The organism is Mycobacterium sp. SMC-18 (genome assembly GCF_045310895.1).
GTDB lineage: Bacteria > Actinomycetota > Actinomycetes > Mycobacteriales > Mycobacteriaceae > Mycobacterium.
Window position 1 is genome coordinate 1 of sequence record NZ_JBJIAL010000032.1, and the last position, 57671, is coordinate 57671.

At 68.6% G+C, this 57671-nt stretch carries 38 protein-coding genes, 1 tRNA gene, 1 other RNA gene and 3 pseudogenes (1 of these 43 running past the window's edge); 21 read left to right on the forward strand and 22 right to left on the reverse strand.

Annotated features, from left to right (window positions below):
* Nucleotides 1-83: 83 nt before the first annotated feature.
* Nucleotides 84-752, reverse strand: coding sequence for a TetR/AcrR family transcriptional regulator (locus tag ACJH6J_RS22360; RefSeq protein WP_226519950.1), 669 nt, complete (start codon nt 750-752; stop codon nt 84-86).
* A 138-nt stretch (nt 753-890) separates the two neighbouring features.
* Here ACJH6J_RS22360 and ACJH6J_RS22365 point away from each other — a divergent pair, with 138 nt between their 5' ends.
* From ACJH6J_RS22365 to ACJH6J_RS22385, 5 genes are all read left to right on the forward strand, one after another.
* Complete coding sequence (locus ACJH6J_RS22365; RefSeq protein WP_406804539.1) at nt 891-2726, forward strand: hypothetical protein; 1836 nt, start codon at nt 891-893, stop codon at nt 2724-2726.
* Nucleotides 2723-2896 carry a hypothetical protein gene (locus ACJH6J_RS22370; protein WP_212807367.1) on the forward strand — a complete coding sequence of 58 codons (174 nt, stop codon included), beginning with the start codon at nt 2723-2725 and terminating at the stop codon, nt 2894-2896. The genes ACJH6J_RS22365 and ACJH6J_RS22370 overlap by 4 nt, the downstream gene beginning before the upstream one ends.
* On the forward strand, nt 2893-3303 hold the full coding sequence (locus tag ACJH6J_RS22375; RefSeq protein WP_212807368.1) for a hypothetical protein: 411 nt from the start codon (nt 2893-2895) through the stop codon (nt 3301-3303). The genes ACJH6J_RS22370 and ACJH6J_RS22375 overlap by 4 nt, the downstream gene beginning before the upstream one ends.
* Nucleotides 3300-4580 (forward strand): hypothetical protein, encoded by a 1281-nt coding sequence (locus tag ACJH6J_RS22380; RefSeq protein ID WP_212807369.1) that lies wholly within the window; start codon nt 3300-3302, stop codon nt 4578-4580. The genes ACJH6J_RS22375 and ACJH6J_RS22380 overlap by 4 nt, the downstream gene beginning before the upstream one ends.
* A 69-nt stretch (nt 4581-4649) precedes the next feature.
* On the forward strand, nt 4650-6101 hold the full coding sequence (locus ACJH6J_RS22385; RefSeq protein ID WP_244872743.1) for a carotenoid oxygenase family protein: 1452 nt from the start codon (nt 4650-4652) through the stop codon (nt 6099-6101).
* 61 nt (nt 6102-6162) lie between these two features.
* On the opposite strand, the gene ACJH6J_RS22390 is transcribed toward ACJH6J_RS22385, so the two are convergent.
* Both ACJH6J_RS22390 and ACJH6J_RS22395 read right to left on the reverse strand, forming a co-directional pair.
* Nucleotides 6163-7569, reverse strand: a complete 1407-nt coding sequence (locus ACJH6J_RS22390) for a DUF222 domain-containing protein (protein WP_346415846.1) — start codon at nt 7567-7569, stop codon at nt 6163-6165.
* 107 nt (nt 7570-7676) lie between these two features.
* Nucleotides 7677-8675, reverse strand: a complete 999-nt coding sequence (locus ACJH6J_RS22395; RefSeq protein ID WP_346415847.1) for a DEDDh family exonuclease — start codon at nt 8673-8675, stop codon at nt 7677-7679.
* Between the two features lie 71 nt (nt 8676-8746).
* Here ACJH6J_RS22395 and ACJH6J_RS22400 point away from each other — a divergent pair, with 71 nt between their 5' ends.
* From ACJH6J_RS22400 to ACJH6J_RS22425, 6 genes and pseudogenes are all read left to right on the forward strand, one after another.
* Complete coding sequence (locus ACJH6J_RS22400; protein WP_406804540.1) at nt 8747-9868, forward strand: SDR family oxidoreductase; 1122 nt, start codon at nt 8747-8749, stop codon at nt 9866-9868.
* A gap of 56 nt (nt 9869-9924) precedes the next feature.
* A complete protein-coding gene (locus tag ACJH6J_RS22405) occupies nt 9925-11151 on the forward strand; it encodes a Mur ligase family protein (RefSeq protein ID WP_133428442.1) in 1227 nt (408 codons plus the stop codon).
* Nucleotides 11148-11861: a type 1 glutamine amidotransferase gene (locus ACJH6J_RS22410; RefSeq protein ID WP_064860307.1), complete on the forward strand. Its 714-nt coding sequence runs from the start codon at nt 11148-11150 to the stop codon at nt 11859-11861. The genes ACJH6J_RS22405 and ACJH6J_RS22410 overlap by 4 nt, the downstream gene beginning before the upstream one ends.
* 456 nt (nt 11862-12317) lie before the next feature.
* Nucleotides 12318-12845 carry a chorismate pyruvate-lyase family protein gene (locus ACJH6J_RS22415; protein ID WP_212807375.1) on the forward strand — a complete coding sequence of 176 codons (528 nt, stop codon included), beginning with the start codon at nt 12318-12320 and terminating at the stop codon, nt 12843-12845.
* Nucleotides 12842-20779, forward strand: a pseudogene (locus ACJH6J_RS22420) (SDR family NAD(P)-dependent oxidoreductase); the annotation flags it as partial. The gene ACJH6J_RS22415 and the pseudogene ACJH6J_RS22420, both read left to right, overlap by 4 nt.
* A 775-nt stretch (nt 20780-21554) precedes the next feature.
* Nucleotides 21555-22082: a hypothetical protein gene (locus ACJH6J_RS22425; protein ID WP_406804541.1), complete on the forward strand. Its 528-nt coding sequence runs from the start codon at nt 21555-21557 to the stop codon at nt 22080-22082.
* Here the strand turns inward: ACJH6J_RS22425 and ACJH6J_RS22430 are convergent.
* The 5 genes and pseudogenes from ACJH6J_RS22430 to ACJH6J_RS22450 all read right to left on the reverse strand — a co-directional run bounded on the left by ACJH6J_RS22430 (nt 22076) and on the right by ACJH6J_RS22450 (nt 28658).
* Entirely contained in the window at nt 22076-22987 is a 912-nt protein-coding gene (locus ACJH6J_RS22430) for a metal-dependent hydrolase (protein WP_212807377.1), read from the reverse strand. The genes ACJH6J_RS22425 and ACJH6J_RS22430 overlap by 7 nt on opposite strands.
* 34 nt (nt 22988-23021) lie before the next feature.
* Entirely contained in the window at nt 23022-23762 is a 741-nt protein-coding gene (locus tag ACJH6J_RS22435; protein WP_406804542.1) for a GAP family protein, read from the reverse strand.
* 30 nt (nt 23763-23792) lie between these two features.
* Nucleotides 23793-25678, reverse strand: a pseudogene (locus ACJH6J_RS22440) (propionyl-CoA synthetase).
* Complete coding sequence (locus ACJH6J_RS22445; RefSeq protein ID WP_212807380.1) at nt 25675-27000, reverse strand: aspartate aminotransferase family protein; 1326 nt, start codon at nt 26998-27000, stop codon at nt 25675-25677. Before ACJH6J_RS22445 ends, ACJH6J_RS22440 begins: the two are co-directional and overlap by 4 nt.
* Before the next feature lie 77 nt (nt 27001-27077).
* Nucleotides 27078-28658, reverse strand: a complete 1581-nt coding sequence (locus tag ACJH6J_RS22450) for an APC family permease (protein ID WP_212807381.1) — start codon at nt 28656-28658, stop codon at nt 27078-27080.
* A 343-nt stretch (nt 28659-29001) separates the two neighbouring features.
* Between ACJH6J_RS22450 and ACJH6J_RS22455 the strand changes: the two genes are divergently transcribed.
* From ACJH6J_RS22455 to ACJH6J_RS22465, 3 genes are read left to right on the forward strand one after another with little or no spacing between them, the layout of a single operon-like run.
* Nucleotides 29002-30018: a phosphotransferase enzyme family protein gene (locus ACJH6J_RS22455; protein ID WP_212807382.1), complete on the forward strand. Its 1017-nt coding sequence runs from the start codon at nt 29002-29004 to the stop codon at nt 30016-30018.
* A gap of 16 nt (nt 30019-30034) precedes the next feature.
* The gene (fabG, locus tag ACJH6J_RS22460; protein WP_212807383.1) at nt 30035-30811 is read left to right on the forward strand and encodes a 3-oxoacyl-ACP reductase FabG; all 777 of its coding nucleotides are present in this window, start codon (nt 30035-30037) and stop codon (nt 30809-30811) included.
* Nucleotides 30812-30835: 24 nt separating this feature from the next.
* Nucleotides 30836-31621 (forward strand): GntR family transcriptional regulator, encoded by a 786-nt coding sequence (locus tag ACJH6J_RS22465; RefSeq protein ID WP_212807384.1) that lies wholly within the window; start codon nt 30836-30838, stop codon nt 31619-31621.
* A gap of 1 nt (nt 31622) precedes the next feature.
* Here the strand turns inward: ACJH6J_RS22465 and ACJH6J_RS22470 are convergent, their stop codons facing one another.
* The 6 genes and pseudogenes from ACJH6J_RS22470 to ACJH6J_RS22495 form a co-directional block, all read right to left on the reverse strand.
* A complete protein-coding gene (locus ACJH6J_RS22470) occupies nt 31623-32333 on the reverse strand; it encodes an MBL fold metallo-hydrolase (protein ID WP_406774033.1) in 711 nt (236 codons plus the stop codon).
* Nucleotides 32334-32384: 51 nt separating this feature from the next.
* Nucleotides 32385-41143 (reverse strand): annotated as a pseudogene (locus ACJH6J_RS22475) (amino acid adenylation domain-containing protein); the annotation flags it as partial.
* A 43-nt stretch (nt 41144-41186) separates the two neighbouring features.
* The gene (locus tag ACJH6J_RS22480; RefSeq protein ID WP_061001811.1) at nt 41187-41411 is read right to left on the reverse strand and encodes an MbtH family protein; all 225 of its coding nucleotides are present in this window, start codon (nt 41409-41411) and stop codon (nt 41187-41189) included.
* 326 nt (nt 41412-41737) lie between these two features.
* Entirely contained in the window at nt 41738-42349 is a 612-nt protein-coding gene (gene recR, locus ACJH6J_RS22485) for a recombination mediator RecR (protein WP_029105128.1), read from the reverse strand.
* Between the two features lies 1 nt (nt 42350).
* Entirely contained in the window at nt 42351-42683 is a 333-nt protein-coding gene (locus tag ACJH6J_RS22490; protein WP_029105129.1) for a YbaB/EbfC family nucleoid-associated protein, read from the reverse strand.
* Nucleotides 42684-42790: 107 nt separating this feature from the next.
* Nucleotides 42791-43228: an SRPBCC family protein gene (locus tag ACJH6J_RS22495; protein WP_020101051.1), complete on the reverse strand. Its 438-nt coding sequence runs from the start codon at nt 43226-43228 to the stop codon at nt 42791-42793.
* A 71-nt stretch (nt 43229-43299) separates the two neighbouring features.
* Here ACJH6J_RS22495 and ACJH6J_RS22500 point away from each other — a divergent pair, with 71 nt between their 5' ends.
* Together ACJH6J_RS22500 and ACJH6J_RS22505 are read left to right on the forward strand one after the other, a co-directional pair.
* The gene (locus tag ACJH6J_RS22500) at nt 43300-44691 is read left to right on the forward strand and encodes an FAD-binding oxidoreductase (RefSeq protein ID WP_346415853.1); all 1392 of its coding nucleotides are present in this window, start codon (nt 43300-43302) and stop codon (nt 44689-44691) included.
* Complete coding sequence (locus ACJH6J_RS22505; RefSeq protein ID WP_406784009.1) at nt 44688-45992, forward strand: class I SAM-dependent methyltransferase; 1305 nt, start codon at nt 44688-44690, stop codon at nt 45990-45992. The genes ACJH6J_RS22500 and ACJH6J_RS22505 overlap by 4 nt, the downstream gene beginning before the upstream one ends.
* Here the strand turns inward: ACJH6J_RS22505 and ACJH6J_RS22510 are convergent, their stop codons facing one another.
* The 3 genes from ACJH6J_RS22510 to ffs all read right to left on the reverse strand — a co-directional run bounded on the left by ACJH6J_RS22510 (nt 45993) and on the right by ffs (nt 49694).
* Entirely contained in the window at nt 45993-47987 is a 1995-nt protein-coding gene (locus tag ACJH6J_RS22510) for a DNA polymerase III subunits gamma/tau (protein WP_406784008.1), read from the reverse strand. It lies immediately after the preceding gene.
* Nucleotides 47988-48285: 298 nt separating this feature from the next.
* Complete coding sequence (locus tag ACJH6J_RS22515) at nt 48286-49569, reverse strand: aminotransferase class I/II-fold pyridoxal phosphate-dependent enzyme (protein ID WP_212807393.1); 1284 nt, start codon at nt 49567-49569, stop codon at nt 48286-48288.
* A gap of 28 nt (nt 49570-49597) precedes the next feature.
* Nucleotides 49598-49694, reverse strand: an RNA gene (ffs, locus tag ACJH6J_RS22520) — signal recognition particle sRNA small type.
* A 68-nt stretch (nt 49695-49762) separates the two neighbouring features.
* Between ffs and ACJH6J_RS22525 the strand changes: the two genes are divergently transcribed.
* From ACJH6J_RS22525 to ACJH6J_RS22540, 4 genes are all read left to right on the forward strand, one after another.
* A tRNA-Ser gene (locus ACJH6J_RS22525) sits at nt 49763-49848 on the forward strand.
* Between the two features lie 81 nt (nt 49849-49929).
* Nucleotides 49930-50733: a hypothetical protein gene (locus tag ACJH6J_RS22530; RefSeq protein WP_406804543.1), complete on the forward strand. Its 804-nt coding sequence runs from the start codon at nt 49930-49932 to the stop codon at nt 50731-50733.
* A gap of 44 nt (nt 50734-50777) precedes the next feature.
* Nucleotides 50778-51791: a S1C family serine protease gene (locus tag ACJH6J_RS22535; protein WP_406804544.1), complete on the forward strand. Its 1014-nt coding sequence runs from the start codon at nt 50778-50780 to the stop codon at nt 51789-51791.
* A gap of 245 nt (nt 51792-52036) precedes the next feature.
* Nucleotides 52037-52300 (forward strand): hypothetical protein, encoded by a 264-nt coding sequence (locus tag ACJH6J_RS22540; protein WP_212807396.1) that lies wholly within the window; start codon nt 52037-52039, stop codon nt 52298-52300.
* A gap of 17 nt (nt 52301-52317) precedes the next feature.
* Here the strand turns inward: ACJH6J_RS22540 and ACJH6J_RS22545 are convergent, their stop codons facing one another.
* Nucleotides 52318-53538, reverse strand: a complete 1221-nt coding sequence (locus ACJH6J_RS22545) for an oxygenase MpaB family protein (protein ID WP_406784005.1) — start codon at nt 53536-53538, stop codon at nt 52318-52320.
* A gap of 104 nt (nt 53539-53642) precedes the next feature.
* Between ACJH6J_RS22545 and ACJH6J_RS22550 the strand changes: the two genes are divergently transcribed.
* Complete coding sequence (locus tag ACJH6J_RS22550; protein WP_406784004.1) at nt 53643-54074, forward strand: DUF3887 domain-containing protein; 432 nt, start codon at nt 53643-53645, stop codon at nt 54072-54074.
* A gap of 3 nt (nt 54075-54077) precedes the next feature.
* On the opposite strand, the gene ACJH6J_RS22555 is transcribed toward ACJH6J_RS22550, so the two are convergent.
* The 4 genes in view from ACJH6J_RS22555 to ACJH6J_RS22570 are tightly spaced (each overlapping or abutting the next) and all read right to left on the reverse strand, a layout consistent with a single transcriptional unit that may run on beyond the window.
* Nucleotides 54078-55121, reverse strand: coding sequence for a zinc-binding dehydrogenase (locus ACJH6J_RS22555; RefSeq protein ID WP_406804545.1), 1044 nt, complete (start codon nt 55119-55121; stop codon nt 54078-54080).
* Nucleotides 55121-56707, reverse strand: a complete 1587-nt coding sequence (locus ACJH6J_RS22560; RefSeq protein ID WP_406804546.1) for a dipeptide ABC transporter ATP-binding protein — start codon at nt 56705-56707, stop codon at nt 55121-55123. Before ACJH6J_RS22560 ends, ACJH6J_RS22555 begins: the two co-directional genes overlap by 1 nt.
* The gene (locus ACJH6J_RS22565; RefSeq protein WP_406804547.1) at nt 56704-57543 is read right to left on the reverse strand and encodes an ABC transporter permease; all 840 of its coding nucleotides are present in this window, start codon (nt 57541-57543) and stop codon (nt 56704-56706) included. The genes ACJH6J_RS22560 and ACJH6J_RS22565 overlap by 4 nt, the downstream gene beginning before the upstream one ends.
* Nucleotides 57540-57671: the 3' portion of an ABC transporter permease gene (locus ACJH6J_RS22570; RefSeq protein WP_406804548.1), read on the reverse strand. Its footprint extends 819 nt past the window's final position; the window shows 132 of its 951 coding nt (coding positions 820-951); its start codon lies off the right edge, out of view; its stop codon occupies nt 57540-57542. The genes ACJH6J_RS22565 and ACJH6J_RS22570 overlap by 4 nt, the downstream gene beginning before the upstream one ends.

The window sequence follows — 57671 nt, forward strand, 5'->3', positions numbered from 1 at the left end:
TCGACTACCGGCCTACCCCTGGTTCCCACCCGCCAATTCTACAATTAATCAACTAATTTACGGCGCAGGACACTAGTCGAAGATCACCAGCTCGGTGCGCCCGGCTCCTCCGGCACCCGGAGGACCCGGGCACACCAGCCGACAGCCTGCTCGGCAAAGTCTTGTGCGGTAACGGCTTTCGACTCGCCGAGCAGCCGTTCGTTGATCAGCGTGGCCACCCCGCCCACGCAGAACAAGGCCGCGTCGAAGCTCTCCTGATCGGCATCGCGGTCGGGCTGCAGCAGCGCCAAGATGGCGGCTGCCACCCGGTGCTGCGCGATCCGGATGTGCTCGGAGACCGATTCGATGTGCCGGGCGTCGGTCAGGAAGATCCGGACCGCCAGCGGATCGCTTTCGGCATGCTCGATGAACCCGGCCAGGCCCAGCGTCAGCCGGGTCTGCACGGTCGCCGACTCGGGCGCGCTGCCCCCGGCCAGCATCGCGGCGAAGGGCCCCTCCAACACATCGTCGATGACGGCGCCGATCAGCGCACCGAGACCGGCAAACTGCTCGTAGAAGTAGCGGTCGGTGAGTTTGGCGCGGGCCGAGACCGCACGGACGCTCAGTGCCGACAGTCCGCCCTCGCGCCACAGCGCCTCCGCGGCGTCCAGCAGCAGCCGCCGCCGATCGGCCCGTCGCTCCTCCGCTGACCTGCCGGAGTACCTGCGCTGCGGCGCGGCACCTGATCCGGCGGCCGATCCGTCGTCAGCCATCTGACGCAACCCCTCCCTCCGACTGCCACATGATGTCAAAATCCGAAGAAGGAAGACGGACTCCCGTTTGAAACGCGGTCTTCTGGCAATATTACCGACGAGTAAGGTTCAGGGTTCATCTACATAGTGGGGTGGAACATGGCAGCACAACTCGCCGAGCAGGTCACCGTGGTGGCCGCGGCCGGAACCGAAGGCGGGGGCGCTGCCCTCGACCAGGTGCTCGGGATGTCCGTGGCCACGGGCATCATCACGGCCGGCCTGTTGTGGATCGGCTATCTGCACCGGCAACGCCGCATCACCTGGCTGCAGAACCTGGCGGACAAGGCCGGCCGCAAGATGAACCGGCCCAGCTGGGTGGCGCTGCCCTCGCTGCTGTTCATCTCGACGATCATCTGCGCGATGTTCGGCTTCATCTGGGACGTCAGCCTGCACATCGGCAAGGGCCGCGACGCCGGCCCGCTGGCCAACCCGGCGCACTACTTCATCCTGGTCGGTCTGTTCCTGCTGTTCATCGCCGGCTCGCTGTCGATCATCCTGCCGTACGACAAACCCGGCCCGGCGGCCATCAAGATCACCAAGACCTGGTACGCGCCCGTCGGCGGCGTGCTGATGGCCGGTTGCGGGCTGTACGCGCTCATCGGCTTTCCGCTCGACGACATCTGGCACCGGATCTTCGGTCAGGATGTCACGCTCTGGGGCCCAACACATTTGATGCTCATCGGCGGCGCCGGTCTGTCGCTGGTCGCCACGCTGCTCCTGGAGCGCGAGGGCGATATCGCGATGGGCGCCGACGCCCCGCCCGCCCGCAGCAAGGTGCTGCCGTACCTGGCCTTCGGCGGTCTGGTGATCGGCCTGTCGGTATTCCCGGTCGAATACGACTTCGGCGTCGAACAGTTCCGGCTCGTGCTGCACCCCATGCTGATCGCCGCCGCGGCGGCCATGTCGCTGGTGGCCACGCGACTCACGCTGGGCCGCTACTCCACCTTCGGCGCCATCGCCTTCGCGTTGTTCATCCGCGGACTCGTCGCACTGGCCGTCGGGCCCATCCTGGGCTCGCCCTACAGCTGGTGTGCGCTGTACCTGGGCTCCGCGATCGTCGTCGAATTGATCGGCCTGACCCCGCTCGTCAACCGCCCAATCCTGTTCGGCGCGGTGGCCGGCCTGGGGGTGGGCACCGTCGGCATGTGGCTGGAATCGTTCTGGGTCGACGCCCTGTTCCGCACCCCGTGGCCCAGCAGCATGTGGGGCGAGGCGCTGACGATGTCGACGCCCGTTGCCATCGGCATGGGGATGTGCGGCGCCCTGCTGGCCATCGTCCTGGCGGGCCAGCGCCTGCCCGCGCGGCCGATCGGCATCGGCATCGTGGTCGCCACCGTCCTGGTCATCGGCGCAGCCGTGGCCAATGGCCTGAACGTGACCGTGCCGGAGCACGCCCGCGCGCAGATCACCCTCACCGAGGCACCGAGCCCGGCTGGTCAGCGGCTGGTCAACGCCGACATCCAGGTCACACCGACCAATCTGATCAGTGACGACCCGGAATGGGTCACGCTGATGGCCTGGCAGGGCAAGCTCGAACATGAGCGCGGCCTGGTGGTCGACCACCTGCAGCAGGTGGGCCCCGGCCACTACCGGTCGACCCGCCCGATCCCGGTGTGGGGCACGTGGAAGACGGTGCTGCGCGTGCAGGATGGCCGGACCATGGCGGCGGTTCCGGTCTACCTGCCTGCCGATCCGGGCATCGGCGCGGAGGAGACACCGGCGATCTCGACAACCCGCGACTTCATGGAGGAGATCAAGGTCCTGCAGCGCGAACGCAACCTCGACGTGCCGTCGTGGCTGTACCCGGCGGCCTCGCTGATCGTGCTGGTGTGCTCGCTGATCCTGATCGCGTTGCTGAGTTGGGGTGCCGGACGGATCAATTCGCGCGAACAGTTCAGCGCCACCGAGACCAGGGAACCCGTCGGACAGCCGTGACCTATCTCGCCGATCACTCGCTATTGTTGGCACTGCCGGCGTTCGCTCCCGCTTTCGTCGTGGCCGGGGTCGTGGCCTGGGTGGCCATGAAAGACCGGCGCGCCGGCTCCGACGGTGACGAAACCGATTCGGAGACAACAGGTTCAACCGATGAGGACGGTTCCGCGTGACATTTGTGAAGACCTTCGCCGTGGCCGGCGCTGTTGCCCTGGCGCTCGCGGGCTGCGGTGGCAACGACAAGTCGACCGGCAACTCACCGAGTTCCACCGCAAGTGCCACACCGCAGTTCAGCAACCAGCAGGCCCCGCCGGCGCGCGTCTACGTCGACGTGACCATCGCCGGCGGCACCGCCACGCCACTCAACCAGCAGGTGCAGGCCAAACTCGGCGAGCCGATCATCCTGCGGGTCAACAGTGACGCCGCCGACCAGCTGCATGTGCACTCGAGTCCCGAGCACACCTTCGACATCAAGCCGGCGAAGGATCAGCAGTTCCAGTTCACGGTGAGCGTGCCGGGCAAGGTCGATGTCGAGCTGCACCACCTGGACAAGACGGTCGCCACGATCACGGTGCAGTGACCTCTTCGGTCCTCGCGCACGGGCTGGGCGGATCGACTGATCTGCCCATCCCCGTGACGTACGCCCTGATCGGCGCGGCATGGGCGTTGACCTTCACCTTCGCGGTGGTGGCACTGGCGTGGCGCAAGCCGCGGTTCGATCCGCAGACGCCGGGACGCCCGTTGCCGCGCTGGGTGACGACGGCCGTCGACGCGCCCGCCACGCGCTGGACGGTCGGGCTGCTGGCTCTGGCGTTCGCGGTGTGGGTCGCGGTGGCGTCCATCGTCGCGCCTGCCGAATCCGGCAACCCGCTGCCGGGCGTGTTCTACGTACTGCTGTGGGTCGGAATCGTCGCGCTGTCAGTGCTTTTGGGCCCAGTGTGGCGGGTGTTGTCGCCGGTGCGGACCATCGCCCGACTGCTGCGGCTGAGCCGGGACGCGTATCCCGCGCGGCTCGGCTATTGGCCGGCGGCGGCCGGGCTCTTCGCGTTCGTCTGGCTCGAGCTGGCCAGCCCTGACCCGGGTTCGGTTGGCGCCGTGCGTATCTGGCTGCTGGTCTATCTCTGTGTGACGCTGACCGGGGCGGTCGTGTGCGGCACCCGGTGGTGCTCGCATGCCGACCCGTTCGAGGTGTACAGCGTGGTGGCGTCACGGTGTGCGCCGGTGCGGCGCAACGCCGATGGGCAGATCGCCATCGGCAATCCGTTCAATCACCTACCCACACTGCCGGTCCGGCCGGCCACGGTGACGGTGCTCGCGGTGCTGCTGGGCTCGACGGCCTTCGACAGTTTCTCGGCGACGCCGACATGGCGGGGGTTCGTCGAAGCGCACGCGCACGGCGGCTGGCAGGTCACCGCGATGAAAACCCTTGGGCTGGCGGTGTTTGTCACGACGGTCGCGCTGTCGTTCAGCCTCGCTGCCCGCGCCACCGGCGGCGTGGACCGCGCGCGGCGCCGGGAGCTGCCCGGTTTGATGGCGCACTCCCTCATCCCGATCGTCATCGGCTACGTGTTCGCGCATTACCTGACCTATCTCGTCGAGAAGGGTCAGCAGACCGTCTTCCAGCTCCTGGGCCTGCACGATGCGCAGGTGTATTACGTGCTGTCCATGCACCCGTCGGTGCTGGCCACGACGAAGGTGTTGTTCGTGGTGGCGGGGCACATCGCGGGCGTCGTCGCCGCACACGACTGCGCGCTGCGCGTACTGCCCAAGCGCCATCAGCTCACCGGGCAGCTCGCGATGATGCTGGTGATGGTCGGCTACACGTTCACGGGGCTGTACCTGCTCTTCGGCGGTTGACGCCTGAAACCTTGACATCGCCGGGGCGCGGCACAAAACTGAGGACACACGTCATCAGATGGAGGTGGCATGACAGCCACAGTGCCCGCGGAACCCACGCTCAAGCAGTTGCACGGCCGCGCCTTCGCGTCGCTGTACGACGAAATGGACTACCAGGTCGCACGCATCGACGGCACCCTGCCACCCGAGCTGACCGGCACGCTGTTCCGCATCGGCCCCGGCAAGTTCGAGGTCGGCGACACCGTGCTCAAGACCATGTTCGACGCCGACGGCATGGTGTCCCGTTTCGTCCTCGACGGGAAGTCCGTGCGTTTCACCAACCGCTATGTGCGCACCAAGCAGTACCGCAGCGGCGATGTGATGAGCCAGCGCGGCATCACCACCAACGCCCCGACCCTGCGCGGCAACCTGCTGCCGCCGGCCAACACCGGCAACACCAACATGGCCACGATCTGCGGCGAACTCCTGGCCATGTGGGAGGGCGGCCCGCCGTACCAGATCGATCCGGACTCACTGGACACGTTGGGCTACAAGCGCTTCGACGGTGACCGCCTCGGCTATCTCGGCTCCTTCTCCGCCCACCCGAAATGGGATCCGCACACCGGCGACGTCTACAACTTCGGCCTCGACCTGCTGCCCACGCCGCGACTGCGGTGCTTCAAGGTGGACCGCGCCGGCCGGAGCCACCAGATCAGCTCACTGAAGTTGTGGGACATGGTGTGGAACCACGACTTCGCCCTCACCGAGAACCACATGGTGTTCGTGCTGGATCCGTTGCGCCCCAACATTCCGACGCTGCTGCGAACCCGATCGCTCGCGAAGGCCCTCGAATACCAGACCCGCAACGGCTCGACGCGGTTCGCCCTGGTGCCGCGGGACGGGTCCAAGCCCCGCATCATCGAGCACGAGGCACTGACGCACATCCACGTCACCAACGCCTTCGAGGACGGCTCCGACACCGTCGTGGAGTTCTTCCGGTTCGAGGACTCGGACATCTTCGGCAAGCTCGGTAAGGCGTGGCAGGACCCGGCCGATCCGACCGATCCCCGTGCGCACCTGACCATCGATGAGTGGCCCCGCGGACACCTCTCGCGCTTCCGCATCAGCAAGTCGGGACGAATCAGCGAGACGGTGCTATCAGCAACGGCGCCAATGGAATTCCCGCAGTACGACTGGCGCCGTTCGACGCTGCAGCACAACGTCACCTACGCCTGCAAGGCCACCGAGGACGTGGGCCACTACAACGCGGTGACGCGCATCGACCACCGAACCGGCGTACAGACCACGTTCGATTTCGGTCTGGCCCAGACGGGTGAACCGTTGTTCGTACCCCGCTCCCGCACGGCCGCCGAGGACGACGGTTGGCTGCTGGTGCTCAATCACGATCTGCGGAGCCATCGTTCGCAACTCGTGATCTTCGATGCCCGCACCATCGAGGACGGGCCGCTGGCCACTGCGCATTTGGAGCACCACTTGCCGATCGGGTTCCACGGCACATTCAGCCGGCGTATCGCGGGCTGAACACCCGCTTTCGGCACCGGGCGACGGCACACCTGGCGCGCACTGTCCGCGGCGCGCCCAATCATTCTGTCGGACTGTCTGTTTCGCCGCCGTCGTCGCCTCCGCCCTCGGGCGGGTAGAGGGTGGGGTGCCAGTAGTGGTTGGTGCGGGGTTGGCCGACGTCGAGCAGTGGTGGTGGGGTCCAGTGGGCGCGGCCGTTGGCCATGGTGGTGTGCCAGCCGCCGGTGTCGGCGAGGCGGTTGTCGCAGCCGCACGCGAGGGCAAGGGTGGTGATGTTGGTCAGGCCGCCGACGCACCAGTCGGCGTCAACATGGTGGGCTTGGCAGCGCGAGGCCGGCGCGGTGCAGTTGGGTTTGGTGCAGCCGCGATCCCGGGCGAACAGCGCGAAGCGTTGAGCGACGGTGGCGGTGCGACGTGCTCGGCCCAGGTACAGCAGCTGTTCACTGTGCTGGTCGAACACCGCCAGGTAGTGGTCGGCACCATTGGTGGCGGCCATCTGCAGCAGATCCTTGATGGGCAGCTTGCTGCCGGTGTGGGTGAGTGCGACCCCGGTACGCTGCTCCAGTTCGGTGACGGTGCAGGTGGCCACGATGCTGACCGGGACGCCGTTGTGCTCACCGAGCGTTCCGGAGGACAGCAGCATCCGGAATAGCGTTGTGCAGGCGTCGTGGCGGCGCTGGGCCGGGCTGCGGGTGTCGGAGGCGATTTGCTCCGCTGACGGGGTTCCGGAGATACAGGGCTGCGGGTCAGCCGGATTGCACATGCCGGGGGCGGCGTACTTGTCCAGCAGGGCGTCGAGGTAGGCCCGCGCTTCCGGGGTCAGGGTGCCCTGCAGATCCGACATCCCGTCAGGCCGTTGTTTGGACACGGTGACACCGCGCTTGCGGGCGCGTTCGGCATCATCAGGGAGCGGTCCGTCCTGATCGAGCAGGTAGAGCAGCGCGTCGGCGGCGGCCCGCAGTTCTTCGGGGGTTTGGTGCCGCGCCCCGGCAACCAGGGACTGTTCGAACTGCCTGATGGTGGCGGGGTCGACCCAGCCGGGGAGTTTGTTGATGAACCCCGTGATCACTTTCACGTGCTCGGAGTTGATCACGCCTTCGGCCTGGGCCGCGGCGACGAACTCGAACAGCGGCGGCAGCGGCTCTCCGGTCAACCCGGTGCGCGGCGCCACATGCGCGGCGTCGCGGACGCGACGATGGGCTTCGGTGGTATCCACGCGTAACCGGATGCGCAGCACCTCAGCCCAGTTCTTCGCCCCCAACTCCCGGGCCGCGACCTGAGACTGCGCGGCAGCCAGGATCCGGTTATCGACGGCTTCGGCCGCGCATTTGAGGGTTTCGCGGCGGGACTTCAACGCCAACAATGTCGCCACATCCAGACCGCTGTAATCCAGGGATGCGAGCCGCGCGTGCGCAGCTTCGTAGGCGGCGTACGCCTCCTCGACAGCGGCTGGATCACTCAATCCCATACTCGAACACTAGTTCGAACCACCGACAAGAAGCCGCCGGAAATGTGACGCTAGTTATCTACCGTGACCAGCGCAATCAAAGTGACCAAAGTTTTTAGCAGAGACTGCTAGAACAGCATGAACTGGTCGCCGGCCGGGGTCCGGTCGACGAATTCCTCGACATCCGAGCCGCCGACCACATGGCCGAGCAGCGTCATGAATTCGGCGTCGGAGACGAGCGGCACGCCGAGCTCGCGAGCCTGATAGCCCTTGCCCTGCACGGGCGCCGGCTCGTTGCAGATGACGAGCGAGGTCTGGGCGTCGACGCTGTCGGAGTAGGACAGCCCGACGTGCACGATGCGCTCGATGATCTCTTCGTGCGTGCGGACCATCTCGGCCGACAGCGCCACCCGCATGCCCTGCACCAAGGGCTGTCCCGGTACGAACCGGCCCGGGTTGGCGTAATCACATGGCAGCCGGGACGCCAGCACCTTCAGCGGCCGGAGTTCGTCATGCGTGATGGCGCCACTGGGCCAGCGCTTGCGACCCACATTCCGAATGGGCAGCCAGCGCCGGTGCTCACGCGCCGCGGCCAGCGCCGGTTTGAGGATTTGGGCCAGCACCATGGCGTCGTCGAGGGCGTCGTGCGGGCGAATCTGCGTCGCGCCGTAGTGCGTCGCGAGCGTCTCGAGGCGCAGGTTTTCGGTGCCCAGGTTGAGCCGGCGGGTCAGCTCGACGGTGCACATGACGCTGTCGACGGGCAGCACCGCGCCGACGCGCTCGCACTCGGCGGCCAGGAAGGCGTAGTCGAAACCGGCGTTGTGGGCGACCAGCGTGCGCCCGGACAGCACGGCAGCGAGGTCACCGACGACCTCACCGAACGTCGGCTGTCCCGCCAGCATCTCGGAGGTCAGGCCGTGCACGTGCGTGGGGCCGGGATCGACGCCCGGATTGAGCAGACTGCTGAACGAATGCTCGACGTTGCCGTCGCCGCCGAGGGCCAGCGCCGCGACGCTGATGACGCGGGCATGGCCGGGATCGAAACCTGACGTCTCGACGTCGACGACGGCCCAACCCGCACCGGCATCGGTGGCCGGTCGGCCCCAGCCGAGGTTGGTTTCGCCCACGTGGCAAGGATGGCACGGACCCCTGACAAGATTCGGCGGGCACCACAGCGTGTCGCCGTCCGAATCAGGCGATGACCGCCCTCGACGAGGTGCTCGACGCTATCGTCACGGGCATGACCACGATCGCCCCCGACGCCCCCGTCCTCGTCACCGGCGCCAGCGGGTATATCGGCAGCTGGATCGTCCGCTACCTCCTCGAAGCCGGGCATACCGTGCACGGCACGGTGCGCAACCCGCAGAAGCCGACAGGCCTCGAGCACCTGCACAAGCTGTCGGCCGACCATCCCGGCAAGCTCACGCTCTTCAAGGCGGATCTGCTCGACATCGGCAGCTTCGACGAGGCGATGGCCGGCTGCGAGCTCGTCATGCACACCGCGTCACCGTTCCTGCTGCAGGGCGTCACCGACGCGCAGGAGTCGCTCGTGCGCCCCGCGCTGGAAGGCACCCGCAACGTGCTGGATTCGGTCAACCGCACCGAGAGCGTCAAGCGCGTGGTGCTGACCAGCAGCGTGGTGGCGATCTACGGTGACGCCCGCGAATCCCGCGACGTCCCCGGCGGCGTCTTCACCGAGGACCAGTGGAACACCACCAGCAGTGTCGACCACCAGCCGTACTCGTATTCCAAGACCGTGGCCGAGCAGGAGGCCTGGAAGTACCAGAAGGCGCAGAACCGCTGGGATCTGGTCACCATCCACCCCGGCCTGGTGCTCGGGCCCTCCCTGACCAGCGCCAGCGACTCGGCCAGCCTGGCCACCATGAAGCAGTTCGCCGACGGCACCATGCTGACCGGCGCACCGGAGCTGACCTCTGGCGTCGTGGACGTCCGCGATGTCGCCGACGCCCACGTGCGCGCCGGCTTCACCCCCGAGGCGCACGACCGCTACCTCGTCAACGCCGCGTCGCTGAGCCTGCTCGAGATCGGCCAGATCCTGCGCGGCGAGTTCGGCGTGCTGTATCCGTTCCCGTGGCTCAACGTGCCCAAGGTCGCCGTGAAGGCTGTCGCGCCGGTGCTCGGGCTGACGCGCGAGTTCGTGGACACCAACGTGGGATACCCGCTGGTCTTCGACGCCAGCCGCAGCCAGAGCGAACTGGGATTGGTGTACCGGCCCATCGAGCAAACGGTCATCGACCACTTCCAGCAGATGCTCGACGACGGCATCGTGCGCAAGCGGCCGAGCATCCGACTGCCGTAAGTGGGCACCCTCACACGTGTCGTCACATCCGGGGCTGCCCTCTTAGACTTCCGGGGATGATCACCGCACGAGGACGTGTCGCGCTGGGCGCGGGCGCCGCCGCCCGTTGGGCGTCACGCGTGACGGGCCGCGGTGCCGGCGCCATGATCGGCGGGCTCGTCGCGATGAAGCTGGACCCGTCGATCCTGGGGCAGCTCGGTTCCGGGCGGCGGTCCGTCGTTGTCACCGGCACCAACGGCAAGTCCACGACGACGCGGATGACGGCCGCGGCGCTGGCGACCATCGGGCCGGTGGCCTCCAACAGCGAGGGCGCCAACATGGACGCGGGCCTCATCGCCGCGTTGGCTGGTTCCCGTAAGGCGACACTGGCCGCCCTCGAAGTCGACGAGATGCACGTACCGCACGTTTCCGACGCGGTCGACCCGTCGGTGATCGTGTTGCTCAACCTGTCCCGTGACCAGCTGGACCGGGTCGGCGAGATCAACCACATCGAACGGACGTTGCGCGCCGGGTTGGCCCGGCACCCGTCGGCTGTGGTGGTGGCCAACTGTGACGACGTGCTGGTGACATCGGCGGCGTACGACAGTCCCAACGTGGTGTGGGTGGCCGCCGGCGGCGGTTGGTCGGGCGACTCGGTGAGCTGTCCGCGCAGCGGTGAGGTGATCGTCCGGGAGAACGGGCACTGGTATTCGACCGGTTGCGATTTTTCCCGGCCGGCTCCGCAGTGGTGGTACGACGAGACGAACATCTATGGGCCCGAAGGCTTTACCGCACCCATGACGCTGGCCCTGCCCGGCACGGTGAACCGCGGCAACGCGACGCAGGCAGTCGCCGCGGCGGTGGCGCTGGGCGCGTCGCCCGCCGCGGCGGTGGCGGCGGTGTCGACGGTCGACGAGGTCGCCGGCCGCTACCGGACCCTGCAGGTCGGCGAGCACACCGTGCGCATGCTGCTGGCCAAGAACCCCGCCGGCTGGCAGGAGGCGCTGTCGATGGTCTCCAGTGACGTTGCCGGAGCGGTCATTTCGGTGAACGGCCAGGTGCCCGACGGCGAAGACCTGTCCTGGCTGTGGGACGTGAACTTCGAGCACTTCGTCGACTTCCCGGCGCCCATCGTGTCGGCCGGCGAACGCGGCACCGATCTTGCGGTGCGCCTGGGTTACGCGGGCGTCGACCACACGCTGGTGCACGACACGCTGGCCGCCATCAAGTCCTGCCCGCCCGGGCACGTCGAGGTCATCGCGAACTACACGGCGTTCCTGCAGCTGAGCCGGGAGCTGGCATGAGCACGCCCGTACGCATCGGTCTGGTGCTGCCCGACGTCATGGGCACCTACGGCGACGGTGGCAACGCCGTCGTCCTGCGACAGCGCTTGCAGATCAGGGGAATTGATGCCGAGATCGTCGAGATCACCCTGAACGACCCGGTGCCCGATTCGATGGACCTCTACACCCTCGGCGGCGCCGAGGACTACGCCCAGCGACTCGCCACCCGGCACCTGCTGCAGTACCCGGGCCTGCAACGCGCCGCCGAACGCGGCGCTCCCGTGCTGGCCATCTGCGCCGCCATCCAGGTCCTCGGGCACTGGTACGAGACCTCGTCGGGCGAGCGCGTCGACGGCGTCGGACTGCTCGACGTCACGACCTCACCCCAGCCCGAGCGCACCATCGGCGAAGTGACGTCGGTTCCGGTGATCGCGGGCCTGACCCAGAAGCTGACGGGCTTCGAAAACCACCGCGGCGGAACCGATCTGGGCCCTCTGGCCCAGCCGCTGGCACGCGTCGAGAAGGGCGCCGGCAATCGCGCCGGCTCCGGCTACGACGGTGTCGTGCAGGGCAGCGTCGTAGCGACCTATCTGCACGGCCCGTGCCTGGCCCGCAACCCCGAGCTGGCCGACTACCTGCTGGCTCAGGTCGTCGGCGACCTGCCGCCCCTGGACCTGCCCGAGGTCGACCTGCTCCGCCGCGAGCGCCTCGCCGCACCGCGCCGGGCTTGACGCCGGCGAAAGCGCTTGAGCCCGTTGCTGTGAACTGACTGTCAACGCGCACGTGCGCGGTTTCACCATTCGACAACCGGGTAGATACGAGCCACCACTGCCCAGCTCGAGAGGTGTGCTCATGTTCGACTTCTTCTGCCCCCAGTGTGGCGACTTCACCTTCGACACGGTCATCTGCCTCCACTGCGACAGTTCGACAGCACAGGAGCACGCCGAGGTAGCGTGAAAGACATTGCTGTAGTGCATATTTCACGCAATACACCACACTCGCGCCATGGGTTGCCTATTTGGTTAGGCAAACCTTTCCGGCTCGTGGAAAGCCGCGTACCCAGTTCATTTCTCGTCAGTTCGCCATGCACCGCACTCGGTCGTGGGGGATCATGAACCGCACGGTTCGCAGCGTCTCGCGAGCCTGCAGCACGTTGAGTATTGGCGTCTTCGATTAGGAACGGCCATATGTCCGAGTGCTTTCTGGCGGGCGAAGAAATCCACCAGCTCAATCGGGACCTACGGATACTCATCGCGACAAACGGCACCCTCACGCGGATTCTCGGTGTCGTCAGCGGCGAGGAGATCGTGGTCCAGGTCGTCGAGCAGCAGATTCATCCGCACGAACTCGACCAGTGGGACCACCTGTCGGGCCGGGTTCTGCAACGCCGTGTCCTGCTCAACGGCCGGACCTCGGGCCGGCGATTCGTCGGCGCCGAATCCCTCATCGCCATCGACCTGCTGCCCCCGACCATCGCGGCAGACCTGACGAGCACAACTGCGCCCATCGGCGAGATCATGGCCGCCAGCCGCCTCGAAACATTCAAGGAGCCGGCCGACATCTGGGTGGCGGAATCACCCGACTGGCTTGCCGCCGCGACGGATCGGGACGCGCAATCGAGGACCGTCAGCCGCCGGTACCGCATCATCCTCGACGGCCGGCCCGTCATCGTCATCACCGAGTACTTCCTCGATTTCGAGGCAACCGCATCATGACGCTGCCGAGCGGAAATCTGGCAGCGCTGCTGGCCGAACGTGCATCGCAGGCAGGATGGCGGGACAGGCCCGCCTACCATGGCCCGCAGGTCGTGACCCACGGGCAAATCCACGACGGCGCAGCACGTTTGGGGACGGTGCTACAGCGCCGTGGACTCTCCGCCGGAGACCGCGTCCTGTTGTGCCTTCCGGATTCTCCCGAACTCGTACAGTTGCTGCTGGCCTGCCTCGGCCGCGGCATCGTGGCCTTCCTCGCCAACCCCGAGCTCAATCGCCGGGACCACCGTTTCGCCGAAAACGACACGGAGCCAGGCCTTGTCATCACATCCGGCGCGCTCCTCGACCGGTTTGGTGAGTCGGCCGTCGCCGACGCCGCGGAGCTGGTTTCCGAAGCGGCCCATGCCGGCCCGGCCGGCTACGAGCCGCTGAGCGGCGACGCTCCCGCCTACGCCACCTACACCTCCGGTACGACGGGTGCACCGAAGGCCGCCATCCACCGGCACTCCGACGTGTGGGCCTACGTCGAGGCGATGTGTGACCGAGCACTGCGCCTCACCGCACCCGATGTCGGGTTGTGCAGTGCGCCAATGTACTTCGCGTACGGGCTCGGCAACGCGGTCTGGTTCCCGCTTGCGACAGGCAGTTCCGCGGTCATCGTCAAACGGCCGGTCACCCCCGAAGCGACAGCCGACCTGAGCACCACATTCGGCGCATCGGTGCTCTACGGCGTGCCGACGTTTTTCGCGCGCATCGTCGAAGCCTGCTCCCCCGCATCATTCCGTTCGCTGCGCTGCCTGGTATCAGCCGGCGAAGCTCTCGACGTGCGGCTCGCCGAGCGGATGACGGAGTTCTTCGGCGGTATCCCGATACTCGACGGGATCGGCTCGACCGAGGTGGGGCAGACGTTCGTCTCGAACACCATCGCGGACTGGCGTCCTGGCACCATCGGAAAAGTTCTCCCGCCCTACGAGATCCGCGTCGTCACGCCGGAGGGCGCGGTGGCGCCTCCCGGCACAGTGGGGAACCTCTGGGCCCGCGGGCCGTCGATATCGCCGGGGTACTGGAATCGTCCGGCCGGCACTCTCGTACGGGATGGCGACTGGCACGATACGCGGGACCGGGTGTCGGTCGACGCCGACGGCTGGGTGACGTACTGCTACCGCGCGGACGACACCGAGATCATCGGTGGCGTCAACGTCAATCCACGGGACATCGAGCGCCTCATCACCCAGGACGGCAGAATCGCGCACGCGGCCGTTGTCGGGGTGAAAGAGTCACCCGGTGTCTCGGCACTGCAGGCGTTCCTCGTCCCCGCCGAAAATGCCGTCGTCGACGAATCGGTCTTCCGAGACCTGCACCAGCGCTTGGTTTCTCAGCTGTCTGCCGTCCAGGTACCACACAGATTCGCCGTGGTCGAGCAGCTCCCCCGCACGCCGACCGGCAAGCTGGTCCGCCCCGCGCTGCGCGCCGAGAGCCCGGCGCCGCCGATCTGGGATTACCCGGCCGCCGAAACACCCTCGGATACACCGCCGCCCGCTCCCGAACGCCCACCGAATCACGTGACGCTCAGTGACCGGGTCGCCGCCCTGCGGCAGGAACAGCACCGGCTGGTGGCCGATACCGTGTGCGCCGAGGTCGCGAAAATGCTGGGCCTGACGGACGCGCAAGCACTGAACCGGGATCTCGCCTTCTCCGAACTCGGCTTCGATTCGAAGATGACGGTCGAACTTCGCAACCGGCTGGCAGCCGTTACCGGACTTCAGCTTTCGGACACCGTCGGCTGGGATTACGGCTCGATCGGGCAACTGGCCCGGTATGTGGAAGCTCAATTGTCCGCCGGCGCAAGCCCCGTCGCGTCTGCCCCGGCAACCGGGGCCGACGAACCGATCGCCATCGTGGGTATGGGCTGCCGCTTCCCCGGCGGGGTGGACACGCCCCAGGGCCTGTGGGAATTGGTGGCGAACGCGCGGGATGTGGTGTCGGAGTTCCCCACCGACCGGGGGTGGGATGTGAAAAGCTTGTTCGACCCCGACCCCGATGCGGCGGGCAAGACCTACACCCGCTGGGGTGGCTTCCTCGCGGACGTGGCCGGCTTCGACGCCGGCTTCTTCGGAATCGGCCCCAGTGAGGCGCGGGCGATGGATCCGCAACAGCGGCTGCTCCTCGAATGCTCGTGGGAAGCCTTGGAGCAGGCCGGAATTGATCCGACGTCATTGCACGGCTCCGCCACCGGGGTGTTCACCGGGGTCTTCGCGCAACGCTACGGCGCCGCGGGAACCGACAGGCTGGAAGGCTACGGGCTGACCGGCTCGGCACTCAGTGTGGCCTCGGGCCGGGTGTCGTACGTCTTGGGGCTGCAGGGGCCCGCGGTGTCGGTGGACACCGCGTGCTCCTCGTCGTTGGTGTCGCTGCACTGGGCCGCGCAGTCCCTGCGGTCGGGCGAATGCGACCTGGCGTTGGCCGGTGGCGTGACGGTGATGACGTCGCCGGAGACCTTCATCGGGTTCAGCAGACAGCGCGGGCTCGCTCCGGATGGCCGGTGCAAGGCTTTCGCCGGCGCCGCGGACGGGACGGCGTGGGGCGAAGGCGCCGGCGTGCTGGCGCTGGAGCGGTTGTCGGATGCCCAGCGGTTGGGACATCCCGTGCTGGCGGTGGTGCGCGGCAGTGCCGTGAACCAGGATGGCGCCTCCAATGGGCTGACCGCACCCAACGGGCCGTCGCAGCAGCGGGTGATCCGGGCGGCCCTGGCCAGCGCGGGGTTGACCGCCGCCGACGTGGATGTCGTGGAGGGGCACGGGACCGGCACCACGTTGGGGGATCCCATTGAGGCGCAGGCGCTTCTGGCCGCCTACGGGCAGGACCGCCCGGCGGAGCGGCCGTTGTGGGTGGGCTCGATCAAATCGAACATGGGTCATACCCAGGCCGCCGCCGGCGTCGCCGGGGTGATCAAGATGGTGCAGGCCATGCGCCATGGCGTGATGCCGGCGACGCTGCACGTGGATGTCCCCTCCCCGCGCGTGGATTGGGACCGCGGAGCGGTGTCCGTGCTGACCGAGGCCCGGCCCTGGCCACTCGATGGCCGCCCGCGCCGGGCCGGTGTGTCGTCGTTCGGCATCAGCGGCACCAACGCGCACGTGATCCTGGAGCAGGGTCCGCAGCCTGAACCGGAAAGTCACGGGGCGGAGAACCCGAGCGGCGCACTCCCGTGGGTCATCTCGGCCAAATCAGCCGAGGCGCTGAGCGCGCAAGCCGAGCGCTTGTCGGCACATCTGCGCGCCCATCCGGAACTCCAGCCTGTCGACGTGGGGTACTCGCTGGCCCGACGTTCGGTGTTCGAGCACCGCGCGGTGGTGCTGGGCGCGGATCGTGAGGCACTCGCCTCGGGACTGACTGCGTTGGCCGCCGGGAAACCGCATGCGGCAGTCGTGGCAGGCCGTGCCGGCGCGGTCGGCAAGTCGGTGGTCGTGTTTCCCGGGCAGGGCTCACAGAGCCTCGGGATGGGCCGGCAGCTGTATGACCAATTGCCGTTGTACGCCACGGTGTTTGATGAAGTGGCCGCCGAGCTGGACCGTCATCTGCGGCTGCCGCTGCGCGAAGTGCTCTGGGGCTCCGACAGCGGCCTGCTCGACAGCACCGAATTCGCGCAGCCGGCGCTGTTCGCGGTGGAAGTGTCGTTGTTCGCGGTGCTGCGGAGCTGGGGCGTCACGCCCGACTTCGTGCTGGGACATTCGGTCGGTGAGTTCTCGGCGGCGTACGTCGCGGGGGTGCTCACGCTGCCGGACGCCGCATTGTTGGTCGCCGCCCGGGGACGCCTGATGCAGGCCCTCCCAGCCGGTGGCGCGATGACGGCCGTGAGCGCCGCAGTAGACGTGGTGACGCCACTGCTGGCCGACGGTGCGGTGATCGCGGCGATCAATGCGCCTGAGTCGGTGGTCCTCTCAGGTCCGCAGGGCGCCGTCACCGAGACCGCCGAGCGGCTGGCCGCGCTGGGCCACCGGGTGCACCCGCTCGCGGTCTCGCATGCCTTCCACTCGCCGTTGATGGAGCCGATGCTCGACGAGTTCGTGCGGCTCGCAGCAGAAGTCGAACCGCGCCGGCCGCAGATTCCGCTGATCTCGAATGTGACGGCCCAATCAGTTGATGCCGCAGCCGGTTTCGGCTCGGCACCATATTGGGTGGACCACATCCGGCGGCCCGTGCGTTTCGCCGACAGCATCCGGAACCTGCAGACAAGCGGCGCGACGCATTTCATCGAGGTCGGTCCGGGCAGCGGGTTGACGGCCGCCGTCGAACGGTCGGTGTCACCGGCCGAACCCGTCACGGTGTCGCTGCTCGGCAAGGGCCGGCCGGAGGTGGCGGCACTCCTGCACGGCGCCGCCCGGTTGTTCACCACCGGCTTGCCCGTGGCGTGGCCGGCGGTGTCCGCGCACGGACACCGGGTCGAGTTGCCCACGTATGCGTTTCAGCGGCGTCGCTTCTGGACGATGCCGACCTCCACCGGATCCGCGGGCACCGCGGCACTGGGGCTGAATGCCGCCCACCATCCGTTGCTGAGCGCGGTGGTCGAGCGGCCTGATTCCGGTGGGGTGGTCTTGACCGGGCGCGTGTCCTTGGCGGATCAGCCATGGTTGGCCGATCACCTGATCGGCGGCGCGGTGCTTTTCCCCGGGACCGGGTTTGTGGAGCTGGCCCTGCGGGCCGGCGACGAGGTGGGCTGCGGAACCGTCGAAGAGTTGGTGCTGGCCGCGCCCCTGGTCCTGGACGAGGACGCCGCGACCCAACTGCAGGTCGTGGTGAGCGCTGCCGCGGAGTCGGGCAGCCGGGCGGTCTCGGTGTACGCACGTCGCGATGAGTCCGACGCGGAGTGGTCGCTGCACGCCGAGGGCACGCTGACGGCCCACGCTTCGGAGCGCGCAGGAGACCTGACGGCGTGGCCGCCGCCCGGTGCGGCGAGCGTCGACCTGTCCGGTGGCTATGCGCGGCTCGGCGAGCGCGGCTACGAGTACGGGCCGGCGTTCCAGGGCCTGATCGCGCTCTGGCGCTGCGGCCCTGAGCTTTTCGCCGAGGTTGCCGCACCCGAAGACGCGGGTGCGACCGACACGATGGGTATCCATCCGGCGGTGCTGGATGCGGTGCTGCACGCGGCCGGGCTGGCCAGCGACACCACCCAGACGATGTTGCCGTTCTGCTGGCGCGGTGTGACGCTGCATGCCGGCGGCGCCGGGCGGGTACGGGCCCGCATCACCGTGCTGGGCGACGACGAACTGTCGGTGGACGTGGCCGACCACGCCGGGTCGCCGGTGCTCACGGTGCGCGCCCTGACCACCCGCCCGATCGGCGCCGGGCAACTGCCCGCCCCCGACGGACCACTGGAAGTGCTCTGGACACCGATATCGTTGAGCCACAAGCCCGAACCGGCGGATCGTGACCGAGTGGTCGTGTGGGAGTACACATCCGCCGACGACGACGTGGTGGGCGCGGTGCATGCCGGCACGCGCGCCGCCCTCGAGGTGTTGCAGGATTGGCTGGCCGACGAGCGAGCCGGCACCTTGGTGGTGTCGACCCGCGGCGCGGTGGGACTGGCCGGCGAGGACGTCGGCGATCTGGCTGCCGCGGCGGTGTGGGGTCTGGTGCGCTCGGCGCAGGCCGAAAACCCGGGCCGCATCATGCTTCTCGACACCGACGGCACGGTCGACCCGACAAAGCTCGTCGCCGCCGGCGAGCCGCAACTCGTGGTGCGGTCCGGCAAGGTGCACGCCGCCCGGTTGGCCTCGGCCCCAGCGCTTTTGGTGCCACCGGAAGGTGCGTGGCGGTTGGCCGTCGGCGGTGACGGAACACTGGAGAACCTCGCCATCCGGGCCTGCCCCGAGGTGGAAGCAGCGTTGCCGGCCGGCCAGGTGCGGGTGGCGGTGGCGGCGGTCGGGGTCAACTTCCGCGACGTCATGGCGGCGTTGGGCATGTATCCCGGGCAGGCCCCCGTGCTGGGCGCCGAGGGCGCCGGCGTGGTGGTGGAGACCGGCCCGGGCGTCTCGGGCATTGCGGTCGGTGATGCGGTGATGGGCCTGATGGCCGGCACCGGCCCGGTGGCCGTGGTCGATGAGCAGTTGCTCACCACGGTGCCGGAGGGCTGGTCGCTCGAGCAGGCCGCCGGGGTCTCGGTGGCGTTCCTGACGGCCCTGTACGGATTGGTGGATCTGGCCGGCATCGCTGCCGGGGAATCGGTACTCGTGCACGCCGGCACCGGCGGGGTGGGCATGGCGGCGGTGCAGCTGGCCCGCCACCTCGGTGCGGACGTCTTCGTCACCGCCAGTCCAGGCAAGTGGAACACCTTGCGCGCCATGGGTTTTGCCGATGACCACATCGGCGATTCGCGCACCCTCGACTTCGAGGACAAGTTCCTGGCGGTCACCGGGGGCCGCGGCGTCGACATCGTGCTCGACTCGCTGGCCGGGGAATTCGTGGACGCGTCGCTCCGGTTGCTGGGCCGCGGTGGGCGCTTCATCGAGATGGGCAAGACCGACATCCGCGACGCCGAGGCGGTCGCCGCGCAGTATCCCGGTGTCCGGTACCAGGCATTCGATCTTTCCGAGGCCGAACCGCAACGGATGCAGGCGATGCTGTGCGAGTTGACGAAGCTCTTCGAAACGGAGCGGCTGCGGCCCCTGCCCGTCACGCCCTGGGATGTCCGCTGCGCCCCGGAGGCCTACCGGTTCATCAGTCAGGCGCGCCATGTCGGCAAGGTGGTGCTGACGATGCCGACGGCGCTGGCCGGCCGGCTCGCCGACGGCACGGTGTTGATCACCGGCGCCACCGGAATGGTCGGCGCGCATCTGGCCCGCCATCTGGTCAGTGCCTACGGCGTCCGGCACCTGGTGCTGGCCAGCCGGCGTGGGGACCGCGCCGAGGGCGCCACCGCGCTGGCCGCCGAATTGGAAAGTGCCGGCGCCCACGTGGAATTGGTGGCCTGCGATGTCACCGATCCGGACGCGGTGCGAGCGCTGGTCGCGCGGTGCTCCCCGCCACTGCGCGGAGTGATCCATGCCGCGGGCGTCCTCGACGATGCCGTGATCGCCTCCCTGACGCCGGACCGGCTGGGCCCGGTGCTGCGGGCCAAGGTGGACGCGGTCTGGAACCTGCACGAAGCCACCCGTGATCTGAATCTGGCGATGTTCGTGTTGTGTTCGTCGATCGCCGCCACGGTGGGCGCACCGGGACAGGGCAATTACGCAGCGGCGAACGCGTTCCTGGACGGCTTTGCCGCCCATCGGCGAGCCCTGGGATTGCCCGGGACGTCCCTCGTGTGGGGAATGTGGGAACAGTCCGGTGGGATGACGGCCCACCTGAGCGACCGCGATCTGGCCCGGATCAGCAGCAGTGGGCTGGCGCCGATGACACCCGCGCAGGCGCTGCAACTGTTCGACGACGCGCTGACGCACGATCACCCCGTGACCGTCGCCGCCCGCCTCGACCGGGCCGCACTGAACACCAAGGCCCGCAACGGAAATCTGCCGGTGTTGTTCAGCGGGCTGGTCCGCAGTCCGCGGCGGCGGCCGGCCCACGATTCCGGCGATGCCACCGCCTCGAAGTCAGCGCTGGCCCACCGCCTCGACGGGTTGACGCGCGACGAACAGCGCACGCTGCTGACCGACATGGTGTGCGCGCAGGCGGCGGCGGTGCTCGGCCACCCCACGCCCGACGATCTCGACCGCGAGGCCGCTTTCGAGGAGCTGGGCTTCGACTCCCTCACCGCCGTCGAACTACGCAACCGCCTCAAGACTGTGACGGGCCTGGCCCTGCCGCCGACCCTGATCTTCGACCACCCCAGCGCCAGTGCGCTGGCGGCCCACCTCGCCGGTTCGCTCACCGCCACCGACGCCCCCGCGGCAGTGACGCATGTCGACGCGCCCTCCGCTCGGCCCGTGGACGACCGGCTGGCCTACCTGGACCAGGCCGCGTTCCTCGCGCTGCGCGCAAGCCATGGCACGGTCCTGCAGATGACCTGGATCTATGACCGGGCCGTCGACGTCGCCGCGTTGCGGCGGTTTCACCACAACCTCGGTCATGGACTGCTGGGCCGCCTGATCGAGCGGGCGTCAGTACCGTTCGCCCGCGATCGCTGGGTCCGGTCTCCGGCCGCGCCGGACATCGACTTCGCCGCCACACCACGGCCGCGCGCCGAGGTGAGCGCATGGTCCGACGAACGCGCAAGGCTGCCGCTCGATCCCGAGCGGGGGCCCGGATGGCACCTCGGGGTGCTGCCGCTCGAGGGCGGCGCCACCGCGATCAGCCTCGTGGCGTCGCATCTGATCGTCGATGCCATCGCCTTCGGGCAGGCGGTCGCCGACGCCGTCGAGGGCCGGACGCACGACCTGGGTTATCTGTCGGCGCGGTCACGGCCTCGCGGTCGCGCGCTGCGCGAGGATCTGCGGCAGACGGTCAAGGACCTGCCCGACATGGCGCACGGCGTGGCCGCCGTGGCCCGGAGGGAGCGAATCAGCGCCGCCGGCCAAGCCGGCACCCCCGAGCAGAGCCGGCAGCGACCAGAAGGTCGACGTCCCCGGCCTCACCGCGCAGATCGATCTGAGCGCATGGGATGCGCGCGCGAAAAGCCTTGGCGGCGGCAGCAACTCGCTCGTCGCCGGCATCGCGTGCCGGCTCGCGGTGGCGACCGGACGCGTTCAGGAGGACGGGACGGTCACGCTGCGCTTCGTGCTGTCGCGTCGCACCGAGGGTGATACCCGCGCCAATGCGCTGACGAGCGCCGACGTCGTGGTCGACCCCACACACGCGGCGAAGGACCTCGCCGACATCCGCGCCAAGATCACGCGCGCCACCCTCGAGACCATCGAGAACCCTGACGACGAGGCCCTGGCGCCGACGGCCCTGGCGGCGGTCACGCCGAAGTGGGCGGTCCGGAAGTTCGGTGCGATGGCAGCAGGCGGCGCCGTCCTGCCCGTCACGTGCTCCAACGTCGGTGACGTGCCGGCGGCGGTGAGCCGGCCCGACGGCACCGAGGCTGACTACCTGTCCATGCGATCGGTCGAGCCCGACATCACGAAGGGCCTGCTCGAGGCGATGGGCGGCCAGATGTTCCTGTCGTCGGGGCGCGCCGGCGGGAAGATGTCGATCAGAATCTCCGCCTATCTCCCGGGCCGGCTCGATACCCGGGAAGCGTTGCGCGACACGGTGTCACGAGTCCTTGCCGAATTCGATCTGGGTGCGCAGATCGACTACTGACCGCCTGCCGCGGCCTGTTCCCGGGCAGCACGGGCCACTGGCGAGTACTCCAGGTAGTCCAGCGCCATCTGTGTCGACGCCTCCGCGTTGGGGTGATAGCCGGGCCGGATGTAGCGGAACGGCACCGTCACCATGAGCAGCCAGGGACCGGGCACCCGGTACTCCCGCGAGGCGCGCAGCCAGTCGCGGAACCGTGGCTTGGCGGAGATGGTCGGGTCGGCGTTCATGAGGTACCGCATACCCCGGTACCACGTGAGCAGGAACCCGGGCGCGGTGAGCAGCATCGTCACCGCCCGCATGAGGTAGTTGCCACACAGATGCTGGTAGATGTCGAACACCAGCGCGCGGTGTTCGATCTCCTCTGCCCCGTGCCAGCGCAGCAGATCCAGCATGGTCGGGTCGGCGCCGGCGTAGTCGAGGCCGCGGTTCTGGATCGTCCACTGGCCCAGCGCCGCGTTGAAGGGTTCGAGGGCCGCGGCCACCGCCAGGCGCTGGTACAGCGCCCACCGCTGCACCACCCGCGGCAGTCGTGACTGTTTGGCAGCGGCCTTGTCACCCACCGCCGGCAGTTCGGTGGACATCGTGCCGGTGAACGGCGTGGTGTCGATGCCCTGTTCCAGCAGATGTTGCAGCACCATCTGGTGCGCCTGGGCATGCCAGCCCTCCTGCTGCACGAACGGCTTGATCGCGGCTTTCATCTGCGGGTCGTCGACGAGCGGTTCGGCCTCGTTGACGACCTGGATGAACCAGCGCTCACCGGCCGGCAGCATCAGGTGCAGCACGTTCAGCATGTGGGTGGAAAACGGATCGCCGGGAACCCAGTGCAGCGGCGTGTCCGACCAGTCGAAGCGGACCTTTCGGCGGTGGGTCGGATATCCGTCGTGGTGGACCTCGTGATCAGCCATCCCCACTCTTTTCCCAGTTGGAGCGGCTTTAACCCTACGCCAACAACCCCGCACCCTGCGCGATGAACGCCAGGCCGACGAGCGTCACGATCGCCACCACGATCTGTTGCCGGTAGCCGCCGACCCAGTCGTGCACTTTCCGCAGTGCCGCTTGGGTTTTCGCCGGTGCGATGACATTGCAGAGCAGCACCACCTCGACGACGGCGAGGCTCACGACGATGAACACCAGCGCGACGGCGATCTGTGTGCCGATGGCGGCGCCCGACGCCAGGATCGTCGTCAGCGCGAACAGCACCAGCGACGGGTTCGGGCCGGCCCAGAAGCCGATCACCGCCGCGATCCACAGCGCCCCGCTCTCCCAGGCGCGTTGCGCGCGCCCCAGCAGGCCGCCGCGCGGCGGCGCGTCGGGGTCCCGGTGCAGCAACTTCGAGATGGGTGAGACGTCGTCGTCCGGGGTGCGCCGGCGCGTCACCATCCGCACCGCCGTCACTGCCGCGATGACGAGCAGCAGCACGCCGACGGCCACCTGGAGGTGCCGCATCGTCGCGCTCGCGGTGGTGCGCGGGTTGGCCAGGTCGTGCACCCACGCCAGGTCGGTGAAGTGCAGCGCCAGCAGCGGAAGCAACAGCAGCATGACGCTCGCGGCCACGCAGCCGACCCAGTACACCAGCAGGTTCTGCGCCGGGCGCGGCCGGGAGATCAGCAACAGGTTGACGCCGAGGCGCACCGGATCGAACGCGATCGGCAGTGCCAGCACCGCCACAGAACCCCACATTGCCGCCAACTTACCGGGCGCGGCGGAGTGCTAGCTGGGGCGCAGCACCGGGATGAGCGCGTCGATCACCGAGCTGTCCTCGATGGTGGACGGGACGACGTAGTCGGTGCCTTCGGCGATCTGCCGCATGGTCTTTCGCAGGATCTTGCCCGAGCGGGTCTTGGGCAGCGCGCCCACGACGGTGACGTCACGGAAGGTGGCGACGGCGCCGATCTGGTCCCGCACCATCGCCGCGAGTTCCTGTTGCAGCACCCCGCCGTCGATGTCCGCCCCGGCCTTGAGCACGACGTAGCCGCTGGGCCGCTGCCCCTTGAGGTCGTCGTGGACGCCGATGACGGCGCACTCGGCGACGGCCCGGTGGCCGGCGATGACGGCTTCGATGCTCCCGGTCGAAAGCCGGTGCCCCGCAACGTTGATCACGTCGTCGGTGCGGCCCAGCACGGTGAGGTAACCGTCGTCGTCGACGTAGCCGAAGTCACCGGTGAGGTAGTAGCCGGGGAACGCCGACAGGTACGACTGCACGTAGCCCTTGTCGTTCTGCCACAGCCCGGCCAGCGTGCCGGGCGGCAGTGGCAGCTTGATGACGATGTTGCCCTCGACGCCGGGCGCGACCGGATTGCCCGACGCGTCGACGATGCTGACGCGGTAGCCGGGTACCGGCACGGTCGGGGAGCCGGCTTTGATGGGCATGGGTTCGAGCCCGCGCAGGTTCGCGCAGATCGCCCAGCCGGTTTCGGTCTGCCACCAGTGGTCGACGACGGGGCAGTGCAACTTCTCCGAGGCCCATTCATAGGTGTCGGGGTCCAGCCGCTCCCCGGCGACGAAGAGCGTGTGCAGCGTCGAAATATCATGGCCCGCAAGCAATGACGCGTCAGGGTCGGCTTTGCGGATGGCACGCAGCGCGGTCGGCGCGGTGAACAGCGCCGCCACGCGATGTTGCTCGATGACCCGCCAGAACGCGCCCGCGTCGGGAGTGCCGACGGGCTTGCCTTCGTAGAGCACGGTGGTGGCGCCGGCGATCAGCGGCCCGTACACGATGTACGAGCTGCCGACGACCCACCCGATGTCCGAGGCCGTCCACATCACCTGGCCGGCACCGATGTCGTAGACGTTCTTCATCGACCAGGCCAGCGCGACGGCGTGCCCCCCGTTGTCGCGGACGACGCCCTTGGGCCGCCCGGTCGTGCCGGAGGTGTACAGGATGTAGAGCGGGTCGGTGGCGGCCACCGGCACCGGAGCGGCGGGCTCGGCACCTGCGGCCAACGTGTCCCAATCGAGGTAGCCCGGATAGTCGGCGGCCTCCCCCGCGATCTCGCCGCGGTTCTTGACGATCACCGTGGCCGGCGCGGCGCTGGTCAGCGTCAGCGCCTTGGCGACGACGGGCAGGTATTCGACGGTGCGACCCGGTTCCAGCCCACCGGAGGCGGTCAGCAGCGCCACCGGCTGTGCGTCGTCGATGCGGGCCGCGAGTTCGTTCGCCGCGAACCCACCGAACACACCACCGAGTGGACGGCGCCGATGCGGGCGCAGGCCAGCATGGCGACAACCGCTTCGGGGATCATCGGCATGTAGACCACGACGCGGGCGCCCTTGGTGACGCCTTGTGCGGCAAGCACTCCGGCGAAGCGCGCCACCCGGTCGAGCAGTTCGGCGTACGTGAAGGACTGCTGCACGCCGACCATCGCGGAGTCGTAGATCAGTGCGGTGCGGCCGCCGTTACCGGCCGCGACGTGCCGGTCGAGGGCGTTGTAGCAGGTGTTGAGCTGACCGTCGGGGAACCAGCGGTAATGCGGCGCCGCGGAATCGTCGAGTGCGCGGGTCGGCGCGACGGTCCAGTCGATGGCCTGCGCGGCCGTCAGCCAGAAGTCGTCGGGCCGCTCCGCTGCGGCCTCGAACGCCTCGCGATAGGCGCTCACGCGAGTTCCTTGGCGACAGCCGAGAACACCGTCATGAACCAGTCCAGGTCCGACATCGAGAAGACAAGAGGTGGGCGCACTTTGAGGATGTTGCCATGTCCGCCGCACACAGAGATCAGAACGCGGTTATCGCGCATCATGTCGACGATGCGCTGCGCCTGCCCGCGGTCGTGTTCCTTGCTGTCGGGGTCGGCGACGATCTCGACGCCGGTGTACAGGCCCGCGCCGCGGACGTCGCCGACGAACGGGTAGTCCTTCGCCAGCGCGCGCAGTTCGGCGCGCAGTTGGTCACCGACCTCGACGGCGTGCGCGGCCAGCCCGTCGCCCTGGATGACGTCGAGGACGGCCTGCGCCGCGGCCATCGAGACGGGGTTGCCGCCAAAGGTGTTGAAGTAGGGCGTCTCCTGTGCGAAGGCGTCGAGAATCTCCGGGCGGGCGGCCATCGCCGCGACAGGAATGCCGTTGCCCATGGGCTTGCCCATCGTCACCAGGTCGGGCACCACGCCGTGCCGCTGGAAACCCCACATCGCCTCGCCGGTCCGCGAGAAGCCCGGCTGCACCTCGTCGGCGATGAACACGCCGCCGGCGCGGTGGACGACCTCGACAGCGGGCGCCAGCACCGATGGATCGACGTAGATGCCGTCGGAGGAGAAGATCGAATCCAGCAGCAGCGCGCTGAACTTGTGGCCGTGCCGCTCCAGATCGGCGATCGCGGCGCTGACCTGGTCGGCGAACCACTGGCCCAGCACCGCCGGGTCGATGCGGTACGAGTCCGGCGCCGGCACCGTGCGCACGTTGGCGCCCAGTGGCACACCGACGCCCAGCGACGGCGACATCGCCGAGATCAGCGCACTGTTGCCGTGGTACGCCTCCTCGGTGACGATGACCCCGGTGCCGCCGCTGTACTGTTCGGCGACCCGGACGGCCAGGTCGTTGGCCTCGGATCCCGTGCAGGTGTACATGATCGACGAGATCTCCGCCGGGAACGTGGCCAGCAGCTTCTCGGAGTAGTCGAGGATGCCGCCGTGCAGGTACCGGGTGTGGGTGTTGAGCTCCGACATCTGCCGGGTGACGGCCTCGATGACCCGCGGGTTGCAGTGCCCGACGCTGGCCACGTTGTTGTAGGCGTCGAGGTACTTGTTGCCGTCGGCGTCATAGAGATGGGCGCCCGAGCCTTTGACCAGGTGGACGGGCCGGTTGTAGAAGAGCCGATAGGACGGACCCAGCGTCGATCGCCGCTTCTCGACCATGGCATCGGTGGTGGGGTCGAGATCTTCCCCTCCGGTGTAGCTGTTGGAGTCCATGATTGTGGAGAAAGCCATGTTCGTTGTCCTTGCGGTAGAAAGCGATCGGCGCGGTGTGACGAGGTGACGGCGGATGCTGGATGACGCCTACGGCGTCAACGTTCTTCGTCGAGCACGACGCGCCCCAATCGGTCGTAGCGCTGCGGGGACCGGGCCCGAAGTACCAGGGCGACAACGATTCCGGCGATCGCGGTGCCACCGACGACCCAGGGAATCGAATCGAAGACGATGTCGTCCTTGGCCGTACCCGCCGCGAACGAGGCGTTCTTGATCAGCAGGTAGATGACGTACAGCATGCCGATGCCGCCGAGCCCGGGGGCGACCAAGGTGCGGAACCAGTGCGTGGTCTCCGGATGTTGCTTGCGCACATGGAAGTACGAGACCACCGAGAACGCCGCCATCGCCTGCACGATGAGAATGGCGGATGTGCCCAGCAGCGCGGCAAGGCCGTAGAGCCCGCTGTAGGGATCGCGACCGGAGACCGCGAACCACAGCACGATCACCAGGGTGATGGCCGTCTGCACGAAGCCCGCGAAGTGCGGGGATCCGTGGATGTGGTGGGTACGGCCAATGGTTTTCGCGGTTCCGGGGAGGATGTCTTCCCGGCCGAGCGCGTAGATGTAGCGGGCAGCGCAGTTGTGGAAGGCCATGCCGCACGCGTACGAGCCGGTGGTGAGCAGGATCTGGAACATGGTCACGGCCCAGCCACCGAGGTGCTCACGCACCGGGGTGAAGAAGATCTCCCCGGCGGTGTTCGTATCCTGCGCCAGCGCAATGGATTTGCTGGGTCCGGTGCCCACGATCGCCAGCCACGACACCACGATGTAGAACGCCCCGATGCCGAGCACCGACGACATGATCGCAACGGGGATGATCTTCTTGGGGTTCTTGGACTCTTCGCCGTACATGGCGCTGGACTCGAATCCCACCCAGGACCAGAAGGCGAAGAACAAGCCGATCCCGGCGGAGCCTGCCACGGCCATGGTGCCCGCGCCGCTGACGTTTGGGACGACGGCGTCGAGCCCCTTCAGCCCGTTGATCGGGTTGAGAGATGACAGCGACCAGCCTTCCGGGCCACCGCCGCTGACGACCACCGAACCCGCCATCAGCGTCAACATCACAATCTCGGTGATCAGCAGTCCGCCAAGCACTTTCGCGGCCAAGTTGACATCGAAGTAGGTGAGTACCGCATTGGCGACGATCATCACCACGGCGAACAGCAGCCACGGCAGATGCACGTTGAACAGTGAGGCGAACAGATCCCGTGAGAAGAACGAGAAAATGCCGACCAGGGACGCCTCGAAAACCACGTACGCCAGGACCGTCAGGAAACCGGCCGACAGACCGAGCACCCGCCCGAGTCCGTGCGAGATGTAGCCGTAGAACGCACCGGTGGCGGTGATGTGCTTCGACATCGCCGCATATCCGACAGCGAAGAGGCCCAGCACGATGGTGGCGATGAGGTACCCGGCAGGAGCGGCGGCGCCGTTACCGGACCCGACGGCGATCGGGACGTTGCCGACCATCGCGGTGATCGGGGCGGCGGTGGCCACCGCCATGAACAGCACGCCGATCAAGCCGACGGCGTTGGGTTTGAGGCGCTGCACGCCGGGGCCGCTGTCGGGCGGTGCCGGTGTCAGCGGGGCGGTTCGTGGGTGGTCGTCGATTTCACTCATGGGTGCTGACCGATCCGATCTGATGGGAGATGGGTCCGGGCCACGCTGGCCGGTTTTGGGTTTATTTGGTCTGCTCTGTCGAGCGGCACTTCAGCTAATCCGATGGACCAATGGACCCCCACGCCATCGGCACAGGGCTATTGGTACCAGACCGCCCCGACGTGGTCAATACCCGAACTACCTGCACACTTCCTGTGCGCCCTGCCAAAATCGCGCCATATTTCCGGCCCGTAAAGCCGTCGTTACCAATTTTCGGTTTTGGTTCACTTTCGAGCCAAAGTGCGCTACAACTGACCAGACCAAATAGTGACCGTGCCCACACCGCCAGTTCAGGAGAGCCACAATGAGCGACATGGCCGCCACCGACTACGAACGCTTCGCGCGCGCTGCGCTCCCGCACTATGGGCTCGATTCGGCAACCGTGACGCTGCTGAGCTACTCGGAGAACGGCACCTTCCTGGTGGAATCGGGGACCGAACGCCAGGTCCTGCGCGTGCACCGGCCCGGCTACCACTCGCTGGCCGCCATCGAATCCGAACTCGACTGGATGGAGAGCCTGCGCCGCGACTCCGCGATCACGACACCGCAGGTGATTCCCGCCCCCGACGGACGCCGGGTGGTGGAGGCCCGCATCGGCGACCAGAGCTGTCTCGTCGACCTGTTCACGTTCGTGGAAGGCACCATCGCCGAGGACGACGCCTCGGACATCAGCTTCAGCGAGTTGGGCGCGATCACGGCGACGCTGCACGACCACGTCCAGCGCTGGCAGCGACCGGAGGCTTTCACACGCTTCCGGTGGGACCTCGACACCATGCTCGGCGCCGCCGGCCGGTGGGGTGACTGGCGGGACGCGCCGGCCCTGTCGGCCGGCGATGCCGCCGTCATCGAGGAGGCCGAGCGCAAGGTCATCGAACGCCTCACCGACTACGGCATGGGCCCCGACCGCTTCGGGCTGGTCCACGCCGACCTGCGGATGTCGAACCTGATGGTGCACAAGGGCAAGATCACCGTCATCGACTTCGACGACTGCGGCTGGTCGTGGTACCTCGCCGACCTGGGTGCGGTGGTGTCGTTCGTCGAGGACACCCCGGACGCCGCCCGCATCATCGACGAATGGCTCGCCGGCTACCGCACCGTCCGCGACATCCCCGCCGCCGACCTCGCCGAGATCCCCACCTTCGTCATGCTGCGCCGCCTGATGCTCACAGCCTGGATCGGCAGCCATCCCGAATCCGGACCGGCACAGACCCTCGGGCACCGATACGCCTCCGGCACAGCACAATTGGCGCAGTCCTACCTAACCGACCCATCGTGGTTCCGGGTTGATGTGCCCGCGACCGCTCCCACTCTCTCCCACTGACAGGACACCGCGCACCATGTTCGATCTCACCAACAAGAACGTCATCGTCACCGGCGCCACCAAGGGCATCGGCTACGGCATCGCCGCGGTCTTCGCCACCGCGGGCGCCAATGTCGCCGTGGCGGCCCGCTCACTGCACGACCTCGACACCGCCGTCTCCGGCCTGGACGGGCTCGGGTCCGGCAAGATCATCGGGGTCGCGGTCGACGTGGCCGATCCCCGGTCCTGCCACGCGATGGCCGAGGCTGCCGTCGACGCCTTCGGCGGCATCGACGTGCTGTGCGCCAACGCCGGCATCTTCCCCGAGGCACCGCTGGCCACCATGACACCCGACGATCTCGCCACCGTGCTCGACGTCAACGTCAAGGGCACCGTCTACAGCGTGCAGGCCTGTCTCGAGGCGCTCACCCGCAGCGGCGCCGGCCGTGTCATCCTCACCTCGTCGATCACCGGTCCGGTGACGGGCTTCCCCGGCTGGTCGCACTACGGCGCATCCAAGGCCGCACAGCTGGGCTTCATGCGCACCGCGGCAATCGAACTCGCGCCCAAGCGCATCACCGTCAACGCCATCCTGCCCGGCAACATCCTCACCGAGGGTCTGCAGGAGATGGGCGAGGACTACATCGCCGGCATGGCCCGCTCCATCCCCGCCGGGACGCTGGGCACTCCCGAAGACATCGGCCACGTCGCCGCGTTCCTCGCCAGCGACGAGGCCCGCTACCTCACCGGCCAGTCCATCGTCGTCGACGGCGGGCAAATCCTGCCGGAATCCCTGGACGCCGTCGCCGGGTGACACCAGGTCGGTACGGTGAACGACATGGACGAGTCCGAGGGTGGCCCGGTAGCCGAGGATGTGCGGCGCCGCATCGTCAGCATGCTCGACGCCGGAACGCTCCGTCCCGGTGACCGTCTCGGTTCCGAACGCGAGATGGCCGAGCAGTTCTCCGTCTCGCGGGCGACGCTGCGCAGCGCCCTGGTTCCGCTGAGCCGCGCCGGCATCCTGGAGCGGCGCAGCGGCCGTGCGGGCGGCACGTTCATCAAGACCGTGCTCGTGGAACGCAACGTCGCCGAGCTGTCGGGCCTGCCGAATCGGCTGAAGCAGGGCGGTCATTCCACGACCCGCAGCCGGGTGCTGTCGACGGCCCTGCGCGGCGCCACGGCCATCGAGGCGCAACGCCTGGGCATCGAGCCCGACACCGAACTCGTCGTCATCCAGCGCCTGCGCTACGCCGACGGCTTCCCGCTGTCGGTCGACTGCGCGCACTTCCCCGCCGACCTCGTGCCGGACCTGCTCGAGCAACCTCTCGGCGGGTCGCTCTACGACATCCTGGCCGTCCGCTACGACCTGCGGCCGGTCACCTCGGTCGAGAGCATCGAGGTCGTCAGCGCCAATCCCCGTGAAGCGTCCTGGCTCGAAATCCCGACGCGCACTCCCCTGCTGGCGATGACGCGTGTCGCCTCGGATGCGGGCGGGCGGCCGTTCGAATACTCCGAGGATCTGTTCCGCGCCGACCGGGTCCGGCTCGTCGCCAAGACCTCCGCACTGGCCGAACGCGAGACCCTCGGCACCGACGGCCGCGTCGAGCTCACCGTCACGGCCTGACTCAGGCGAACAGGTCGACGGCGGCGGCGATGCGGGCCGCGGCGTCGCCGACGATCGCCTCACCGTGGCCGAACCCGGCGATGCGGGCGCCGGTCGCCGCGATGATGCCGGCGGCCCGGACCGCGGCGGGCCGGTCGGTGTTGAAGACACCCACGGCCACTTGACCATTCACCTCGGCGACGGCGTCGCCGGTCAGGACGGCATCATCGTCCGGGAGATACAGCGCGATGCTGCCCGGAGTGTGTCCCGGTACGGCGATGACGCGGGCGCCGCCACCGAAGTCGAGGACGTCGCCGTCGGTCACGGTGCGGTCGACGCGGCAGGCCGGACCGTGCGGTGCGGCGTCGAAATCCGGCCGCAGCGTTCGCTCGGCGTCGGTCAGCACCGGTATCGGACCGGCGTCGTCACCCGTGATGTACGACGAATCAGGCTCTCCGGCAATGACTTCGGCACCTGACCAGCCGGCGATCTCGGCGGCGGCGCCGCAGTGGTCCTCGTGAAAGTGCGTCAGCACAATATGTTTCACGTCGACAGGCCGGCGCCGCAGCGCGGCGAGGGCGTCGGCGATCAGCGCGGCGCTGTCGGGCCAGCCGGTGTCGATGAGCGTCACGCCGTCGGCGTCGAGGCGCAGGTAGCAGTTGAGCAGATGTGCCCGCTCGCCAGGGATCCGCAGCCGGTACAACGTGGGCGTCAGCGCGAGCAGATCGGCCATGCCCCCACGCTAGCTCAGGGCGGGCGCCGGGTTCCGCTTGGCTCGCGACGGCCACCAGTTGTACTTGCCGACCAGCACGGCCAGCGCCGGCACGGTGACGGTGCGGACGATCAGGGTGTCGATCAGCAGGCCGACGCCGATGATGAAGCCGCCCTGCACCATCGAGCCGATGCTGCTGAACAGCATGGCGAACATGGGTGCGGCGAAGATCATTCCGGCAGAGGTGATCACGCTGCCGGTGCTGCGCACGGTGCGGATGACACCCGAGCGGATGCCGTTCGGGGATTCGTCGCGGATCCGGGAGATCAGCAGCATGTTGTAGTCGGCGCCGACTGCCACCAGCACGATGAATGCCATGCCCGGGGTGCTCGCCGCCATCGGCTGGCCGCCGAGGATCTGCAGCACGATGACGCCGATGCCGAGCGATGACAGACACGAGAGGATCACGGTGCCAACGAGATACAGCGGCGCGACCACTGCCCGCAGCAACAGCACCAGGATTAGGAAGACCACGATGACGGTCATCAGCACGATGTACCGCAGGTCCTTGTTGAAGTAGTCGCGCAGTTCCGCGTAATACGGCGTCATGCCCGACATCGCGATCTTGGCATCGGCCAGCGACGTATTGGCTTGTGCGCCTTGCGCGGCGGCGAGGATCGCCTTGACCTGATCCATGGCTTTGGTGTCGTACGGGTTGAGCTTGGACTCGACCAGGTACCGCGCCGAATGCCCGTCGGGCGACATGCAAACCCGGGCCAGGTCCTTGAATTTGTCGTTGCCCAGGATTTCCGGCGAGATGTAGAAGCCCGCGGCGCCCGGCTCGGACGCGTGCAGTTTCATCGCCAGCAGGAATGCCGACGCGTGCGAGAGGCCTTCGCCGAGTTGCTTGGTCTGGTCGTCGAGGACACGCAGTCCCTCGGCGATCTTGCGGCTGCCCTCGGCCAGGGCGTTGGCGCCCTCCTGCAGGGCGGCCATGTTCTGCTTCGCCAGCAGCAACTCGGCCTCACCGAGCACGGCATGCTCGACGCGCTGCCGGAGAACCGCGGCGTCGGTACCGGCCTCCGCGCTACGAGCCAGCACGATGGCGGTCTGGAAGGTGTTCTGCAGACTGTGATTTCGGATGTCGCCGAGGAACAGGGTGCCGCCTGGCGCCAGGAGCTCCACCGCTTTGTCGATGACCTCGGTCAGGTACGCCGCATTGGGGAAGTACTGCACCACCGAGTTCACGATGATGGTGTCGAAGTGACCACGGGGCAGTCCGTCGGTGACGTGGGCGGCCCGCGCCATGAACTCGACGCGGTCACGCCACGGAATCTGCAACTCCCGCAACGAACGCGCCAGCTTGTCGACCGCTGCCGATGACACGTCGGTTGCGACGTACTGCTCGCAGTGCGGGGCGATCTGGGACAGGATCAGGCCCGAGCCGGCGCCGATCTCCAGGACCCGCCGCGGGCGCAGCGCCATGATGCGGTCGATCGTGGCAGCGCGCCACTGCTCCATCTCGGCCAGCGGAATCGGCTCGCCGGTGTAGCTGCTGTTCCAGCCCCGGAAGTCCGAACCGAACTCGGGCGCTTGGCCTTCCGCGTCGTCGGCGCCGTACAGCTCGTCGTAGATGTCCTGCCACTCGCCGACGATCTCCGCGTCGTGTTGGGTGTCGCGGCTGCCGTCGGTGGCGTGTTCGAACGTGATGTAGCCGACCAGTTGGGCGCCACCGGTGCCGTGATGCACGGTCGCGGCGGCCTGGCTGACCTGCGGGCAGGCCAGCAGCGCGCTCTCGATCTCGCCCAGCTCGATGCGCTGGCCGCGCAGCTTGATCTGGGTGTCGGCCCGCCCCAGATAGTCGAGCGTGCCGTCGGCGTTCCAGCGCGCCAGGTCGCCTGTCCGGTAGATGCGGCCGCCGGAATCACCGTGCCCACTATGCGGATTGGCGACGAACCGTTCGGCGCTCAGCGTGGGCCGGCCCACGTAACCGAGGGCCACCGCGGGGCCCGCCAGGTACAGCTCGCCCGTCACGCCCGGCGGCACGGGGTTGAGTTGGGCGTCGAGCACCAGGGTCCGGGTGCCCGCGATGGGCCTACCGATGTTCACCGGCCGGCCCGGCGTCAGCGGGGTGCCGGTGGCCCAGATGGTGGATTCGCTGGGTCCGTACGCGTTGAACATGCGGCGCCCGGGCGCCCAGGACTGCACGAGTTCCTCGGGGCAGGCCTCACCGCCGGTGATCAGGGTCGTCAGCCCGTCGAGCCGCGACCGATCCAGTGACGCCACCACCGTCGGGGTCAGCAGCGTCGCGCTGACCCGGTGGTGTTGCATCAGATCGACGAGCGCCTCGCCGGCGTACACGTCCCGCGGTGCCACCACCAATGCGGCCGCGGCGCCGGTCGCCATCAGCATCTCGAACAGCGACGCGTCGAAGGTCGGGGCGGCGACCATCAGCACGCGCGCTTCGGCGGTCAGCTCGTACGAGTCACGTTGTGCTGCAGCGGCACCCAGCAGGCCGGCGTGGCTGACCGCCACGCCCTTGGGCTCACCCGTCGAGCCCGACGTGAAGATGACGTAGGCGGTGTTGTCGACGGCCAACGGCGCCGGGCGCTCGCCGTCGGTGATCGGTTCGGCGCGGAAACCGGACAGATCCACGTCCGCCCGCAACACCGGACGCGGGCCCGCACCGCCCACCTGGTCGGCGTCCCGCGTCAGCACGCACGTGGCGGCGACCGAATCCAGCACCGTGGCAATACGTTCGACGGGGTGGGTGCGGTCCACCGGCACGTACACGCCGCCGGCCTTGAGCACGGCCCACCACGCCACCACCAGTTCGGCGCACCGGTCCATCGCGACACCCACGGCGCGTTCGGGACCCACCCCGTTCTCGATCAGCAGGCGCGCCAACCGGTTCGAGGTTTCGTCGAGCTCGTGATACGTCAGACTGCGCGCTCCGTCGATGACGGCGACCGCGTCGGGATCGACCGCGACGGCCGCGGCCAGCAGCTCGGGCCCGAGTCCGATCGGCGCCTGCACCCCGGCGCCCGACCAACGCCGCAATTCGTCCTGCTCGGCCTCGTCGAGGAGGTCGATGGACAACAGCTTCCGCGCCGGGTCCTCGGTCATCGCCACCAACAGCCGGCGCAGTCTGCCGATCAGCGAAGCGATCCCGGCTTCGGTGAACACCTCGGTGTCGTATTCGATGTGCAGCCCGAGCTCGTCACCCGGGAACGCCTCGACCGTCAGCGGATAGTGGTTGAACTCGCGGTTCGCGAACTCGGCGATGGCCAGGTCATCGACCCCTACGGACATCCCCGCTTCGACCGGATAGTTCTCGTACACGAACAGCGTGTCGAAAAGTTGGTCATGGCCGGCCACGCGGTGAATCTCGCCCAGCGCCAGGTGCTGATGGTCGAGGGTGTCGTTGTGCGCGGTCTGCAGCTGGTCGAGCAGGCCGGTGACGGTGGTGCCCGCGGTCAGGTTGGCACGCACCGGCACGGTGTTGATCAGCAGGCCGACCATCGATTCGGTGTCGCCGACATCGAGCTGTCCGAGCCGGGACCGCGCGGTACCGAACGCCACGTCGTGCCTGCCCGTCAAGGACGACAGCAGCACTGCCCACGCGCCTTGCAGCACGGTGCTGACGGTGGTCTGACACGAGCGGGCCAGGTCTGACAGTGCGCGCGTGGTCTCCGCCGGAACCTGGAACGACGCAAAGCCGCGTTGCCCCCGCCCCAACCGGTCCTGCAGCCGGTCCTGCGGGCCCACGAGCGTCGGCGTATCGAAGCCCGCGAGCACCTCACCCCACGCGGCGCGCGCCGCATCGAGATCGCGATCGGCGAGCCAGGTGATGAACTTCCGGTACGACGCCGCGGGCGGCAACCGGTGCCCGGCATAGCCGGCGAAGATCTCACGCAGCAGGATCGGCAGCGACCAGCCGTCGAGCACGATGTGGTGATTGGTCAGCACAAACCGGTGCCGGTCCTCGGCGATTCGGATCAGCAGGGCCCGGAACGGCGGCTCACCGGCGAGGTCGCCGACCGCGACGCGTTCGGCGGCGCACAGTCGCTGAATCTCGTCTTCGTCGAGCACACCCGTCGCGCCGAAATCGAGGAATTGCCAAGCGATCTCCGGCTCGGCCAGGATCACCTGCACCGGTTCGTCGAACTGCTGACTGAACGTGGCCGCGAGGTGCGGATGCCGGTTGACGGTGCGTTGCACGGCATCGCGGAGTCGCTGCGGGTCCAGCGCGCCGGTCAGCGTGAAATCCAGCTGCACCGAGTACATTTCGGCCGCGACGTCGGCCCGCTCGTGCGCGGTGCTGCTGTGGAACAGCAGACCCTGCTGCAGCGGCGTCAGCGGCAGGATGTCGGCCACGCGGGTATTGCTGCTGCAACTGGTCGATCTGCTGCTGCCCCAGCCGCGCCGGTGCGATGTCCGATGGCGTCAGACCGCCGCCGCCCGAACGGACATGTGCGCAGATACCGGCCAGCGCCTCGAACCACAACCGGCTCAACCGGTTCAGCTGGGCATCGTCGAGAACCGAGGTCGCCCAGGTCCAGTCTGCCTGCAGCTGGGGCCGGCGTCGGTGTCGACGGTGCCGGCGTTGAGTTCCACGGTGTGGAACAGCGGCAACGGGGCCGCGGCGCCGGCCAGGGACAGTTCGTCGCGTCCGAGACGCCACAGCTCTTCGACACCGGCGATCTGCGGAAAGCCGAGGCGCCCAAGGTAGTTGAACCCGATGCTCGGCTCGGCGCCATCGAGATCGATGTCGTCGTCGAGGTAGCGCAGCAGCCCGTAGGTCAGGCCCGCGGGCTGTGCACGCAGCTGTTCCTTGGCCGCCTTGACAACTGCGCCGAGCGCCTCGTCGCCCGAGGTGATCTGCGACCAGGACAGCTGGCGCATCGCCAGCGAGACCGGGTATTTGGCGGTGAACCAGCCGACGGTCCGCGACAGGTCGACATCGTCGGCGATACCTTCGTCGCGCCCGTGGCCTTCGACGTCGATGCCGACGGCGACCGACCGGTGCCCAGGAATTCGGTGACCGCGAGCGCGAAACCGATCAGCAGGATGTCCTGCACGCCGGCGTGGAATGCCGCCGGCACCTCGCCGAGGAGGGCCCTGGTGTGCTCGGCGTCGAGCGTCACCGACAGCCGGCCCGCGGTGGCGTAGGTGTCCACATCGGGGTCCGCGGCCGGCAGTGCCGCGGATACCGAGGCCGCCCGCTGCCAGGCCGCCGCCTGTGCCCGCACGTCCGGATGGTGCGCATACTCGCTGAGCAGCGTGGCCCACCGCTGGAACGACGTGCCTGTCGTCGTCAGCTCCACCGGGTGGCCGGCGCGATGCTGCGCCCACGCAATGTTGATGTCTTCCAGCAGGATTCGCCACGACACCCCGTCAACCGCGAGGTGATGGACCATCAGGACCAGCTGCCGGCTGGGGCCGACCCACATGGCGCTGACCATCACCCCGGCACCCGGGTTCAGCCGTCGCCGCGCCGCGGCCACGGCGGCTTCAGACAGCTCGTCCACATCGACGACGCAGTCGCGGGCATCGACCGAGCCGGCCTCGGGTACCGACAGCGTCCCGTCGGCGCCGACCCGCAGCCGCAGCATGGCGTGCCGATTCATCAAGGCCTGCAACAACATCACCGCGTCGTCGCCGGTGGCGCCGTGCGGCGCCTGCAACACCAGGGTCTGGTTGAACTCGTCGACCGGTCCTTCGATCCCGGCGAACCACCGGATGATCGGGGTGGCCGGCACCGATCCGATGCCCTCGTCGACGACATCGTCGGCGTCGTCGGTCACGGTCACCGTCTGTGCGAGGCGCGCCACCGTCTGTTCGACGAACACGTCACGCGGGCGGCATGCCAGGCCGGCGGCCCGGGCGCGCGCCGCCACCTGCATCGCGAGAATGCTGTCGCCGCCCAGCTCGAAGAACGAGTCGTCGACGCTGACGGCCGCCGGCTCCAGGCCGAGGATCTCGGCATAGATGGCAGCCAGAATCTCTTCGACAGGGCTGTCCGGCGCGCGGTAGTCGTCGCCCGTGTACTCCGGGGCGGGCAGGCCGCGGGTGTCGAGCTTGCCGCTGGTGGTGAGCGGCAGCTCGGTCAGCGCCACGACCGCGGCCGGAACCAGGTACGCCGGCAGGCGCTCGACGAGGGCGGCCCGCACCTCGACCGGATCGACGGCGCCGGTGACGTAACCGACGAGGCGCTTGTCGCCGGGACGGTCTTCCCGGACGATCACCGCCGCCTGCACGACGCCGTCGACTGCGGCCAAAGCTGTTTGGACTTCACCCAATTCGATGCGGTAGCCACGGATCTTGACCTGGGCGTCGGCGCGTCCGACGTACCGCAGTTGTCCGTCCTCGCCCCAGTACACCAGGTCTCCCGTGCGGTACATCCGCTCGCCGGGCCTGCCGAACGGGCATGGCACGAAACGTGATCCGGTCAATGCGGTGCGGTGCAGATACCCGACACCCACCCCGGCACCGGCCACATACAGTTCGCCGACCACGCCGGGCTGCACCGGCCGCATCCAGCCGTCCAGCACGAACAATGCCGTGCCGCGCGGTGGCGCGCCGATCGGCGCCGCGCCGGCGTCGGCCGTCAACGGCGCGCTGATCGCGGCGTAGATCGTGGTCTCGGTCGGGCCGTAACCGTTGACCATCACACGCTCGGGCGCCCACTGTTCGACCACCTCGGCCGGGCACGCTTCGCCGCCCATCACCAGCGCGCATGACTCCAGCCCTGTCATGTCCAACATCCCGATGGCAGAGGGCGTTTGGGTGAGAACGGTGACTTTTTCCGCGATCAGGAAGTCATGGAACTCGGCCGGATCGGCGGACACCGACTCGGGCACCACCACCAGCCGGCCGCCGCGCAGCAGCGCCGAGAAAATCTCCCATACCGAGAAATCGAAGGCGTACGAATGCCAATGCGACCAGGCCTGCTCGGGCGGCAGGCCGGCATCCTGCGAAGCGATCAGCTGCGTCAGGTTCTGATGGGCGATCGCAACGCCTTTCGGCGTTCCGGTCGTGCCCGAGGTGTAGATGACGTAGGCGACATCGTCGGGCTCCGGGCCGGCCGCGGCCGGCCAGTCGTCGGGCCCGTCGAACAGCTCCCGCACGTCGATGACGACGCCGTCGAAGCCGTCGAACCGGTCGGCCAGGGCCGTGGTGGTGACGGCCGCGAACGGTGTGGAATCGTCGAGCATGAAGGCGATTCGGGGCGCCGGCAGTGCCGGGTCGATCGGCAGGTACGCCGCGCCGGTCTTGAGCACGCCCAGGATGGTCACGATGGCCTCGGCGGAACGCGGCAGCATCACCGCGACGCGGCGCCCCGGCCCCGCGCCGCGGTCGGCGAGAAGCTGGGCCATCCGGTTCGACGCGCGGTCCAGCTCCCGGTAGGTAAGGGGCCGACCGTCACCGCTGAGCGCTACGGCCTCCGGCACGCGAGCCACCTGAGCGGCGAAAAGTGCCGGGATCGACAGCGGCATGGCCGTTTCGGCGGCGAGCGTCGCCCAGTTTCCGAGCTCCGCCAGCCGGTCCTCGGCCGGTGCACCGAGCACCGGCAACGCCGACAGGCGCTGCGCCGGGTCCGCCGTCATGGCGGTCAGCACGCGGTGCAGCTGGTCCGCCAGTTCCACGACGTCGAGCTGCCGGGTACCGAACGTCGTGACGGAGAGTTCGTCGCCCGTACCCGAGAACGCCAGGCCGGAGCCGCGTCCGAGCCCGGAGATCAGCTGAGCTGCCGCGGTGGCCTCGCCCAGCGGCACGGTGAATCCGGACGGCAGGAAGTCCACCACGATCCGGTCCGCACCCGGCCCGTGAATCTTGCGCTCCAGGGCCTGGACGGGAAATCGCTGATGGCGCAACGCTTCTCGGGTTCGGGTGTGCACATGCGCGCAGAATTCGGCGACGGTGGCGTCGGGGGAAACCTGCAGCACCAGCGGGACCACCCCGGCGACCATGCCGGGCAACGTCTTCGACACCTGCAGCACGCGCCGCGTCACCGGCAGGTCGAGCACGACCTCGTGGCCCTCGGCCGCCCGGCCACGTAGGACCAGTGCGCACGCCGCGATGAGCACCGTGGACCGGCGCACGTCCCAGTCCGCACACAGTCGTTCGACCTGGGACAGCAGCGCGGGGGCGAGCGGGATCGGCTCCGACGAGCCGTCGGCGCCAGCGGCGTCATCCGGCGGCAGGTTGCGAGTCGACTGCGCCGGCAGGTTCGCGGTCCAGTAGGCCTCGTCCTCGGCGTAGTCCGCGGAGGCTTCGTACGCGTCTTCGGAGTCGAGCAGATCCCGCAGCGAACTGAAGTAGGACGGCTGAATCGCCACGCCCGCAACAGATTCCGAGTAGACTGCGGCGATGCGCTGCAGGACCAGCGCCAGTCCGATGCCGTCGGCGACGATGTGGTGGCAGCAGGCGAAGAAGTAGGACTCGTCGGCGCCGGCCCGGAAGTAGGCGAACCGCAGCAGTGGGCCGTCGAACGGCATGGGGGTGCGCTGCAGTGCCGAGGCCATTGCGCGCGCCTCGGCCATCGGCTGGTCGGCATGGGTCAGATCGTGGAAAGCCACCTCGAAATCGGCGGCATCGAGCAACCGCTGGCGCACCTGGCCGCCGGACTCCGAGAACGTCGCCCGGACCGGGTCGGCTTCGCCGACGACGTGGCGGATCGACCGCTCGAAGACCTCGAAGTCAACCGGCCCGTCAATCTTCACGAAGATGCCGAGCTGCCACTCCGCAGCCGGTTGACCGGTTTCCTGCGCGAGCCAGATGTCCAACTGCCCACGCGTGACAGGCAACGACGAATCGCCGAGATCCATCCCAAACACTGAAATGCCGAACTACCCCTGACTTACCGAGCGATCAGAGCTGCTGACCCACCGCCAGGCGGTCCCGCAAACTCTTTGGCCGGATGTCCGTCCACTCCCGTTCGATGTACTCCAGGCACGAGGCGCGGTCGGCCTCGCCGAAGACCACCCGCCAGCCCGCCGGCACATCAGCAAATGTCGGCCAGAGGCTGTGCTGTTCCTCGTCGTTGATCAGCACGAAGAAAGATCCATTGTCGTCATCGAACGGGTTGGTGCTCATGGTGCTCCCAAAAGAATTGACGCTCAAGATAATTGGGCTTTGCGATTTCACTCGACCCGTGGGCGAATGCTACATGCTCTGACTATGTCCACAAATGGGCGTCAATAAACCCGCCCCGGCGCGGCGCGATCGAGCAACCCGTCCGAAAACACCGGTACCGTAACGACTTTCGCGACATTCTTTGCCCAATGCCGACAACAGTACCGACTTCCCTGGGAACACCGCCAGGTGGCTGTTTCCGATAGTTAGCTGAAGTTGCCGCTAGGTGTTCAGACGGAAAGGCGCGAGTAGCGGCCGGAGCGGAGGTGATTTCGGCGAGCCGCGAATCAAACCATGGCGCGGCGGCCGGCCAGGGCCCGGCCCAGCGTCAGCTCGTCGGCGAACTCGAGGTCGCCACCCATCGGCAGACCCGACGCGATGCGCGTCACCGTCAGCCCCGGAATGTCGCGCAGCATGCGGACCAGGTACGTCGCCGTGGCCTCGCCCTCGGTGTTGGGGTCGGTCGCGATGATCACCTCGACGATGTCCACGCCGTCGACCCGCTGCCCAATCCTGTTGAGCAGCTCGCGAATTCGCAGCTGTTCCGGCCCGACGCCGGACAGCGGATCCAGTGCGCCGCCCAGGACGTGGTAGCGCCCGCGGAATTCGCGGGTGCGCTCCACCGCCTGGACGTCCTTGGGCTCCTCGACGACACACACCAGGGAGCCATCGCGGCGCGGATCGCTGCAGATGCGGCACCGGTCGTCGTCGGACACGTTGCCGCACACCGCACAGAACTTGACGCCGTCACGCACCCGGTTCAGCACCGCGGTCAGCCGGTCGATGTCCGGCGGCTCCACCGACAGCAGGTGGAACGCGATGCGCTGGGCACTCTTCGGCCCGATCCCCGGCAGCTTGCCGAGTTCGTCGATCAAATCCTGTACGGGTCCTTCAAACACATCAGAACCCGGGCAGGCCCATGCCCTGCATGCCGCCGGCCAGCGGGCCGAGGCGCTGCTGCGCCATCAGCGTCACCTGCTCGGAGGCGTCGCCCAGGGCACCCACGATGAGGTCCTGCAGCGTCTCGATGTCGTCGGGATCGACGACCTTCGGGTCGATGGTGAGCGCGGTGATCTCACCGCTGCCCATCATGGTGACCTTGACCAGACCGCCACCGGCCTGACCGGTCACCGACGAGGTGGCCAGGGACTCCTGCGCCGCCATGAGCTGCTGCTGCATCTGCTGCGCCTGAGCGAGCAGCGCGGACATATCGGGCTGGCCACCGGGTTGCATGACGGTCCCCTCGAGTTTCGATGATCGGGTGTGCGCGCCAGCCTAGTCGCCCGACGGATCACCGGGCGACCGACTGGCCGCGAAAAGAATCTCCGTGCGCCGAAGAGCTAGCCTTCGACAACCTTCTTCAGGTTGCCGAGCACCTCGTCCTGGATCTTGCGCAGGCCCAGCGGGGCGAAGGTCTTCTCGAAGAAGCCGCCGATACCGCCGGCACCCTGCCACGCCGTCTTGACGGTGACGGTCGAGCCGGTGCCCGCCGGGGCGACGGTCCACGTGGTCACCATCGACGAGTTGGCGTCCTTCTCGATGACGCTCTTGCCTGCGACGTCGACGGTGGCCTTGACCTCACGCGAGCGCTTCTTGGTGGCCTGCAGCTTCCAGGTGGCGACGGTGCCGGCGCCCTGTCCGCCTTCGAGCACCTGGTAGCCGCTGTAGTTCGACGAGAGGATCTTCGGGCGCACCGTCTGGTAGTCGGCGACTGCTGCCAGCACCTTCTCCGGTTCGGCGAGAATCAACACGGTGCTGGACGCACTGACCTGTCCCATCAGGTAAAACTCCTGTTCATACGGCTTCCCTTGCGGTCGCGAGGACCGCGATCTCGGTCTAGCGTATATGTGTGACTGCTGTCACGAGCGATGCGACGGCCGCCCACGAGGCGGCCGTTCAGCGACTGCTGGACAGCTATCGCGCCATCCCGCGGGGGGCGACGGTGCGGCTGGCGAAACCGACGTCGAACCTGTTCCGGGCGCGTGCGCGCACCAAGACCAAGGGGCTCGACGTCTCGGGGCTGAACGGCGTGCTGGCCGTCGACACCGAGAATCGCACCGCGGACGTGCAGGGCATGTGCACCTACGAGACGCTGGTCGCCGCGACGCTGCCGTTCGGCCTGGCGCCGCTCGTCGTGCCGCAGCTCAAGACCATCACCCTCGGGGGCGCGGTCACCGGGCTGGGCATCGAGTCGACGTCGTTCCGCAACGGCCTGCCGCACGAGTCCGTGCAGGAACTCGACATTCTCACCGGGGCCGGGGAACTGATCCGGGCATCACCGCACACCCACTCCGACCTGTTCTACGCCTTCCCGAATTCCTATGGGACGCTGGGCTATTCGGTACGGTTGCGCATCGAGCTCGAGCCCGTGCGCCCGTTCGTGAAGCTGCGGCACCTGCGTTTCCACCGGGTGGCCGATCTGGTGGACGAGCTGCAGCGCATCCTCGACACCGGCGGCCACGACGGTGTGCCGGTGGACTACCTCGACGGCGTCGTGTTCGGGCCCGACGAGAGCTACCTGTGCCTCGGCATGAAAACTGGGACCGACGGCCCGGTCAGCGACTACACCGGTCAGCGCATCTTCTACCGCTCCATCCAGCACGACTCCGGCGAGCGGCACGACCGGCTCACCACGCAGGACTATCTCTGGCGCTGGGACACCGACTGGTTCTGGTGTTCGGCGGCCTTCGGCGCGCAACGCCCACTCATCCGGCGGTTGTGGCCCCGCCGGTACCGGCGCAGCAGCGTCTACTGGAAGCTCGTCGGCCTCGACCAGCGCTTCCGGATCGCCGACCGGATCGAGCGCCGCAGCCTCCTGGCCCCGGAAAAGCCGTTGCGCGAGCGGGTGGTGCAGGACGTCGAGGTGCCGGTCGAGCGCGTCGTCGACTTTCTCGAGTGGTTCCTGGCACGTGTGCCCATCACCCCGATCTGGTTGTGTCCCTTGCGGTTACGCGATGACACCCGCTGGCCGCTGTATCCCATCCAGCCCCACCGCAACTACGTCAACGTCGGGTTCTGGTCATCGGTCCCGGCCGGACAGGTGGCCGGTGAGACGAACCGCCTGATCGAGGACAAGGTCGACGAATGCGGCGGCCACAAGTCCCTGTACTCCGAGTCGTTCTATTCGCGTGAGGAATTCGACCGGCGCTACGGCGGCGCGGAGTACCAGAAGGTCAAAGACGTTTACGACCCCGAATCGCGGCTACTAGGTCTCTATGCGAAGGCGGTTCAACGGCAATGACGACAACTGACGATCGAGGGACGACCGACGGCAAGCTCACGCTGGCCGAGGTCCTGGAGAGCTTCTCGAGTGGTCGGCTGCCTCTCAAATTCGAGGCGTACGACGGCAGTTCGGCCGGCCCCGAGGACGCCGAACTGGGGCTGAGTCTGCTCACCCCACGCGGCACCACCTATCTGGCGACCGCACCCGGCGATCTGGGCCTGGCCCGGGCCTACGTCGCAGGCGATCTCGCTGCGCTCGGCGTGCATCCGGGCGACCCCTACGAACTGCTCAAGGCGCTGGCCGACAAGGTGGAATTCAAGCGTCCGCCGATCCGGGTGCTGGCGAACATCGTGCGGTCCATCGGATTCGAACACCTGCTGCCGATCGCCCCGCCCCCGCAGGAGGCGCTGCCGAGATGGCGCCGGATGGCAGAAGGACTGCGGCACAGCCGAATCCGGGATGCCGAGGCCATCCATCACCACTACGACGTCTCCAACGCGTTCTACGAACGGGTGCTCGGGCCGTCGATGACGTACACCTGCGCCTGCTACCCGCGGCCCGACGCCACGCTCGAGGAAGCCCAGGAGAACAAGTACCGGCTGGTGTTCGACAAGCTGCGCCTGCAGCCCGGCGACCGGCTGCTCGACGTCGGCTGCGGCTGGGGTGGCATGGTCCGGTACGCCGCCCGGCACGGTGTGCAGGCCACCGGTGTCACGCTGTCGGCGGAGCAGGCCGGCTGGGCGCAGCGCGCCATCGCCGACGAAGGCCTGGCCGACCTCGCCCGCGTCGTGCACGGCGACTACCGCGATGTGCGGGAAGGAAATTTCGACGCGGTGTCCTCGATCGGTCTGACCGAGCACATCGGTGTCGCCAACTACCCGGCCTACTTCCGGTTCCTACACGACCGGCTGCGCCCCGGCGGACTGCTGCTCAACCACTGCATCACCCGGCCGCACAACCGCGCCGGGAACATCGGCGGGTTCATCGACCGCTACGTCTTTCCCGACGGAGAGCTGACCGGCTCGGGGCGCATCATCGCCACCGCGCAGGATGTCGGGCTGGAGGTGCTGCACGAGGAGAACCTGCGCCCGCACTACGCCCTGACGCTGCGCGACTGGTGCGCCAACCTGGTGCGGAACTGGGACGAAGCGGTCGCCGAGGTCGGCCTGGCCACGGCCAAGGTCTGGGGCATGTACATGGCCGGTTCCCGCGTGGGATTCGAGACCAATGTCGTTCAGCTGCACCAGGTTCTGGCCGTCAAACTCGACGAGCACGGGGCCAACGGCGGGCTGCCGCTGCGGCCCTGGTGGACGCCCTGATCACTCCCCGATGGGGCGGGCGCCCAGCTCGCTCTTGAGCAGTTCCAGCGCCACCTCTTCGGGGTCGCGGCGGGGCACGTCCGTGCCGCGGTCGTTGGCGGCGTCGGCCAGCATGTCCTCTTCTTCGGCCCGCTCCACGGCGGCCTGCTGCTCGGGCGTCGGGGCCGCCGGACGCGGGGCTGCCGCCGCGGGCGCGGAACCGGCCGACGGGCCCCCGGCCGCACCCGCAGGTGCCGCACCGGCGTCGCACCGCACCCGCCAGTTCACCCCGAGGGCATCCTTGAGCGCCTCGCGGATGACGTCGGCGTTGTGCTGCTCGCTGAGGCGCCTCGCCAGCGGCGGGGCCGGGTGCGCCAACACCAGGGTGTCGGCCTCGATACCGCGGACCGTCGCCTCCATGAGCATGGCTTCCAGCGAGCGGCTGCGCATGCGGACCTTCTCACGCACCGTCGTCCACATGGCGCGCACCGCAGCGGCATCCGGCTCACCTGGTGTCGCGGCGGCCGGCTGCACGGGCGCCGCTGCTGCCGGTGCGGCAGCCGGCGGGGCGACGGGTTCAGGTGATGTTTCACGTTGAACCGGCGCCGGTTCGGGCGCCGGACGCGGCTCGGGCCGCGGCGCCGGAGGTGCGGGCGGCGGCGCCGGCTCCGGTTCGGGTGCCGAAACCGATTGCGGGGCTTGGCTTCTCCGCGTGAACTGCCGATTTCCTGCCGAACCCGACGGAGCCGGCGGAGTGCTCGGGGCCTCCGCGAACGACTCGGCGGCCGGTGCCGGGACCGGGGCCGCCACCGGAGCGGGACGCGGGGCAGCAACGGCCCCGCCCTCCGAAGCCGGGATCGACACGTTCATCCGGGTCTCGATGCGCTCGATGCGTTGCAGCAGAGCGGCTTCGGTGTCACTGGCCGACGGCAGCAGCAGCCGGGCGCACACCACTTCGAGCAGCAGCCGCGGTGCCGTCGCGCCGCGCATCTCCCCGAGCCCGGCGTGCATCACCTCGGCGTACCGGGTCAGCGTCGCGGTGCCGATCTGCGCGGCCTGGTCCCGCATGCGCTCCATGACGTCGTCCGGCGCGTCGACCACACCGCGGGCCGCGGCGTCCGGAACCACCTGCAGGACAATCAGATCCCGGAAGCGCTCCAGCAGGTCGGTGCCGAACCGGCGTGGGTCGTGCCCGGCGTCGATCACCGACTCCACGGCTCCGAAGAGCGCGGCGCCGTCGCCGGCGGCCAGCGCGTCGACGGCGCGGTCGATCAGCGCGAGGTCGGTGGCGCCGAGCAGCGACAGCGCCCGCTGGTACACGACGCGGTTCTGCTCGGCCCCGGCCAGCAGCTGGTCGAGCACCGACAACGTGTCACGCGGCGAGCCGCCACCGGCCCGGATGACCAGCGGGTACACCGCATCGTCGACCTGCACGTCTTCTTGCGCGCAGATCTTCTCGAGCAGGCCGCGCATGGTCTTCGGCGGCAGCAGCCGGAACGGGTAGTGATGGGTGCGCGACCGGATGGTCGGCAGCACCTTCTCCGGCTCCGTGGTGGCGAACACGAAGATCAGGTGCTCCGGCGGCTCCTCGACGATCTTCAGCAGCGCGTTGAAACCGGCATTGGTCACCATGTGGGCTTCGTCGATGATGAAGATGCGGTACCGCGACTGCGCCGGCGCGTAGAACGCCCGGTCGCGGAGTTCACGGGTGTCGTCGACACCACCGTGGCTGGCGGCGTCGAGTTCGACGACGTCGATGTTGCCCGGCCCGTTGGGCGCCAGCGCCACGCACGAATGGCATTCGCCGCACGGATTGGCCGTCGGCCCCTGCTCGCAGTTCAGCGAGCGGGCCAGGATGCGTGCCGACGACGTCTTGCCGCAGCCGCGTGGCCCGGAGAACAGGTAGGCGTGGTTGATGCGGCCCGATTCCAGCGCGTTGCACAGCGGCTCGGTGACATGCTCCTGCCCGACTACCTCAGCGAAACTTGCCGGTCGGTACTTGCGGTAAAGAGCCACGGGAGAAGGCTACCGAGCGGGTCCGACTCGTGCTCTGGTGGATTCGCCATTCCACGAAGCTGACGTGGTGGCGGAAAATCAGGCCGCAAATCGCCGTGCAGTCAGGCTCGGCGAACGCGACCACCACGACTCGATTGACCCTGCATCTACGCACCCCGCTACTCGCACAACTGCGCCCTCAGTACAGAGTCAGCGTGGGGACGGCAGTGACACCCGTTGATCCTGACGCCACGGCGCACCGCTCTCGCACGAATGCGCCCTGGGTACAGGGTCAACGCATACAGCGCGCGGCAGGACCTCAGCCCTTCAGCAGCGCCTCGGTCGCGGCCAGCAGCGCGCACGTCGCCAAGCCGTCGATGGCGAGGCGCAGGTCCGGCAGCGGCGGGAACGAAGGCGCGATCCGGATGTTTTTGTCCTCCGGGTCCTTCTTGTACGGGAACGACGCGCCTGCCGCCGTCACCGCGATGCCGGCGTCCTTGGCCAGCGCCACGGTCCGCTTCGCGGTGCCCGGCCACACGTCGAGGCTGACGAAGTAGCCGCCCTTGGGGTCGGTCCACGATGCGATCTTCGACGCGCTGAGCCGGTCGTCGAGAATCTCCGCGACCGCCGCGAACTTGGGCGCCATCAGCGCCTGGTGCCGCTGCATGTGCAGCCGCACGCCGTCGGCGTCACCGAAGAACCGGACGTGCCGCAGCTGGTTGACCTTGTCCGGGCCGATGGTCTTCTTCTCGGCGTGCTGCAGGTACCAGGCGATGTTGCCCAGCGAGCCACCGAAGAAGCTGACGCCGGCGCCGGCGAAGGTGATCTTGGACGTCGAGGCGAAGACGTACGGCCGGTTCGGGTTGCCCGCGGTGGCGGCCAGGCCGACGACGTCGACGTTCTGGACCGACTCGTGCGTCAGCGTGTGCACGGCGTAGGCGTTGTCCCAGAACAGCCGGAAGTCCGGTGCCGCCGTCTGCATCTGCACCAGCCGGCGGGTGGCCTCCCACGAGTAGGTGACGCCGGTCGGGTTACCGAAGACCGGCACGCACCACATGCCCTTGATCGCCGGGTCGGCGGCGACCAGCTCCTCGATGAGGTCGACGTCGGGGCCGTCCTCGAGCATCGGGACCGGGATCATCTCGATGCCGAAGCTCTCGGTGATCGCGAAGTGCCGGTCGTAGCCGGGCGACGGACAGAGGAACTTCAGGGCGGGTTCTTGCACCCAGGGGCGCGGCGAATCGACACCGCCGTGCAGCAGCGAGAACACGATGACGTCGTGCATCAACTCGAGGCTGGCGTTGTTGCCGGCGATCAGGTTCTGCACGGGCAGCCCGAGCAGTTCACCGAAGATGGCCCGCAGCTCGGGCAGGCCGTGCAGACCGCCGTAGTTGCGGGTATCGGTGCCGTTGCCGTCGAGGTACGAGCCGGGGGTGTCTCCCGGCAGGCTCAGCATGGCGTTCGACAGGTCGAGCTGTTCTGCCGACGGCTTGCCGCGAGTCAGGTCGAGGGCCAGGTTGCGGGCCTGCAGTTCGGCGTAATTGCGCTGTTGCAGATCGTGCTGGGCCTGCAATTCGTCACGGCCGAGGGACAGAAACGACACGGCGCGCCTCTCGCATCAGATCGCGAAAACATAGGGGACCCCGCGCACCCGCCAGAGCCCGTTGACCCTTGCTGCCTTCCGGCCCTGGGGGAGTTCACAGGATGGACGCCGCGCGGGGTCCGGCCACGAGTGTAGTACCCACCCAGTGGCACACGAGTAGGGCGTCGGATCCGGGTCGGGTACCCTTGTCGACGGAGGATTCGCCTAGTGGCCTATGGCGCTCGCCTGGAACGCGGGTTGGGTTAACAGCCCTCAGGGGTTCAAATCCCCTATCCTCCGCACTCGGTCCGGGGTGCGACCAGCTGATCAGCCGGTCGCACCCCGGCCCACTATCAGAGCGAAAAACCCTCGAGGAGCAGTATGCGGCGGCCGGTAGCGATCATTTGGCACGCGTCGTTCCTCATCCTCGCCGGGCTGCTGTACTTCTTCTTCGCGCTGCCCCGGTGGAACGAGCTGACCGGCGACTGGTCGCACACCCTCGGCACCGCGATGCGCATCGTCTGCGGTCTGATCGTCGCGTTGTCGGCGCTGCCGGTCCTGTTCACCCGCCAGCGCACCGCCCTGCCGGAGTACGGCACCCCGCAGCTGGCGCTGACCTTGCGGACCTGGTCGATCGTCCTGCACATCGTCGCGGGCGTCCTGATCATCGGCGCCGCGATCAGTGAGATCTGGTTGACCCTGGATCAGGCCGGCACCTGGTTGTTCGGCATCTACGGCGGCGCGGCCGGCCTGGCTCTGCTCGCCGCCCTGGCGTTCTACCTGGCCTTCGTCGCCGAGTTGCCGCCTCCGCCGCCGGCGCCGCTGAAGGTCAACGACGGCAAGCGCCGCGGCCGCCGCAAGGCCGACAAGGGCGCCGATGAGGCCCCGGCCGTCGCCGCTGAAGTCGCGGAAGCCGGCGATGAGAGCGAGACTGACACCGAAGCCGAGGCCGAAGAAGAGGCCACGGACAAGGCCGACGACGACGCGGCCGAGACCACCGAAGCCGACGACGCTGGTAACGCCGACGCCGCAGAATCCGATGAAGCGGCCAAGACGTCCGGCGAAGAGACCGCCGACACCAACGAGGACGAGGCGGAAGAAACGGCCACTGACGACGCCCCCGCCGGTAAGCTGCGCAACCGCCGCTCCGGCAAAGGCTCCGGCTTGTTCGGGCGCGGAGCCTAAGGGCCATTCGCAGGGCCATCACCTCGCAGTCCGGAGGACAGCACATGGGCGGGTTCCGCTTCTGCCGTCGGCTCGGCACCGCGGCCACCGCGGCGGCCGTTGCCGTGGCCACCATCAGCCTCGCCCCCGTCACCCACGCTGACCCGTCCGCGGCCGCAGCCGTCGTCGAACCCGCGACCGCGCGCGTCGACACCGTCATCAACTACCAGCACGCCATCGGTGCCGGTACCGGCTTCGTCCTGGACTCGGGCGGCGCGCTGCTGACCAACTTCCACGTCGTACAGGGCGCCGACAAGGTGACCGCAACCATCGGTGGGCGGCCATACCGCGCCGACCTGGTCGGCTACGACCGGCACCGCGACATCGCGGTGCTGCAGCTGCGCGGCGCGGCCGACCTGCCGGTCGCCCCGCTGGGCGACTCGTCGGCGGTGGCCGTCGGCGACGAGGTCGTCGCACTGGGCAACGCCGACGGCAGCGGCAACTCACTGACCCACGAGGCCGGTCACGTCATCGGGCTGAACCGCACCATCACCGCCAAGGACGAGTTGACGGGCAGTTCCGAGCAGGTGACGGGCCTGATCCAGTTCGCGGCCCCGGTCCGCGCCGGCGATTCAGGTGGCCCGCTGGTCTCGGCCGACGGCCGGGTGGTCGGGATGACGGTCGCGGCGACGCTGAACTTCCACATGGGCCCGGGCGGCGAGGGCTTCGCGATCCCGATCAACGAGGCGCTGGCGACGGCCGCGCAGATCCGGGCCGGCGCGGCGTCGAACAACATCCACATCGGGCAGCCCACGCTGCTCGGCGTCGGCGTCGGCGGCACCGACGAGCACTCGCAGCTGCCCGGTGTGCTCATCCGCGACGTGATCAGCGGCGGCCCCGCGCAAATCGCCGGGATGGTCCCGGGTGACGTGCTGGTGAGCATCGACGCCGTCACGGTGAGCTCGGCGAGTGCGCTCACCAGCGTGCTGGACCGGCACTACCCCGGCGACGTCGTCGAGCTGTTCTGGATCGACCGCGCGGGCCAGCAGCACACCGCCAAGGCCGTGCTGACGTCCTGACACGTAACTTTCTGGCAAAAAAATCTACTAGTCCGTCAAAGTAGCTGGATACCGGCACTAAGCGGGTACCGCGCGTGAAGGCTATTTGCCACGGCCCCCTGACGTGCCGAAATGCGGTTTTGCCGACTGACGAGGCCCTTGGCGGGGACACCATCGCGAGTTAGATTGGCGACACATTCACCTGCAAATGAGCCTTCGGTCACAGCTGTTCACGCGGCGGTTACCCGGTCAAAGGGAGTAGCCCAGTGGTCCACCTCTACGTGGAGGCGTACACAGCGATATGGGCTGTGGTGACCCTGGCGACGTATCTCCTCGGCCGCCGATTCAGCAACGACGAGCGACCCGACCACCAGCTCCTCACGAGCGTGCTGGCCGGAGCCATGTGGCCCGTCGTCGTGGTCGGACTCCTGGAGGCGTTCACCGTCGCATTGATGTCCGGCAGCCACGCGTGGCGCGACCCGGCGCCCGTGGAGCCGGCCTGCGTCGCTCCCGTCGCGCCACTGCCGTAGTACTCAGGCCGCCGTACTCACGCCACCCCGCGCAGGTGGGACGCCGACGCCCCGATGGTCGCCTCATCCCCGCCGATCATGGTGCGCAGCAGGGCTTTCTGCTCGCGTAGCCCGCGGTCTGCCGCGCGGTCCGAACCGCCCGGCAGCACCAGCGCCGCGATGCTGCGCACGCCGTTGACGGGGATACGGAGCACCGGGTACCACGGCGGCATGTAGGACGGCAGCCCCAGCGTGCGCATCACCCGCGGGCCCAGGAAGGCCGTCGTCACCGACAGGTGCTGCGCCCACGCCAGCCGCCGGCGGAGGCCCGTCGCACCGCGGTAATGCCAGCTCAGCGGGTCACGCGCCATCGGTACCGACAGCTGTTTGGTGGTCTCGTCGGAGACCGCCAGTGCGGTGGACGTGTGATAGAGGATGCGGACGCTGTCCCGGAAGGACCGTGGCAGCCACTCGTCCTGCACGCCCATCAACCAGCCGACGTAGCGCGTGAGGTGCGCGATGGCGCTCAACTCGGCGGGTGTGGCCACGATGCCCATGGCCAGGCCACCGAGAACCGGCGCGATCAGGGCGCCCACCAGCGTGGCCGCCATGTCGGTCTGATTGACCGGCAGGCCCCACTGCTCGGCACGCCAGTCCGGCATCGCCTGCACATGCCGTCGCACCATGGCGTGTACGAAGCGGACGCGGACGGTGGACCGGTATCCGGAACCGAACTTCTCCAGCCCGCCGGCGTCGATCACGTCGAGCGCCCACTGCATGGTTTCGGCGAACCGCTGGTTGGAGCCCTTTTCCAGGGCGCCGGTGCGCAGCAGGGTCTGGTTGAAACCGGAGAACTGGTAGCCGCCCAGCAGCGCGACGTCCCGGGCGATGTACATGCCGTCGGCACCGCCCCGGCGCAACGTGCGCTGTCCGATCCGCAGCGCTTCAGGGTCGACCCAGTCCGGGGTCGCCTCGACCTCTTCGAAGAACCGGCGCAGCGGCTCCGGCGCCTCCGGAACGGTGGCGATGCCGTCGGTGAGCGCGCGGTCGAACAGCGGCCGCAGCTGCTTCGTGCCCTGCTCCGACATCCAGGCGACCAGGGCATCCATGGGTTCGTCGCCGACATTGAGGCGCTCGCCCAGCCGCTGCCACTGCGTGGCGTCGGGCTTCCCGATGGCCAGCATGGTGGCGAACGAACCGATCGCCGCAGGTACCGGTTGCGGCCGGTCGGGATGACGTGCCGGGATCGGCAGGGACATCGCGCGTACTCCTTGTCACCGTTGACAACGTATGTAGTCAAAACTAGGCGGTACCCGGGGTCTCGTCAATGGCAAATGGGGCACGAGCGCATAGGCTGGCCCTCATGTGGCGGGGAGAACAGTCCAAGCATCAGCGTCGGAACACAGTGGCAGCCGCGATCGCGGCGCTCGGGATCGGCGTCGCCCTCGGCGGGGCACCGGTCGCGGCAGCGGCCGACGCGCCCGACCAGGTGGCGATGACGGCCATCGACGACATCGCCGCGGGCAACTACGCCGCCGTCACCGCGCGGTTCGATCCGGAGCTGCAGAAACGGTTGTCCCCCAAGGCATTACAGCAGGTGTGGGACGGCTACCAGCGCACGTTCGGCGCGTACCAGTCACATGGCGGCCCCGAGGACACAGCACGCGGCGACCTCACCGTGGTGAACGTCCCGCTGCAGATGGACCGCATGCCCGGCCAGTTCCGGGTGAAGATCCACCCCGATGGCACCATCGCGGGCGTGTACTTCCTGCGCGAAGGTGTGCCGGTCCCCTGACCGTCACGCCAGCCGGGGGTCGATCAGCGTGACTCCCACGGGGCTGGCGGCGCCGAACTCCGGCAGCAGGCGCGCGCCTTCGGCGAGCCCCACCACCCGCTCGACCAACGCCTGCGGGCGCAGCTTGCCCGCCGCGACCTGGTCGAGCATCTCGGGGTAGTCCGCGCTTGCCATGCCGTGCGAGCCCAAAACATCCAATTCCCAGGCGATTACACGATCCATGGGCACCTGCGGATGCCCATCGACGTTGGGTAGCAGGCCCACCTGCACGTGGCGTCCCTGCCGGCGCAGGCTGTGGATCGCATCGGCGCACGTCCCCGCGGTGCCCACCGCGTCGACCGCGACATGGCTACCGCCGCCGGTGATCTCGTGCACCGCTGGCGCCACCTCGGCGCCGTTGGCGAGGACGGTCTCGGCGGCACCGAGGCTGCGCGCGAGTTCCAGTGCCGCCGGGGTGCGGTCGACGGCGATGACGTTGGCACCGGCCGCGGCCGCCACCTGGACAGCGCTGAGGCCCACACCCCCGACACCGATCACCGTGACCCACTCGCCGGGCTTGACGTCGGCACGGGCCCGCAGCGCGCGGTAGGCGGTGGCGAAGCGGCAACCCAGCGCGGCCGCCGCGGCGTCGTCGATATCTTCTGACACCGCAACCAGATTCGTGTCCGCCGCGTGCAGCGCCACGTACTCACCGAACGAGCCCCAGTGGGTGAAACCCGGCTGGGTCTGGTCCGGGCACACCTGCGCCTGGCCGCCGGCACACCATTCGCAGGTGCCGCACCCGCACACGAACGGTGTGGTGACGCGGTCACCGACCCGCCAGCGCCGGACGTCGGTGCCGACCGCGACCACTTCTCCGACCAGTTCATGTCCGGGCACATGCGGGAGGGCGACGCCGTCGTCGTGCCCGGCCCAGGCGTGCCAGTCGCTGCGGCACAACCCGGTTGCGTGCACCTGCACCACGACGCCGGCGGGCGACGGCGTCGGGTCGGCCACCGACCTGACGTCCACGGGGCCACCGAACTGCTCGAAGATCACCGCGCGCATCAGGTCATCGTTGCACGCCCCGGACGCGCCGGAGGCACCGCTGCGAGCAACGCGCGCGTGTACTCGTGTTCCGGATGCGCGAACAACTCGGCGGCAGAGCGGTATTCCACCGATTCGCCGCCGCGCAGCACCAGGACGTCGTGGCTCATCCGCTCGATCACGGCCAGGTCGTGGCCGATGAACAGGTAGGTCAGGCCACGGTCCTGCTGCAGCCGGGTCAGCAGGTCCAGCACCTTGGCCTGCACCGAGACATCGAGTGACGCGGTGGCTTCGTCGAGGATCAACAGCTCGGGCGCCACGGCCAGCGCCCGGGCGATGTTGACGCGCTGCCGCTCGCCGCCCGACAGTTCGTGCGGATACCGTGCCGCGTAGTCCGCCGGGAGCTCGACGGAGTCCAACAGCTCACGCACCTGCGCCCGCCGGTCCCTGGCCGCACCCGCCAAGGGCTCGGCGATCGAAAGACCCACCGGGATACGCGGATTGAGCGACGAGAACGAATCCTGGAAGACCAGAGCGATCCGGCGGCGTACCGCCTTGCGGTCACGGCGCTTGACCGTCAGCACGTCGGTGCCGTCGAGGAGTGCGCGACCGCCGTCGGGCGCGACGAGACCGGTCAGCGCGGCCGCCACGGTCGACTTCCCCGAACCCGACTCCCCCACCAGCCCGAGCGTCGTCCCCCGGCGGATGCGGAACGACACGTCCTTGACCGCGTGGACCACCATCCGGCCCGTCGGCGTGCTCACGGGAAACCTGACGTCCAGATCGGAGACGTCCAGCAGTGTCGGGGTGTCCGGGACGTCTCGGGCAGGGTTCCCCAAAACCGGCCTGGCATCGAGCAATTCGCGGGTGTAGGCCTGCTGCGGCGCATCGAATATCGCGTCGACCGGTGCCTGTTCGACGGCCGCACCGCCGCGCAGCACGGTGACGGTGTCGGCGACCTCGCCGATCACCCCGAGGTCGTGACTGATCCACACCACGGCGGTACCGAACCCGCGCTGCAGTTCCCGCACCAGCTCGATGATCTGGGCCTGTGTCGTGACGTCGAGGGCCGTCGTCGGCTCGTCGGCGATCAGCAGTTCGGGGTCGCAGGCCAGGGCGATCGCGATCATCACCCGCTGGCGCTGGCCGCCCGAGAGCTGATGCGGATAGCTGCGCAGCCGCCGTTGCGGGTCGGGCAGGCCCACGGCCTCCAGCAGTTCCAGAGCGCGCACCGCGGCGTGCCGGCGGGTCACCTGTTTGTGTGTTTCAAGAGATTCGGTGATCTGCCGTTCGATGGTCAGCAGCGGGTTCAGCGAGGTTCCGGGATCCTGGAAGACGAACCCGATCCGGCCGCCGTGCACGCGCCGCAACGTCCGCGCCGGGGCGCCGACGAGTTCCTGTTGCCCGGCAAGGACACTCGAGCCGGTCACGAGCGCGCCGGGCGCGTCGAGCAGCCCGGTCGCGGCCAGCACCGTCGTCGACTTGCCCGAACCGGACTCGCCGACGATGCCGAGCGTCTGCTCGGGCTCGACCGCCAGTGAGACGCCGCGCACGATGTCGCGGCGCCCGATCCGGACGGCCAGATTGTCGACCGACAGCACGCTCATGATCGCCGCCGCGCCTCGATCATGGTGCGCTGCTTGGGATCCAGGACGTCACGCAGGCCGTCACCGAGCAGGTTGCACGCCAGCACGATGACGACGATCGCCGCGCCGGGGAACACCGCCATCCACCAGGCCAGGGTGACGAAGCCCTGCGAATCGAAGATCATTCGGCCCAGTGACGGCTGCGGCGGCTGGATGCCCAGCCCGAGGAAGGACAGCGCGGCCTCGGACAGGATGGCGAACGCCAGTGACAGCGAGGTCTGGACGATGAGCGGACCGGTGATGTTGGGCAGGACGTGCCGGCGCAGGATGTAGGACGTCCCGGTCCCCATCGTGCGCGACACCGCCACGTACGGCTCCTCCCGCACCGCCAGGGTGCTGGCCCGTGCCACCCGCGCGAAGATCGGCACGTAGACGATGCCGATCGCGGCGATCGTCGTGCCCAAGCCGGGCCCCAGCACCGCGACGATCGCCATGGCCAACAACAGCACCGGGAACGCGAACATCACGTCGACGACCCGCATCACCACGGTGTCCAGCCAGCCGCCGCGGTACCCGGCCATGACGCCCAGCGCTGTGCCGACCACCGCCGCACACGCCACGCTGACCACCGCCACCGTCATCGACGCCTGCAGGCCCGTCAACACGCGGGACAACACGTCGCGGCCCAGTTCGTCGGTGCCGAACCAGTGCGCACCGCTCGGCGGCCGCAGCGCCTGCGGCACGTCGACATCGTTGATGCCGTACGGCGCCAGCCTGCCGGCACCCACGGCGACGACCACGGCCGCGGCCACGACGGCGGCGCTGACCACCGTGACGGGATTCGTGGGCAGCCTCATGACAGCCGAATCCGCGGATCGACAACTGCGTACAGCACATCCACCACCAGGTTGACGGCCAGGAACAGGACCGCGATGAGCAGCACCGCGCCCTGGATCACGGGATAGTCGCGCGCGGCCACCGACAG

Coding starts and splice junctions, on each gene's coding strand:
- ACJH6J_RS22560 (WP_406804546.1), bottom strand. CDS start 56,707: ATGAGCGTGCTGTCGGTCGACAATCTGGCCGTCCGGATCGGGCGCCGC.
- ACJH6J_RS22400 (WP_406804540.1), top strand. CDS start 8,747: ATGACCGCCCTCGACGAGGTGCTCGACGCTATCGTCACGGGCATGACC.
- ACJH6J_RS22495 (WP_020101051.1), bottom strand. CDS start 43,228: ATGGGACAGGTCAGTGCGTCCAGCACCGTGTTGATTCTCGCCGAACCG.
- ACJH6J_RS22390 (WP_346415846.1), bottom strand. CDS start 7,569: ATGGGATTGAGTGATCCAGCCGCTGTCGAGGAGGCGTACGCCGCCTAC.
- ACJH6J_RS22410 (WP_064860307.1), top strand. CDS start 11,148: ATGAGCACGCCCGTACGCATCGGTCTGGTGCTGCCCGACGTCATGGGC.
- ACJH6J_RS22555 (WP_406804545.1), bottom strand. CDS start 55,121: ATGCGCGCGGTGATCTTCGAGCAGTTCGGTGGCCCCGTGGACGTCAGG.
- ACJH6J_RS22430 (WP_212807377.1), bottom strand. CDS start 22,987: ATGGCTGATCACGAGGTCCACCACGACGGATATCCGACCCACCGCCGA.
- ACJH6J_RS22470 (WP_406774033.1), bottom strand. CDS start 32,333: ATGGCCGATCTGCTCGCGCTGACGCCCACGTTGTACCGGCTGCGGATC.
- ACJH6J_RS22545 (WP_406784005.1), bottom strand. CDS start 53,538: ATGTCCCTGCCGATCCCGGCACGTCATCCCGACCGGCCGCAACCGGTA.
- ACJH6J_RS22535 (WP_406804544.1), top strand. CDS start 50,778: ATGGGCGGGTTCCGCTTCTGCCGTCGGCTCGGCACCGCGGCCACCGCG.
- ACJH6J_RS22365 (WP_406804539.1), top strand. CDS start 891: ATGGCAGCACAACTCGCCGAGCAGGTCACCGTGGTGGCCGCGGCCGGA.
- ACJH6J_RS22450 (WP_212807381.1), bottom strand. CDS start 28,658: ATGAGTGAAATCGACGACCACCCACGAACCGCCCCGCTGACACCGGCA.
- ACJH6J_RS22465 (WP_212807384.1), top strand. CDS start 30,836: ATGGACGAGTCCGAGGGTGGCCCGGTAGCCGAGGATGTGCGGCGCCGC.
- ACJH6J_RS22505 (WP_406784009.1), top strand. CDS start 44,688: ATGACGACAACTGACGATCGAGGGACGACCGACGGCAAGCTCACGCTG.
- ACJH6J_RS22405 (WP_133428442.1), top strand. CDS start 9,925: ATGATCACCGCACGAGGACGTGTCGCGCTGGGCGCGGGCGCCGCCGCC.
- ACJH6J_RS22415 (WP_212807375.1), top strand. CDS start 12,318: ATGTCCGAGTGCTTTCTGGCGGGCGAAGAAATCCACCAGCTCAATCGG.
- ACJH6J_RS22480 (WP_061001811.1), bottom strand. CDS start 41,411: ATGAGCACCAACCCGTTCGATGACGACAATGGATCTTTCTTCGTGCTG.
- ACJH6J_RS22455 (WP_212807382.1), top strand. CDS start 29,002: ATGAGCGACATGGCCGCCACCGACTACGAACGCTTCGCGCGCGCTGCG.
- ACJH6J_RS22550 (WP_406784004.1), top strand. CDS start 53,643: ATGTGGCGGGGAGAACAGTCCAAGCATCAGCGTCGGAACACAGTGGCA.
- ACJH6J_RS22490 (WP_029105129.1), bottom strand. CDS start 42,683: ATGCAACCCGGTGGCCAGCCCGATATGTCCGCGCTGCTCGCTCAGGCG.
- ACJH6J_RS22435 (WP_406804542.1), bottom strand. CDS start 23,762: ATGTGGGGTTCTGTGGCGGTGCTGGCACTGCCGATCGCGTTCGATCCG.
- ACJH6J_RS22360 (WP_226519950.1), bottom strand. CDS start 752: ATGGCTGACGACGGATCGGCCGCCGGATCAGGTGCCGCGCCGCAGCGC.
- fabG (WP_212807383.1), top strand. CDS start 30,035: ATGTTCGATCTCACCAACAAGAACGTCATCGTCACCGGCGCCACCAAG.
- ACJH6J_RS22445 (WP_212807380.1), bottom strand. CDS start 27,000: ATGGCTTTCTCCACAATCATGGACTCCAACAGCTACACCGGAGGGGAA.
- ACJH6J_RS22385 (WP_244872743.1), top strand. CDS start 4,650: ATGACAGCCACAGTGCCCGCGGAACCCACGCTCAAGCAGTTGCACGGC.
- ACJH6J_RS22565 (WP_406804547.1), bottom strand. CDS start 57,543: ATGAGGCTGCCCACGAATCCCGTCACGGTGGTCAGCGCCGCCGTCGTG.
- ACJH6J_RS22530 (WP_406804543.1), top strand. CDS start 49,930: ATGCGGCGGCCGGTAGCGATCATTTGGCACGCGTCGTTCCTCATCCTC.